Genomic DNA, 57114 nt, shown 5'->3' on the forward strand with positions numbered 1-57114 from the left:
GATTCCACAGAAAGCCCTGCGGCATGAAACGCCCGTTCAGGCTCTCAAGCGATGGCAGGGGTCACATCCCACGTTGTTTGAAAAGAACGTACGCAATCATCCGGGACCTGACATCTAGTTATAATTATCGACCAGGCGCCCGCCGTACTTGCACGCGAGTAGAAACAGGCTCTTCTTCCATCGTTATCGATCTCCCTTCCGGACCTCGTCATCGGGGACTTAAACGCGTGCGTCTGCCCCGATGCGGCGAGGTGAACCGAAAGGAAGACGCATGACTTTCAAAGCACTGGCGCGCGCCGCGCACCAATCCCTGCAGGCCCGCGCGGGCCGCGACATCCGCCACAGCCACGTACACGAACTGCTGGCCGCGGCTTTCGGCTACAGGACCTGGGCCGCACTGACCACGGACGCGCTGTTGGCGGACCATGGTGTCGGTCAGGCCCCGCAGGCTTCCGCTGGGCCGCAGATCGCCGGCCGCGCGCTGCAACTGCAGTACGGTCAAACCGAGGCGCTGGCCATGGCGGACGCTCTGAGCGAATTCATCGCCGACAAGCAATTGGGTGTGGTTCGCTGGACGACGCTGGCACCACTGCTGCCCATGGCCACGCAGTCCACAGCACTTGGCGCGGATGACGAGGACGGCGATGCGGATGAAGACCTGGATGACTGGGACGATGCCCCCCGTCCATCGGAAAACGCGACCGCCCTCCCCCGCGAGCAGCTCCTCTCCTCGGAACTTCTCCTGGAGAGCCTGGAGCACGCCGCGACGAAGAACCCGCATGCACATCAGGTACTGGCTGCGTTGTTCCGTTGCAGGAAGCCCAATCCCTACCTCTACGAAGAGTCGCTGAAGGGGCGCCAGCTCACCGCCAGCGAACGTGGCTGGGTCGAGCAGTATCTGTTGCTGGCGCCCCTGTATGTGCGCTATGAGGCTCATTTGAAGGCTGCCGCCGAAGCTGGTGTGCGCGCCGCTGCGCTGGAGTACGGGACGGTCTTCGAGCGCCCGGAGTTCATCGCCCTGGCCGAACGCTTGGACGGCCACGTTGACCCCGAAGAGATGGCGCGGGTGGCCACGAGCCTCGAATCCCGCACCCGGTGGCTGCGCCAGGCCGCCGCGGCGGGTTCTCGCCGAGCCTTGGAAGACCTCGCCGATCTCGGTGACCCCTGGGCCCAAGAACGCATGGCCCCCCGAGCCAGCATGCACTGGCTACGAGACGCTGCCGAGCACGCTCTTGCCGACAACGATCCGGTGCGTGCCTGGGTCTGGCAGTACGTGGCGCTGGCGCGCGGTGAAGACCTGACGCGTTCCACGTTGGCAGCCCGCCACGACGGCGGCTCGAACGATGGCGAGTTCTACGACAGCGACTTCGGCGGGCCGCTGTACGTCGATGGCGACGAAGGACTTGCTCTGCCCGAACTGGAGCGTGACCAGGACCGCGAAGCGCGGGCGAAGGCCCAGGCGATCCTGCGACCTTGAGCGCATTGGCATCGGCGCACACGATGCCAAGCCGAAAACAGGGGCTCGAAGCAGTGGCTGGGAAAATACTGGCATTGCTTCGCCGTCCCTCGTTGCCATGCCCGTCCACTTCGCCATGATCCAGCTGTTCGATTCCGTCCAGGGCAGTCTCGCCGAGATCGAGCTGGCGCACCCGGACATGCCGCGCGGCGAGCGCCGCTGGCTCTGGATCGAGCCCAACTGGGTGACGCTCCTGCACCCCGTCAATGAAGGGACACCGGCGCGTACCTGGACGACACCGAACGCGAGCTGATCATGAGCATGGTCGGCACCGTCATCTACTACCCGGAGGAATCGAGGCGCGATCCGGAGCCCATCGCTCCGACGCTGACCTCCATCAGCCAGTTGCTCTACGGCCAGGCTGCAGGCTCGGGCACCAACGTGGTCCAGCACCTGCTGCGCTGCAACGACTAGACGTTGTGTGGTCTGCTCGCCTTCATCCGCTCCTTGGGGATCGTCCACACACCCGCCTCGAAATCGACTTCCTCCCACTTGGCTTGGGTGAATTCGCTCTTTCGCACCATCGTCAGCAACATGAACTTGACCGCGAGACGCAGCGTCGCCGCGGATGAGACCTCCTCGAGCGCGTTGAAGTACTTGTGGATTTCCTCCGGAGAAAGGGCTCGGTCCCTGACTTTGAAGGCAGCAATGGCGCTCGGACGAATCGCCTCCGCAGGGTTTTCAATCCTCAACCCTCTCGCCTGGACGAAGCGGAAGATCTGCAGCACGATGTCCCGCGACTGGACTGCCGGCGCGGGCGCTCCTCGTTCCTTGATTTTTTCGCATCTCGCCATCAAGCGCGATGGCGTGATCTCTTCCAGTTTGAGACGGCCGAACTCCGTGGCCAGGTTGCGGTCATAGACGGCCCTGCGCATTGCGCGCGTCGACTCCGCCAGCTTGACTTCGGCGAAGTACTTTTCAGCCCATCCGCCAAACGTCACCCCCTCATTGGCCTCGACCCGTTTCTCCACCTTCGCGCGGGAGGGGCTGTCGCCCTGCTCGATAGCGCGCCGTGCATTGGCCAGGAGCAGGCGCGCTTCCGCAAGCGACACCAACATGCCGTACTCCAGGGTCGACGCCTCTCGCGGCTTCCTGGCCGCGAGCGTCGAATCGTACTGTCCGATCACCAGGGTTTCGCGGCGGCCATTGAGTCGGTAGTCGTAGCGAAAGCTGATGCTCCCCGTTCGCAGGACCGTTGCATACAGCCCTTGCTGGTCGGCGACCTTGTAGACCTTCTCAGATGGTCTCAGCGCCCGTAACTGCTTGTCAGTAATCATCTTTTCCTCCAACTTGATACCGTCAGTTGATACCGTCAGACCACTTGACGGTATCAAGGACGGTAGTTGGAGGATCAGTTCACCGATACCGTCACCGGTACCGACAGAACTGTCGGGCACCGGCGAAGCAGCATGGGACCAAGTGGGACGCTAACCTCTTGTCAGGACTGCGTTTCTCGGAAGAACCGACACGCCATGGGAAGTCCTGAAACGAGAGAAATTTACTCCCACTCAATCGTAGCAGGCGGTTTGCTGCTGACGTCGTAGGTGACGCGGTTGATGCCGCGGACTTCGTTGATGATGCGGCTGCTGACTTTCTTGAGGAGGGCGTAGGGCAGTTCGGCCCAGTCGGCGGTCATGAAGTCGCTGGTCTGGACGGCGCGGAGGGCCACGACGTAGTCGTAGGTGCGGCCGTCGCCCATGACGCCCACGCTCTTGACGGGCAGGAAGACGGTGAAGGCCTGGCTGGTCAGGTCATACCAGCTCTTGCCGCTGTTGTGGTCGATGCAGGCACGGAGCTCCTCGATGAAAATGGCATCGGCACGACGCAGGAGGTCGGCGTATTCCTTGCGGACTTCACCGAGGATGCGCACACCGAGGCCCGGACCGGGGAAGGGGTGGCGGTAGACCATGTCATGGGGAAGACCGAGCGCCACACCGAGTTCGCGGACTTCGTCCTTGAAAAGATCGCGCAGGGGTTCGAGGAGCTTGAGTCCGAGCTGTTCGGGGAGGCCGCCCACGTTGTGGTGGCTCTTGATGACAACGGCTTTCTTGCTCTTGGCACCACCGGATTCGATGACGTCGGGGTAGATGGTGCCCTGCGCCAGGAAGGTAGCGCCCTTGTGGCCGGTGCCGCTGGCCTTGAGCTTCTCGGCTTCGGACTTGAAGACATCGACGAAGAGGCGACCGATGATCTTGCGTTTTTGCTCGGGGTCGGAGACGCCGGCCAGGGCGTTCAGGAAGAGGTCGCTGGCATCGACACGGATGACTTTGGCCTGCAGCTTGCCGGAGAACATCTCCATGACCATGTCCCCTTCATTGAGACGCAGCAGGCCATGGTCGACGAAGACGCAGGTGAGCTGGTCTCCGATGGCGCGGTGGATGAGGGCTGCCGCCACGCTGGAATCGACACCGCCGGACAGGCCGAGGATGACTTCTTCGTCTCCGACCTGCGCGCGAATGGCCTTGACGGCTTCCTCGATATGGTCACGCATGATCCAGTCGGGTTCTGCGCCGCAGATGCCGAGCACAAAGCGCTCCAGCATGGCCCTGCCCTGCACGGTATGGGTGACTTCGGGGTGAAACTGCACCGCATAATAGCCGCGTGCTTCGTCAGCCATGCCGGCAATGGGGCAGCTCGGGGTGGATGCCATGAGGCTGAACCCCTCGGGCATGGCAGATACCTTGTCGCCATGGCTCATCCAGACCTTGAGCATGCCGTGGCCTTCGGGCGTGGTGAAGTCGGCCAGCGCATCGAGGAGCCTGGTGTGGCCATGCGCACGCACTTCGGCGTAGCCGAATTCGCGCTGGCGCCCGCTTTCCACCTTGCCGCCCAGCTGCAGGGCCATGGTCTGCATACCGTAGCAGATGCCCAGCACCGGCACGCCAAGCTCGAACACGGCATCGGGCGCCTTGTCCGTGCTTTCCTCGTAGGCGCTGGCATGGCTGCCGGACAGAATCACGCCCTTGAGCTTGCCGTCGGAGGCAAATTCGCGCACCCATTCGCTGCTGACGTCACAGGGGTGCACTTCGCAGTAGACATGGGCTTCACGCACGCGGCGAGCGATCAGCTGGGTTACCTGGGAGCCGAAGTCGAGGATCAGAATCTTGTCATGCTGCATGGAGTGCTACCTGCAAGAAGGCGGAATGACCGCCAAAGATGGAGAGGATGGAAAAAATGCGGCCAGTGTCCGCCGGGCAGGCACTGGCCGTGTGTCATGTCATGTCACGTCACGCGTGCAGAGAACGCTCAGTCTGCGCGGTAGTTGGGCGCTTCCTTGGTGATCTGCACATCATGCACATGGCTTTCGCGAATGCCGGCTGCCGTGATCTGGACGAACTCGGCCTTGTTGCGCATGTCTTCGATGGTGCCGCATCCGCAATAGCCCATGCTGGCCCGCAGGCCGCCAGCCATCTGGTAGATGATGGCGACGACAGAGCCCTTGTAGGGGACGCGCCCTTCGATGCCTTCGGGAACCAGCTTGTCGGCGTTGGGGTTGCCGGTGCTGCTTTCCTGGAAGTAGCGATCGGCACTGCCCTGCTGCATGGCACCGATGGAGCCCATGCCGCGATAGCTCTTGTAGCTGCGGCCCTGGAAGAGGATGACCTCACCGGGAGCTTCCTCGGTGCCTGCAAACATGCCGCCCATCATGACGGTGCTGGCACCTGCCGCGATGGCCTTGGAAATGTCGCCGCTGAAGCGCACACCGCCATCGGCAATGAGGGGCACGCCCGTGCCGCGCAGTGCCGTGGCCACGTTGTCGATGGCCGTGACCTGGGGAACGCCCACGCCGGCGACGATGCGGGTGGTGCAGATCGAGCCGGGGCCAATACCTACCTTGACGGCATCGGCACCTGCTTCGACCAGGGCCTTGGCAGCTTCGCCGGTGGCGATGTTGCCGCCGATGACCTGCACCTGGGGATAGTGCTGCTTGACCCAGCGCACGCGCTCGATGACGCCATGGCTGTGACCGTGGGCCGTGTCGACCACCAGGGCATCGACCCCGGCCTTGACCAGGGCTTCCACCCGCTCTTCGGTCCCTGCACCGACACCGACAGCGGCGCCTACGAGCAGGCGGCCGTTCTCGTCACGGGCTGCATTGGGGAAGTTGGTCTGCTTGTTGATGTCCTTGACGAGGATGAGCCCCTTGAGCTCGAAGGCATCGTTGACGACCAGCAGGCGTTCGAGCTTGTGCCTGTGGAGCAGCTCCTTGGCGTCCTTGGGGGCGGTGCCCTCGGGAACGGTGATGAGTTTTTCGCGCTGGGTCATGATGTCGCGCACGGGCACATCAAGACGGGTCTCGAAGCGGATGTCGCGGTTGGTGACGATGCCTACCACTTTGCCGCCGTCGATCACGGGAAAGCCGGACACGCCCAGCTCGTCGGAGAGCTGCTTGACCTGCAGGACCGTGGTGTCGGGCGTGATGACCACGGGGTCCTTGAGAAGACCGCTTTCGTGGCGCTTGACCTTGGCGACCTGGGCTGCCTGCTCCTGGGCAGTCAGGTTCTTGTGCACGATGCCGATGCCGCCTTCCTGCGCCATGGCGATGGCCAGACGGGCCTCGGTCACCGTGTCCATGGCAGCGGACACGAGGGGAAGATTGAGCGTGATGTCGCGGGTGAATTGGGTGCGGAGCGAAGTGTCCTTGGGCAACACTTGCGAATAGGCGGGCACCAGAAGAACGTCGTCAAATGTGAGCGCTTTGCCGAGCAGACGCATGGGGTATTCCTCCAAAAGAGAGATTGTACCTGTTGCAATTCGGTCTTGCCACCCGCGTGCAGAGCGCCGCTTGGCCGGGATGTGCCTTTGCCCGCCATCCGGAGGGCTACACTTGGGTCTTCGCAAGAAGAAGACGAGGATGCGAATCAGCATGCAAAAGACACTTCACATCATGCGGCAGGGTTTTCTGGTCCTGGCGGCAAGCGCGGCCACGGGGGCCTTTGCCCAGTGGGCATGGATCGATCACGCAGGGCACAAGGTCTACAGTGACCGTCCGCCGCCATCGAGTGTGCCGGCCAAGAACATTCTGCGTCGCCCGGGCGCTGGCTCGCACGGCCTGCACACTGTCGTGTCCAGAACGGCTGCTTCGGCTGTTCCACATGCCGCTGCGTCCAAGCCGGCTGGCGGCAATGCGGAAGAGGAAGCCAGGAAAAAGGCTGCCGCCGAGAAGGAAGCCAAGGTCAAGGCCGACAACTGCCAGCGTGCGCAGAGCTATCGCAACACGCTGCAGTCCGGCTACCGCGTCTCCACGATGAATGCCAAGGGAGAACGCATCATCATGGATGACACCGCCAAGGCGGCCGAGCTCAAGCGGGCCGAAGAGGCCATTGCTGCCAACTGCAAGTGAGGCTCGCAGGAGGTGAGGCGCCAGCGCCCTCCTCTTGCCCGTGGCTTTCTCATTGCTTCAGCCCGAAAGGCCGAAAAGGTAAAGGCAGCATCCGATCTGGGTGTGCTGCACCGTCTCAGCTTGCTGCCATGGCTGCAAGCCGCTGCGAGACATAGGTGATGAGCTGGGCGGCCAGAGCCGTCTTGGAAGCGCGAGGGAATTCGATCACTTCGTGATCCGAGACCAGCAGCAGGGCGTTGTCGTCCTTGCCGAAGGTGGCGGGGCCGATGTTGCCCACCAGCAGCGGCACTTGCTTGCGCAGCCGCTTGGCCTGTGCATGGCGCAGGAGGTCATGGCTCTCTGCGGCAAATCCCACACAGTACAGGCGCCCTGCCCTTGCCTGAGGGCTTTGGGCGATGGTGGCCAGAATGTCGGGATTCTCCACAAAGTGCAGGGTCGGGATCTGGGCCTGGGGATCCTTCTTGATCTTGGTGTCGGAAAACGCGGCAGGGCGCCAGTCCGCCACGGCTGCCGTGGCAATGAAGACACCCTGCTCCGGTACATGGGCCTGCACGGCATCGAGCATCTGCCGGGCTGTCTGCACCTGGACGCGCTGTACGCCCGCCGGTGTCGGGAGCTGCACAGGGCCAGCCACCAGCGTGACCTGCGCGCCTGCCCGCGCGGCTGCTGCGGCAATGGCAAACCCCATCTTGCCGCTGGAGTGATTGGTAATGCCGCGCACGGGGTCGATCGGCTCGAAAGTCGGGCCGGCAGTGACCAGCACCTGCACGCCTGCCAGCAACTTGGGAGTGAAGTGAGCTACCAGCGCTTCCAGGATCTGCTCCGGTTCCAGCATCCGGCCATCTCCGGTTTCTCCGCAGGCCTGCGGGCCACACCCCACCCCCAGCACCTGGGCTCCATCTGCCGCAATCTGGGCCACATTGCGTACCGTGGCAGGATGGGCCCACATTTCGCGGTTCATGGCGGGGGCCACCAGCAGGGGCTTGCCCGCCGGACGCGCCAGGCACGTGAGACTGACGAGTTCGTCGGATCGGCCCTGGGCCAGACGGGCGATGAAGTCTGCGCTGCAGGGAGCCAGCACGATGGCGTCCGCATCCCGTCCGAGGTGTATATGCGGCATGTGATCCGCACTGCGCGCATCCCATTGCGAAAGGATCACCGGCTGGCCGCTGAGGGCCTGCATGGTGACGGGGGTGATGAACTGCCCGGCAGCCTCGGTCATCATGACCTGCACCTGGGCGCCGGCCTTGACCAGCAGGCGGCAGAGCTCAGCCGACTTGTAGCAGGCAATGCCGCCGGTCAGACCCAGCAGAATGCGCCGTCCGTCCAGGGGGCGGCCATCTTCTGCAGGCAAAAATGCGGCAGCGGACTGGGATGCGGGAGCAAGAACAGGCTCGGTATGCATGGGAAAGCGCCTCCTTATGCCGGCTGCCAGCTGGCCATGCCGTCGATGGCCATGGCATATCCCTGCACGCCCCATCCGCACATCACGGCCCGCGCAGCGGGGGAAATGTACGAATGGTGGCGGAAGGCCTCCCGCGCAAACACGTTGCTGATGTGCAGTTCCACCAGCGGGATGGACGTGCCCTTGATGGCATCGAGCAGCGCAACGCTGGTGTGCGTATAGGCCCCTGCATTGAGCACGACACCCACCAGTCGCCCGGCGGCATGGGCACGCCCGGCCTCGTGGATGGCATCGACCAGATCGCCTTCATGGTTGCTTTGCCGGAAGTCCAGCGTCCAGCCGTGCCGGGTACAGGCGGAAGCACAGAGACGCTCCACATCCGCCAGAGTGGCAGCGCCGTAGATGTCGGGTTCCCGCGAGCCCAGCAGGTTCAGATTGGGACCGTTGAGCACGAAAACGAGAGAAGGGGAGTCAGAGCTGGACATGGGAAACCAACAGAAAAGGCGAGGGGAAAATCACGAAAAGCGTACCACCAAAACCCGGAGAAACAGTTCACGCCCTCTCTCGCCCTGCGTGAGAGAGGACACATCCACCCGGCAGGCGCACCTCCGGCAGGAGGATGAAGCATTCAGGAATGCAGTGCCGAGCCTGCCCCCGAGGCCAGGGCCTGATCGACTCCCCGATTGGCCAGTTCATCGGCTTTTTCGTTGCCGGGGATGCCTGCATGGCCCTTGACCCAGTGCCACTCGATGCGGTGCGTGCCGTCGTGCACGAGCGCGTCGAGCGCGCGCCACAGTTCGGCGTTCTTGACGGGCTGCTTGGCCGCTGTCTTCCAGCCTTTTTTCTTCCAGCCATGAATCCATTCGGTAATGCCCTGCCGGACATACTGGCTGTCGAGATAGATGGTGACGTGGCAGGGGCGCTTGAGCGCCGACAGGCCCTGAATCACCGCCATGAGCTCCATGCGGTTGTTGGTGGTGTTGAGCTCACCGCCGAAAAGTTCCTTGCTGTGCGGACCGCTCTGGAGCCATACCCCCCATCCACCCGGTCCCGGATTGCCCTTGCAGGCCCCGTCGGTATACAGGGTCACGTGCTGCGTGCTTGTTTCTGTCATCTGAATGTCCGATTCCTCATGGAGTCATGTCCCGCCGCGCCGCTGGTCGACGCTGGGCCACGGGCATGCTGCCACGCGCCAGCTTGGCCAGCTTCCAGCGGGGCTGAATCATACGCACTCCGCGCACGCGCTTGACGGCCTGCAGGAAATACACACCGCCCAGAATGGGCCACCAGCGGTCCCCTGCCTTTTCCATCCAGCCTAGTCGGTCAAACCAGGTCTGGCTGTGCAGGCCCGGGCGATAGCAGCCGAAACGCCCCGCGTCGATGTCCAGATTGAGCAGGTGCAGCCAGTCCTGCAGACGGTGGTAGCCGATGAAGTCGTCCACATCCGGGATGAAGGGAGGGCCTTCCAGCCCGAGCCGATCCATGAACAGGTGGTGCCACTGCTGCCCCCCCCACAGGCTCAGAGGGTTGAACCCGAAGATCAGCACCCGCCCTTCGGGTACGAGAACCCGGGCCACTTCGCGCAGCGTGGCATGGGCGTCGGCGCTGGCTTCCAGGGTATGGGGCAGGATGACCAGATCGAGGCTGTTCTCGGCAAACGGCAAGCTGGTCGGCTCCAGGAACAGATGCGGCGATGCGGCGCCTGCGCCTTGCATGCAGGCGGATACTTCGGCTGCGGAGGCCGCCTGAGGCGTTTCCAGCCCAGCGAGCCAGCGATGGCGCACCCTGCTGTTTCTGAGCAGCGGCAGATTCAGCGCCCCTATCTGCAGGGCCTGGTAGCCGAAGCAGTCCGCCACGGCGCGATCGCCCTGGGAGAGCTCCCAATCCTGCAGACAACGGCCGGCCGGTGTCTGGAACCATTGTGCAAAATCTATAATCTGCGTCGACATGCATCGTCCGGCCTGAGGGCCACCCGCTCAACAATGAATCTGATTGCGCTTGCTGCGCTGACCGACAACTATATCTGGATACTGGAAGACACCCTATCCGCCTGGGTCGTGGATCCGGGGGATGCCGTGCCGGTGCTGGAGCACCTCGACCGGCACGGGCTCGTGCTGGGCGGCATCCTGGTCACGCATCACCATGCCGACCATGTGGGGGGCATCAATGCCCTGTGCAAGGCCCGCGCATCGGATGCCCCCCTGCTGTGCCTGCCCGCTGCCGATGGCGTGCCTCCGGCGGCCTATGCCGCCTGTGCCCCGGAACGTGTGCGTCTGGTGCAGGAAGGGGATGTCATGACCTTCCCCGGATTTCAGGCACGGGTGCTGGATGTGCCTGGCCACACGGCTGATCATGTGGCCTACGTCTGCACCTTCGATGCCCCTGCCTCCCGGACAGCAGCCCCTGTGCTGTTCTGCGGCGACACCCTGTTTTCGGCAGGATGTGGGCGGCTGTTCGAGGGCACCGCGGCCCAGATGCTTGCCTCTCTGCAGAAGCTGGCTGCCCTGCCTCCGGACACGCGGGTCTGTCCAGCCCACGAATACACCCTGGCCAACCTGCGCTTTGCGCGGGTGGTCGAGCCCGGCAATCTCCTCTTGCTGGCCCATGCGCAAACCTGTGAGGCCCTGCGTGCCCAGGGTTTGCCCACCCTGCCTTCCACGGTGTCCCTGGAACGAGCCATCAACCCGTTTCTGCGCACCGGAGAACCCGAGGTTCTTCTCTCCGTTCAACGGCATGCACATGCACCCGGGGCACAGCGCCCCGACGAGGTCTTTGCTGCTCTCAGGGCCTGGAAAGACCACTTCTGACCGCCCCTTTTCCCCGTAGTCTTCCCATGCATTTCATCCGTCTGATGATCGTAGGTATTGCCATTGCCGTTCTGGCGGGCTGTGCCAGTGACAAGAACAATGGCTCCGTCGGCATCCGCATGTCCGACCTTTCTGCTGGAGCACTGTCCGGCCAGGGCGAAACGGCAGGACTGGCCGGTGGCTCCGGGCTGAGCGTTCCCACCGATCTGTGGGACCGCATTCGCCAGGGATTTGCCATTCCCGATCTCGATGACGATTTCGTGCGCACGCGGGAATCGTGGTATGCATCCCATCCCGAGCAGGTGGAGCGGCTCTTCACGCGTTCCAACAAATACCTCTACCACATCGTCGAGGAGCTCGAACGTCGCCACATGCCCACCGAGCTGGCCCTGCTGCCCTTTGTCGAAAGCTCCTTCAATCCCCAGGCCATCAGCAGCGCCAAGGCTGCCGGCATCTGGCAGTTCATTCCCAGCACTGGCAAGCACTATTCCCTGCGGCAGAACATGTTCCTGGATGACCGCCGCGATGTGCTGCGATCCACACGGGCAGCCCTCGATTACCTGCAGCGCCTCTACACCATGTTCGGTGACTGGCAGCTGGCACTGGCCGCCTACAACTGGGGCGAGGGCAATCTGCAGCGGGCCCTGCAGCGCAACCCGGGCGCCCGCTATCAGGATCTGAAGATGCCGCTCGAAACGCGCCAGTACGTGCCGCGCCTGCAGGCCATCAAGAACATCGTCCGCAATCCGGCCACCTTCAATGCCTCGCTGCCCAATGTGGCCAACCACCCCTATTTCGACCGTGTCGACATCAACCGCGACATCGACGTATCCATGGTCGCCCAGCTCGCGGGCATCTCGGAGGACGATTTCCGCGCCCTCAACCCCGCGCTCAACAAGCCGCTGGTCATCGCTTCGCTGACGCCTCGCATTCTGCTGCCCTGGAAGAACGTGGATGCGTTCCGCCAGAACCTGGCCCAGGCTAGCAGCAAGTCCCTGTCGAGCTGGACAGTGTGGACCGTGCCCAGCAACATGACGGTGGCACAGGCGGCCAAGTCCAGCGGCGTGGATGAAGGCGTGCTGCGCTCGGTGAACCGCATTCCTCCGCGCATGATGGTCAAGGGCGGCTCCACCCTGCTCGTGCCCCGCACCGAAGGACAGACATCGGACATTTCCAGTCTGGTGGCCCAGACCGGAAGCCTCAGTTTCACGCCCGAAATCGTGCTGGTGCGCGGCACCATCAAGGCCCGCAGGGGAGACACGCTAGGCTCCTTTGCCGCACGCTACGGCCTGCCGCCTGAAAACGTCGCCGCCTGGAATCACACCGATCTCCGCGCCCCCCTGTACGACAACCAGCCCGTGGTGGTGAATGTGTCGCGTGCACAGCTCAATCGCCTGCAGAAGCAGGAACGCGAGGAACAGGCGGAGGCTGCCCGCGAGGCACGCAAGGCCCAGATGGAAGCCGAGCAGGCGCGGCGCAAGGCCCGCCTCGAAGCCCAGCGCGAGGAAGAGGATGCACGCCGTGCCCGTCGCCGCCGTACCGCTGCCTCCCGAAACGAGGAACAGGACACCGAAGCGCCCACCCGCACCCGGCAGCTCACCAAGCAGCGCCGGCATCCGGCCGACACCCAGGACGACGAGGACACCGCCAAGAAACCGGTGCACGGCAAGACCCGTTCCAAGGCGGGACGCGACACTGCGGACGAACAGGACACCGCACCGGCCAAGGGTTCTCGCAAGGACCGACGCAGCCGCAAGGACGCAGCGGCAGAACAGGCACCCACATCCACTTCCCGCAAGGGCAAACCGGCCACTGCCGGACACGGCAAGGCACAGGCCACCGAGGAAGAGGACAACAGCCGCGATCGACGCAATGGCGTGAAGAGCCGCAAAGGCAGCGCTCTTGCAGCTCAGCGTGGCCGTCAGACCGATGAGGAAGATGACGCCAAGACCTCCCGCAAGTCTGCAGCCAAGGCGGCAGACCACCGCAGGAAGTCCCGTGCAACCGAGGACGATGCCGAAGCTCCCGCACCCAGCAGCACCCGCCGCAAGGCCGTGAACAAGAAGGAAGCCGACAAGGCGGCTGCTGCCGACTCCCGCTCGCAGACAGGCAAGCGCCGCACTGCAGGCAAAGACAGGGAGGACGAAGACGCCCGCGATACAGGCAAGGCCAAGTCCCGCAACGCCAAGGCAGCCGGGCGCAAGGCACGCGCCGAAGAGGAAGACGCACCTTCTGCCAAATCCAGAAAAGCCACGGCGACCAAGTCGGCCACCAAAGACAGGCGCGCCAGTGAAGACCGGACATCCTCTGACGATGCCCACAAGAACAAGAAGGGGCCCAAGGCCCGCAAGCGCAGCACTGCAGACGATTGAGCAGCCAGCGGCACGGAAGGACCAAGCCCCTTCAGCCTCTGCGGTGCAGCGATGCTCTACGGCTCATGCGTCCATCCGCAGCAGAGAGGGGCACACCAAGGCACACCGAGAGCGTCTGTGCCGCTCGACTCGCTGTTCCGCGCGGGCTGTACACGCTGGCAGCCAGCCGGGCCAAGGCGCCGCCCCTTCCCCCTTCTGCCACAGCAGAAGGCTATCGCTGCAGCGCCCCCGTTGCCAGAGGGTCCAGGGTCTCCAGAATGACCGCCAGATGGCGCTCCAGGGCCCCCCTCCGGCGCTCCACTTCGGCCAGCTGTTCGGGAGCCGGCTCGCGCAGCGGATCGGCCCATACGGGCCTGGGAAAATGGCTGTCCCACTCGAAGCGCGCAATCGCGTGCCAATGCAGATGCGGCACCACATTGCCCAGTGTCGCCAGATTCATCTTGCAAGGCTGCAGATGCTCGCGCATGGCCTTCTCGATCTGGGTAAGGGCTTCCATGGCCTCCATGCGCTCCGTGTGATCGAGATCGCTCCACTCTTCCACATGGCGATTCCAGATCAGGCGATAGAACCCCGGGAATCCCTTTTCCTCGGCGTGCACCAGCCTCCAGCGCGCCCCCTGCCACACCACTTCTCCTCCTGCTGACGCACACAGTGGGCAGGACACGGTTTCAGAACAGACGGGGGCAGAAAGGTCAGGCATTCAGGGGTCTCCTTTTTCAGGCGCGGGCTCATACAAACGGATGCATTCCCTTCCGGTCAGAAGAGGCACAATCGCCACATGCTTCGATGGTGTGCCTGTGTCGCCTTCCGGCCAAGTCGGGTGTCCTGCCATCATGCCATGCCCTGAAGCCCCGCTGCATTCGGCCTCCGCTCGCCTTCCTTCCATGTCGTCCACGAACTTCTCTTCTCCTGTCCTGCATCCTGTTCCCTCTGTGCACCGCCGTACCTGGCATCGGCTGGCGGTGGCAGGGGTGATGTGGGCTCTGGGCATGACGGGCTGTTCGGCCAACTGGGCCGGCGAGCATACCCTGCATGTCGATGGAGGCAAGCTGCAGCAGAAACTCAATGACCGTTTTCCCATGCACAAAGAGGCACTGGGGCTGTTTGCCGTGACGCTCAGCCAGCCCAGGCTGCACTTCGATGCGCCCAACAACCGACTCGGAACCGAGCTGGTGGTCGATGTTCCTTCCGCTGGAGGCTGGTTGCCAGCCATCCATGGCACGGCCCTGGTGACCTATGGTCTGCGCTTCGACACCACCGACTACAGCGTGCGCATGACACAGGTGCATGTGCAGGCACTCGATCTGCGTCAGGGCGGCGCACCCGCCAATCCCCAGCTGGGCCGCGCACTGGTGGCCATGGGAGAACGCGCGTTCAACGACTATCCCATCTACCGCTTTTCGGCCTCGGATCTGGCCAAGGCCAGGCAGTACCACTACCTGCCCAAGACCATCGCAGTGCGTCACGATGGGCTCGATGTCACTCTTGCCCCCGCTCCCTGAGGGCCGTTTCATTCCCCTTTTCGCTCCAGTCCGGGCGGTTGGATTGCACCGTCTGTTGCCCTGCCATGTCCCTGCCGGAAACATGGCCCGATGCAGCTGCGACAATGCAGGCAAGCGGAGCCACGGCATGGCTGCCGCACATCATGACCCGCATGGAGGAATGTGCATGTCGAGCTTCTGGGATCAGAACTACAGTCAGGCAGAAGGATACAAATACGGCGAGACGCCCAATGCGTTTCTGGTGCAGGAAGCCCATCGCCTGGCTCGTCCAGGCTGTGTGCTGGTGCCTGGAGATGGAGAGGGCCGCAATGGAGTATGGCTGGCCGAGCAGGGCTTCGAGGTTCACACGCTTGATGGATCCGGGGTGGGTGTAGCCAAGGCGCGCGCACTCGCCGAACGGCGTGGCGTTTCCCTGGATGCCCAGCAGGTCGATCTGGCCGAATGGGAACCTGCCCCTGCGGGGTTTAGGGGCGCAGCCATCATCTATCTGCATCTGCCGCCTGCGCTGCGTGTGGCCGTGCACCACAAGGTAGTGCGCGCCCTGCAGCCTGGAGGCATCCTCATTCTGGAAACCTTCCATCCCCGCCAGCTCGAATTTCACAGCGGCGGCCCCAAGGATCCGGACATGCTGTACACCCTGGACATGCTGCGTACGGACTTTGCGGACGGCATGGAAGAACTCCTGGGACAGGAGTGCGACACCACCCTGACCGAAGGCGCAGGGCATGAAGGACATGCCTTCGTGACCCGCTGGATCGGTCGCCGGCTCGCATGAATGCCTGAGGAGATGCTTGGCCCCGCTGCCATGCCCAGCCACAACAACGGGAAAATGGCACAGAGGTAGTAGTTTCCAGAAGGGAAGAAATAGCACCTTTCCTATAATCGGTGGATGCCTACTTCAGACCTTTCCTCTCAGCCATCTTCTCGTCCCGCGCATGGCAGCGATTTGCAATGTGTGCGCTATGTCGATTCGCGCCAGCAGGAAGAAAACGAACTGGACGTGATGCAGATTGCAGATGCCCTGCTCTCCTCCTGGCGCACCTGGACGGCCGGAATGGTGGTGGGAGCCTGCCTGGGGGTGGGTGCCGGATTCCTGCTGCCCCCCAAATACGAGGCGCATGGCGTGCTGCAGCTTGCGCAATCCGACAACCTGCTCGAAAGCGTGCCAGATACCATGGCCCGCCTGCAGTCGTTCTCCTTTCGTGCCAGAGTGGTCGACCGCCTGATTCATGGCGGCACACTGGGAGAGTCTGACCGTCTGAAGTGGCTCAAGCAACTGGGGCAGAAAGCCATCTTCACCCCCGTCAAGGACGCCAAGTACATCGAAGTCACCATTCAGGCCCCCTCCCCCACGCTGGGCCTGGCTGTCATCAATCAGGTCGCATCCGTTCTGACCGAACAGCAGAATGTGCTTCTGACGCAGCGCCGGCATCAGATCCAGGCGTATATCCATGACGCGCAGGCCATGGTCAGCAGTCTGGATGTCCAGAACAAGACAGCCGCTTCTTCCGCTCATGCACTTTCCGCCACGGATATGGCTCTGCAGGCAGTGGCCCGCTCGGCCAATGCCACAGCCTATGCCATGGCCAAGCAAAAGCTCATGGAGCAGCAGGCTCTGCTGATGCCTCCCACCACCCGTCCTGCCGGATTGATAGAACCCGCAGGCGTATCCCCTCAGCCTGTCGGGCTCTCCAAGCTGATTGGCGAGATGGCGGTCGGGCCTGTGGCAGGCGTATCCCCTCAGCCTGTCGGGCTCTCCAAGGGCGTACTGGGGCTCCTGGGTGCCTTGGTGGGCGGCGCCCTGGCAGCCGGGTATGGATTTCTCTCGACCAGCTGGAAGCGCTACCAGGCAGGCAAGCAGGCGCAGTGATGCAGTTCATGCGCTGAACTGCAGAAGAAGGCGGTGTGCTGTCCGATCCACGCTGCCATGGCTTCATTCCTGCCGCTACTGCTGTGAATCTGCGCCTCTGCATGCGCACTGCCAGTCTGCAGGGCAGCGCTTTCAGGGTAGTGGGAAGGTCACAGGGCTCGACCTTTCCCACTGCTGCATCATCGGGCGCAGCCGTCAGACCAGCACCCGCTCGATGCCCCCTGCATTGGCGGCATCGACGTAGTCCTTCATCCAGCCCTCGCCCAGAATCTGGCGCGCCATTTCCACCACGATGTAGTCCGTTTCCATGAGACCGTGCGGCAGATCTTCACCGTAGCGGCTCAGCCCCTGGAAGCAGCTCGGGCAGGTGGTGAGCATCTTGACCTTCTGCTCGCCATGCTTGCCACGGGGCAGCGACAGACCATTTTCGGTCTGGAGCTTTCGGAGCTGGTCGGCATTCTTGCGGATTTCCTCCGTTTTGCGGAAGCGCACCTGCGTCGAAATGTCGGGTCGGCTCACGCCCAGCGTGCCCGATTCCCCGCAGCAGCGGTCGCTGCGGATGACGGCATCGCCCAGGAGGCCCTTGACCGTCTTCATGGGGTCCTGCTGCTTGAGCGGCGTATGGCAGGGGTCATGGTAGAGGTAGCCTTCGGGGCGAGGCAGGGTGATGCCCTTTTCGAGCAGGAACTCGTGGATGTCGATGATGCGGCATCCGGGGAAGATCTTGTCGAAGTGGTAATCCTGCAGCTGGTCATAGCAGGTACCGCAGCTCACGACCACGGTCTTGATGTCGAGGTAGTTGAGCGTGGTGGCCACGCGGTGGAACAGCACGCGGTTGTCGGTGATCATCTTCTCGGCCACATCGTACTGCCCTGCCCCGCGCTGCGGGTAGCCGCAGCAGACATATCCTGGCGGCAGCACAGTCTGCACGCCGGCATGCCAGAGCATGGCCTGGGTGGCCAATCCCACCTGGCTGAAGAGCCGCTCGGACCCACAGCCCGGAAAGTAGAACACGGCTTCGCTGTCCACTGTGGTATGTCCGGGATCACGAATGACGGGGACGTACTGACGATCCTGGATGTCGAGGAGCGCGCGTGCCGTCTTGGTCGGGAGTCCGCCGGGCAGCTTCTTGTTGACGAAGTGGACGATTTCTTCCTTGAGCGGTGCAGAGCCCACGGTGGCGGGTGGATGGGCCGTCTGGTGCCGTCCGGCCACACGGAACATGTCCACCGCCGCACGCTGGGCCTTGAAGCCGATGTTGACCATGCCTGTGCGCAACAGGTTGATGCGCGAAGGTTCGGTGGCGTTGAGCATGGTCATGGCCAGGGCCTTGCCCGGACGGAAGCTCTGCTTGTCCATCTTGCGCAGGAGATTGCGCATGTTCATGCTGACATCGCCGAAGTCGATGTCCACCGGACACGGAGCGAAGCACTTGTGGCAGACGGTGCAATGCTCGCCCACATCCTCGAATTCCTGCCAGTGTCGCACGCTGACGCCACGGCGGGTCTGCTCTTCGTACAGGAAGGCTTCGGCGAGCAGGGATACCGAGAGAATCTTGTTGCGGGGGCTGTAGAGCAGGTTGGCGCGCGGGACGTGGGTCGCGCACACCGGCTTGCACTTGCCACAGCGCAGGCAGTCCTTGACGCTGTCGACGATCGAGCCGAGATCGCTTTGCTGCATGATGATCGACTCGTGCCCCATGAGGCCGAAGCTCGGGGTATACGCATTGGTGAGGTCGGCAAGCGCCGTGGTGCCTGCGTAGACGGCACGCTGCTTCTCGCTCATCACCACCGGCCGCAGAAGCTTGCCGCGGTTGAAGCGCCCCTCGGGATCGATCCTGGCCTTGTAGGCGGCAAACGGAGCCAGCTCGGCATCGCTGAGGAATTCGAGCTTGGTGATGCCGATGCCGTGCTCGCCGGAGATCACTCCGTCCAGACTGCGTGCGAGCGCCATGATGCGCTTGACGGCCTCGTGGGCGAGCTGCAGCATCTCGTAGTCGTCGCTGTTGACGGGAATGTTGGTATGCACGTTGCCGTCACCGGCATGCATGTGCAGGGCCACCCAGACCTTGCCCTTGAGCACCTTCCTGTGCACGTCCTGCACGGCTTCCAGCAGGGAACGGTAGGCGCTGCCCACAAAGATGCCCCGGAGCGGGTTGCGGAGCTGGATCTTCCAGCTCGCACGCAGGCTGTGGTCCTGCAGCCGCTCGAAGTACTCGTCCAGGTGGTCATACCAGGTCTGCCACTGGGCCTTGACCTGGGCGATGAGTTCCCGGGCACTCGCCACGCGGGCCGCCAGTTCTTCGGGGGTATCGAGCTCGACGATGTCTTCTTCGACCGACACCTTGCCCAGCGGCAGCTGCGGCTGGCTGAAGAAGGCAAGCAGTTCGTCGCACAGATGCAGCTTGTTGCGCAGGCTCAGCTCGATGTTGATGCGCTCGATGCCGTCGGTGTATTCGGCCATGCGGGGCAGCGGAATCACCACGTCCTCGTTGATCTTGAAGGCGTTGGTGTGGCGGCTGATGGCTGCCGTGCGCTTGCGATCGGCCCAGAACTTCTTGGCGGCCTCGGGTGTCGTGGCGATGAAGCCCTCGCCACTGCGGCTGTTGGCGATGCGCACCACCTCGCTCGTGGCACGGGCCACGGCGTCGGGGTCATCTCCCACGATGTCGCCGATGAGCACCATCTTGGGCAACCCGCTGCCTCCGAGTTCGCCGCTGGCGCCGCGCTTGCTCTTGGTGGCATAGCCCACCGCCTTGAGATAGCGGTCGTCGAGATGTTCGAGGCCCGCAAGCAGCACCCCGGTGCGCTTGCGCTCGGCAAACATGAAGTCGCGGATTTCCACGATGCTTGGCACTGCCAGCTTGGCGCTGCCGAAGAATTCGAGACAGACGGTGCGGCTGTGGCTCGGCATGCGGTGCACCACCCAGCGTGCGCTGGTGATGAGACCGTCACAGCCTTCCTTCTGCACGCCCGGCAGACCGCTGAGGAACTTGTCCGTCACATCCTTGCCCAGTCCTTCCTTGCGGAAGGTGGAGCCGGGAATGTCGAGCCGCTCGGTCCGGATCGGTGTCTTGCCGTCGGCTTCGAAGTAGCGCAGCTCGAAGCTGACCAGGTCCACGTCATGGATCTTGCCGAAGTTGTGCTGCAGACGATGCACTTCCAGCCACTGCGCGTCCGGTGTCACCATGCGCCAGCTCGCGAGGTTGTCGAGTGCGGTACCCCAGAGCACAGCCTTCTTGCCCCCCGCGTTCATCGCGATGTTGCCCCCGATGCACGAGGCTTCGATGCTGGTGGGATCAACTGCGAACACATAACCCGCACGCTCGGCGGCCTCGGCCACCCGAATGGTCACGACGCCCGCTTCGCTCCACACGGTGGGCACGGGATGGTCGAGTCCGGGCAGCTGCACCATTTCGACCTCGCTGAGGTGGTCGAGCTTTTCAGTGTTGATCACGGCGCTCTGCCAGGCCAGCGGAATGGCGCCTCCCGTGTAGCCGGTGCCGCCGCCGCGCGGAACGATGGTGAGGCCCAGCTCGACGCAGCCCTTCACCAGCTCGGCCATCTCGGCCTCGGTGTCGGGCGTGAGCACGACGAACGGATATTCGACCCGCCAGTCGGTGGCGTCGGTGACATGGCTCACGCGGCTGAGCGCGTCGAACTTGATGTTGTCCTGGCGGGTATGCTTGCCCAGACGGCGCTGGATCCGGTGGCGCAGATCGAGCGTGACGCCGAAGGACCGCTCGAAGCTGTTCACCGCCTCATTGGCCTGGGCGAGCACCTCGCCGACCGCCTCGTCACGGGCCTTGTCCACGCTGGCGTTGCGGCGCTTGTCGATTTCGCGCAGACGATGGCGCATGGCCTCGACCAGCAGTGCACGGCGCTTGGGATTGTCGAGCAGGTCGTCCTGCACATAGGGGTTGCGCTTGATGACCCACATGTCACCCAGCACTTCGTAGAGCATGCGAGCGGAACGCCCCGTGTCCCGCTCGTCGCGCAGCACGCTCAGAAGGTCCCAGCACCGCTTGCCCAGCAGACGTTCCACGATCTCGGCATCGGAGAAGCTGGTGTAGTTGTAGGGAATTTCACGGATGCGCTGGCTGGCGGGCATGGCCGCCAGCAGGTGGTTACGGAGTGCGGGAGCGTTCATGGATGTGTCTAACCTCGACTGCGCGCCATTCTGGTGCGGCACGCGGGTGATGGGATCACGAAGGGGGATTCTATTGCAGCGGCCTGATTCCCCATTCGATGAAGGGACTGCGCAGCACCCCCGTGGAGAGGGAGAAAGATCAGGATCGGGAAGCGTCCTGGGACGCACTGCGGTACCGATGCACGAGCCACGCCTGCACTGCCCCCGTCGCGACCACCAGCGCCAGGTAGGTCAGCATGGCGCCGTCACGCTGCAGAACCAGCCAGCCGGCCACGATCACGGCCAGCCCGGTCAGGAAAAGCCACATCCACTGGCGCCCCCACCCGAGGCGCAGCGGATGGCGCCAGCCGGCAAGCCGCTGCAGCGCCACCAGAGTGGTAGCCATCCAGAGCGCAGGCAGGGCCAGATTGAAGAGGTGATCGATCAGTGCGAGAAAACCCATGGAATCAGCTGGAACAATGGGCATCCGGGTACGGGAGCCACGTACCTGCTCACCCGGGAAGGGGGCAGGCAACACAGGCAACTCCCGCCCGCACGGCACACATGCCAAAGACACATGTGCACAAGGCCCGTCGTGGATCAAGACAATGCGGAAAGATCAATTTTATAATCACCGCCATGTCAGTATGGACTCTGGGCATCAACCATCATACCGCCCCGCTCGATTTGCGGGGCCGTTTCTCATTTGCGCTTGAGCAGATGGGCCCCGCCCTGCACGGGCTACGGCAGACTTTTGCCCACCATCCGGAAGCGGCCATTCTCTCGACCTGCAACCGCACCGAGGTGTACTGCGCGAGCGACCGTGTGGACGTGGATCACACACTCAACTGGCTCGCCCAGGCTGGCGGTGTGCCCATGCATGCCCTGCGCGACTACACCTACACGCTGCAGGACGACACGGCGGCCCGCCACGCCTTCCGCGTGGCCAGTGGACTCGACAGCATGGTGCTGGGCGAGGCCCAGATATTGGGGCAGATGAAGAATGCCGTGCGGGCCGCCGAGGCGGCCGGCAGCCTCGGCACCACGCTCAACCAGCTGTTCCAGCGCAGCTTCTCCGTTGCCAAGGAAGTGCGCAGCAGCACCGAGATTGGTGCGCACAGCATCAGCATGGCTGCGGCGGCGGTGCGTCTGGCATCGCAGCTGTTCGAGGACCTGGGGCAGATCCGCATCCTGTTCGTGGGGGCGGGCGAAATGATCGAGCTCGCCACCACCCACTTTGCGGCGCGGTCTCCCAAGCAGATCGTGATTGCCAACCGCACCATGGAAAAGGGCGAGGCCCTGGCGGCACGGTTCGGCGCCAGCGTGATGCCGCTCGCCGACATGCCCGAGCGGCTGCACGAATTCGACGCGGTGATCAGCTGCACCGCCAGCACCCTGCCCATCATCGGGCTGGGAGCGGTGGAGCGCGCCCTCCGCAAGCGCCGCCACCGGCCCATGTTCATGGTCGATCTGGCCGTGCCGCGCGACATCGAACCCGAGGTCAAGGCCCTCGACGATGCCTATCTCTACACCGTGGATGATCTGGCCACCGTGGTACAGACCGGACAGGCCCAGCGGCAGGCGGCCGTGGAACAGGCCGAGGCCATCATCGACGAAGGCGTGCAGAGCTTCATGCAGTGGATGCGGCAGCGTGACCCCCATTACGGGGTCGTGTCGCTCATCCGCGAGGTCAACCAGCAGGCCGATGCCTGGCGCGAAATGGAACTGGCCAAGGCCCGCAAGCGTCTGGCCAAGGGCGAAGACGTGGATGCCGTGCTGGAAGCCCTCTCGAGGGGACTGACCCAGAAGATGCTGCACGGAGCGCTCTCCGAGCTGCACCACCCCGATCTGGCCCACCAGACCCAGGCGGCCGAGACGGTGCAGCGCATCTTTCTGCGCGGCAAGCATTAGCCGTCTCGTTCAGCCCTTCCCGTTCTCCGGCGGGGGACACGTCACGTCACCCCGCGCGGCATGCGCCTGCTGAAGCGTGCGTGGCTCCTGCGCCGAATGGGCAGCGCACTGCCCTCCCCTTCCGTCTGATCCATTCCTGCCCGCCTGAGGGCGGTGCCGGACTTCTTCTGCGATGCTTCCGTGAAACCCTTTCTCCGATCCCAGCTCCAGCGCTTTGCAGAGCGCCAGCACGAACTCGATTTTCTCCTCAGCCGGGAGGACATCATGCAGGACATGGACCGGTTCCTGGCCCTGTCGCGCGAACACAATGAAGTGACCCAGATCGCGGGGCGCTGGCAGCGCTACCAGCAGGTGGAGCAGGATGTGGCCACGGCACGCGACATGCTGGAAGACCCCGAGATGGCCGACCTGGCCGAAGAGGAAATCACGGCCGGAGAGGGAGAACTGACCACCCTGGAGCAGGAACTGCAGCGCCTGCTGCTGCCCCGCGATCCGGACGAGGCGCGTCCGGCCTTCGTCGAGATCCGGGCCGGCACGGGGGGCGATGAATCAGCCCTGTTCGCGGGCGATCTGGCCCGCATGTACATGCGCTACGCCGAATCCCAGGGGTGGCGGGTCGAGACCCTGAGCGAAAGTCCCGCCGAGCTTGGCGGTTACCGCGAGATCGTGCTGCGCATGGAAGGTCCCGACAGCACCGATACCGGCACGGGAGTCTACGGCACGCTCATGTTCGAGTCGGGCGGACACCGGGTACAGCGAGTGCCGGTCACCGAGTCCCAGGGGCGGGTGCACACCAGCGCCTGCACGGTAGCTGTAATGCCGGAGCCAGACCCTGCCCGTGCCGTGACGCTCAACATGGCCGACATCCGGGTGGACACCTTCCGCGCCAGCGGCGCCGGAGGGCAGCACATCAACAAGACGGATTCCGCCGTGCGCGTGGTGCACCTGCCCACCGGGATCGTGGCCGAATGCCAGGACGGCCGCAGCCAGCACAGCAACAAGGCCAAGGCACTGCAGGTGCTGCAGGCGCGCATCCAGGAAAAGGAACGCAGCGAGCGTGCCGCCAGGGAAGCCGCGCTGCGCAAGGGGCTGGTAGGCAGCGGCGACCGCAGCGACCGCATCCGCACCTACAACTTTCCGCAGGGACGGCTGACGGATCACCGCATCAACCTCACTATCTACAAGCTCTCCCAGGTCATGGAAGGTGATCTGCACGAGGTGCTGCAGGCCCTGCGCCATGCGCACGAGGCCGAGCAGCTGGCCGAGCTGGAAGTCAATCAGTAAGCCTCATCCGCACGCATCGCCTGAAGCGGGCAACAGGGTGCTGGTGCTGGTGCTGATACCGCAATCGGAGCTGTGCCCTGCCCGCGACCGCGCACACGGCACGGCACGGCACGGCACGGCACGGCACGGCACGGCACGGCACGGCACGGCACGGCACGGCACGGCATGGCATGGCAGCGAGGCCTGACACACGGGCCGCTCCGGGAAATCCCCTGCGCAGATGAGGGATTTGGAATGCCATAATAATTGCCGAAGCAATTTTTTGTCTGGCAACCATTTTTTCCATGTCTGCGTCCTCTCCCGTTTCCGAACACCACGCCGAACAGCTCGGCAGCATGCTGTTTCTGCTGCGTTCCATCCTGGTGCACGAGATGGAGAAGGAGCTGGCCGCAGACCCCAGCGAGCTGCGCATGACGCAGGCCCAGGTGGTGCTGCGACTGGCCTGCCAGGGGGCCATGACGGCGGGCGATCTGGCGCGTTCCATCGGGCACGATCCTGGCGCCCTCACCCGCATCATCGACCAGCTGCAGCACAAGGGGCTGGTCGAGCGCCAACCCCACGAATCGGATCGCCGCGCCCTGCGCATCGCCCTCACCCCGCAGGGCATGCTGGTGCAGCGGCGCCTGCATGCCACCCGCATGAAAGTCATGTCCCGCCTGCTGGCGGGGCTGCAGGATGCGGAACGCGAACAGCTCATGGACTTCATGCAGCGCATGCTGCATTCCCTGCAAAACCCCACGGATTCCCATCAGGTCTGACCATGCCCAAGACGCCTCTTTTTCCCTTTGCTCCCTCTTCCCTGCGTACCCTGCCCACAGGGGCTCTGCTGGTGACGGCAGCCGTGCTGGCCGGCTGCGCCAACAGCGGGGGGCTCACGCCCCATGCGCAGACGGCTCCTGACGCCTCGCAGCTCGATGCCCGGCAGGTGGTGCGCCGCTCCGGTCTGTCCGTCACCGAGGCGTGGCCCCAGAAGGACTGGTGGCGCGGCTGGCATGACGCCCAGCTCGACACTCTGATCGAACAGGGGCTGCGGCAGAGCCCCACCCTGGCACAGGCCCTGGCCCGCGTCCACGCTGCCGAGGCCCAGGCCGGTTATGCCGATGCGGATCGCGGTCCCACCGTGACAGCCTCTGCTGGCTACAGCGGGGTGCGTCTGCCCGACGCCCTGCTGCCCGCCAATTTCGGCGGAGGCAAGTTCGGCTACAAGAGCGACACCCTGGGCCAGTTCAAGTGGGACGTGGATCTGTGGGGCGGCAAGCGCAGCGCCTGGGAAGCCCTGGCCGGCGAGGCCCAGGCCAGCGCCATCGATGCCGAGGCCGCCCGCATCACCCTGAGCACGGCCATTGCCCGCACCTATGCCCAGCTGGCCGGTGCTTGGATGCTGCAGGATGTGGCCACGGCCGATGTGGCCCGCAACCGCCAGATGGTGGCACTCCAGTCCCAGCGCGTGAAGACGGGTCTCGACAACCGCATCACGCTCCAGCAGTTCGAATCCGAGCTGCGTGCGGCCGAACAGCGTCGCGAGCAGGCAGCCCAGAGCATCACCCATCTGCAGCTCGCGCTGGCCCAGCTCGCCGCCATGGGGCCCGACAGCGCGCTCACCCTGAAGCGCCCCCGGCTCACGCCCGAGAGCATGCGCTTTGCCGAGGCTGTGCCTGACGATGCCTCCGTCTCCCTCATGGCACACCGCCCGGACGTGCAGGCCGCCCTGCTCCGCGTACAGGCCAGCAGCAGGCAGATCGACGCGGCCAAGGCGCGCTTTCTGCCCAACATCAGCCTGGGGGCACTGGCCGGCGCACTGGGAAACGAGAACTTTGATCTGTTCCATCTCAGCAATGTGTTCTACCAGTTCGGGCCAAGCATCAGTCTGCCCATCTTCGAGAACGGCCGCCTGCGGGCCAACCTCGACGCCCAGGACGCACGCTATGAAGCGGCCGTGGCGCAATACCACCAGACCCTGCTGGGAGCTGCCCACCAGGTGGCCGACAGCGTCCAGAGCGCCCATGCCCTGAAGCAGCAGGTGGACGAGGCGCGCCAGTCCGTCACCGCTGCCCAGCAGGCCTGGACACTGACCCGCCAGCGCCGCGACAGCGGCTTGCTCAATTCCATTCAGGTGCTCCAGGTGCAGCAGCAGCTGCTCGGAGCCCAGCAGCGCCTGGCCCAGCTGCAGGCACAGCGCATGGACAACGCCATCGCCCTGACCTATGCACTCGGGGGTGGCTATGCCGCCGATGCGTCCCATGCGCCGGCTGCAGGCATCGGCCATGACAGCAGCACCGACCAGCACGGCACTGCCGCGCGCTGATCTCCATTTTTCGTTTTCCTCTTTTCCCCTCCTTCTTCCGGAAACCGCAGGCTCTCCATGACACAAGAAAAATCACCCGAAGAGACCCCTCCCCTGGCAGCCCCTGCCCCCTCTGCTGCCACGCCCCCCGAGACGGACAAGACTGCCGCTGCGCCCCAGAGCCCGCCCTCTGCCGCCGGAGCCACTGCATTCCATGAACACCTGAGCCGCAGCCAGAAGCGCCGCAAGGCCCTGGTGATCCTGGGCATGGTGCTGCTCGTGGCAGGCGTGGGAGTGCTGGCCTGGTACCTGCTCTTTGCCGAGTGGAACGAATCCACCGACGACGCCTACGTGCAGGGCGACATCGCCCAGATCAGCAGCCTGGTGCCAGGCACGCTCGTGAGCGTGCAGGTGCGCGACGGCGACAAGGTCGTGGCAGGCGACCGGCTGGCCCAGCTCGACCCCGCCGACACCGAACTCGCTCTGGCCGAAGCCAAGGCGGGCCTGGCCAACGCGGTGCGGCAATCCCATGGCCTCTACAACCAGGCCACCAGTGCCAGCAGCGAGCTCACCGCCCGCCGCCAGGCCTACCAGATTGCCCGCAACGACTACGAGCGCCGGCAGGCCCTGGCCAAGACAGGCGCTGTCTCGGCCGAAGAACTCGACCATGCCCGTCAGGCCTATGACGCCGCCCAGAGCGCCTACACCGTGGCGCAGGAGCACTACAGCGCCAGCAACGTGCTGGTGCAGGGCACGCGGGTCAGCACCCAGCCAGCCGTGGAGATGGCCGCCGCCAAGGTGCGCGTGGCCTACCTCAACGCCCAGCGCAACGCCATCCTCAGCCCGCTCACCGGCTACGTGGCCAAGCGCAGCGCCCAGGTGGGACAGCGCGTGCAGCCCGGTCAGGCCCTGATGGCGGTCGTGCCGCTGCAGGACGTGTGGGTGGATGCCAACTTCAAGGAAACCCAGCTCCACAAGCTGCGCATCGGCCAGACCGCCACCATCGTGAGCGATGTGTACGGCAGCAAGGTCACCTACAAGGCCCGCGTGGTCAGCCTCGGCGTGGGCACGGGCAGCGTGTTCTCGCTCCTGCCGGCCCAGAACGCCACCGGCAACTGGATCAAGATCGTGCAGCGCATTCCCGTGCGGGTGAACATCGAGGATGCGGCGCAGCTGCAGAAATATCCCTTGCGTCTGGGCATGTCGGTCACCGTCGATGTCGACATCCACGACCAGAACGGCCCCATGCTGGCCCAGAAGCCCCCCGTGCAGCCCGCCCAGCAGACCGATGTCTACCAGAAGCAGCTGCAGCAGGCCGATGCCCTGATCGCGCAGATCATCCGCGACAACCAGCCCGGCGCCGGCAAGGGGAAGTGACGTGTCCGCCGCTCAAGCGACCGCCGACAACGCCGCCCCTGCACCGGCCCCCCCGGCAGACCAGCGGGGCCATGCAGAGCCGGCGCACGGCCTGCATGCCGACGTGCCGGCCTTCGTGCCAGCCAACTTCGGGCTCACGGCTTTCGGGCTGTGTCTGGCCACCTTCATGCAGGTGCTCGACACCACCATCGCCAACGTGTCCCTGCCCACCATCGCAGGTAACCTTGGCGTGAGCATCAGCCAGGGCACCTGGGTCATCACCTCGTTTGCCGTCTCCAATGCCATCGCGCTGCCGCTCACCGGCTTCCTGAGCCGGCGGTTCGGCGAAGTGCGGCTCTTTGTCTGGGCCACGATGCTGTTCTCGCTCGCCTCGTTCCTGTGCGGCATCTCGACCAACATGACGGAGCTGATCTTCTTCCGTGCCCTGCAGGGTGCGGTGGCCGGCCCCATGTACCCCATCACCCAGACGCTGCTGATCTCCCTGTTCGCGCCCTCCAAGCGAGGCATGGCCATGGCGCTTCTTGCCATGGTGACGGTGGTGGCGCCGATTGCCGGCCCACTGCTCGGCGGCTGGATCACGGACAACTACTCGTGGGAATGGATCTTCATCATCAACGTGCCCATCGGCCTGTTCGCCAGCGCTGTCATCGCGTGGCAGATGAGCCACCGCAAGGTCGTCACCGAACGTCCCCGGATGGACTACGTGGGTCTTGCCACCCTGGTGCTCGGCGTCGGAGCCCTGCAGATCGTGCTCGACATCGGCAACGACCATGACTGGTTCAACTCCACGCAGGTCATCCTGCTCACGGTCGTCTCGGTCGTCAGCCTGACCGTGTTCCTCATCTGGGAACTCACGCAGGAAGACCCCATCGTCGACCTGCGCCTGTTCAAGCACCGCAACTTCCGCAACGGCACCATTGCGCTTGTGGTGGCCTTCTCGGGCTTCTTTGCCATCGGCCTCATCGTGCCGCTGTGGGTGCAGCGCATCATGGGCTACAACAGCATGTGGTCCGGCATGGCCACGGCCCCCATCGGGGTGCTGCCCATCCTGCTCACCCCCTTCGTGGGCAAGTACGCCACCCGCACCGACCTGCGGCTGCTGGCCACCTGTGCCTTCATCGTCATGTCGCTGACCTCGTTCTACCGGGCCACGTTCTACACCGAGGTGGATTTCTTCCACGTCGCCATGGCGTCGTTCATGCTGGGCATGGGCGTGGCACTGTTCTTCATGCCGATGATGACCATCCTGCTGTCCGACCTGTCCCTGCGGGAAATTCCGGCCGGCTCCGGCCTCTCCACCTTCCTGCGCACGCTGGGCGGCAGCTTCTCGGCCAGCATCATCAGCTTCATGTGGGACCACCGCGCCATCACCCACCATGCACACCTGGCCGAACACATCTCGGTCTATGATCCCGTGGCCAGCCAGACCGTGCAGCAGCTCTCCACCCAGATGGGGCAGCCGGGGGCGCTCGCGCTGGTCAACCAGCTCATCACCCAGCAGGCCTACCAGCTCTCGTTCAATGAGCTGTTCCACGCCCTGGGCTGGGTCTTCCTGCTGCTGATTCCGCTCATCTGGCTCACCAAGCCTCCCTTCACGCCCAAGATCGGCGGTGCGCCAGGCGGGGGACACTGAAGGCTCCGATCGCATCGGCTCCCACCCCGAAGCGGGCCCCCTCTCCAGGGGGCCTGCTCTCCTGTCCCTGTCGCCCGCCCCATGCCCATGACGCCCTCCCCCACCATCGCCGCCACCCTGCAGGATGCTGCCCGACAGGGACTGGCCCGGCTCGATGCACAGCTCCTGCTGCTCGAAGCACTCGGGCAGCCTGCGGACACCGGGCGCGCCTGGCTGCTGGCACATGACACCGACGTACTGCCCCCAGAGGCCCTTGCCCGCTGGCAGAACCTTCTTGTGCGGCGGCTCGATGGCGAACCCGTGGCCTACCTGCTCGGGCGCCACGAGTTCTACGGCCTCCTGCTGCACGTCGATGCCCGTGTGCTCGACCCCCGCCCCGACACCGAAACCCTGGTGGACTGGGCGCTGGAACTGCTGCCCGACCTGGGCCCTGCTCCCGTGGTCGCCGACCTGGGCACCGGCAGCGGCGCCATTGCCTGCGCCCTGGCACACCATGCCCCGCAGGCCACCGTCTGGGCCACCGATGCCAGCGCCGATGCCCTCGCCGTCGCCCGCAGCAACGCGCAGCGCCTGCATCTCCCCATCCAGTTCGCCCAGGGCTCCTGGCTCCAGGCGCTCGATGGGCGCATCGCCTCTGCGCTGTCGCTCATCGTGAGCAATCCGCCCTACATCCGCGCTGACGATCCCCACCTCGCTGCCCTGCGTCACGAGCCCCTGTCGGCCCTGGCCAGCGGGGCGGATGGGCTCGACGACATCCGTTCCCTCATCTCCCAGGCCCCAGCGCGGCTCGCCCCCGGCGGCTGGCTGCTCCTGGAACACGGCTACGATCAGGCCCCCGCCGTGCAGCATCTGCTGCACGAGGCCGGATACTCCAGAGTGCAGAGCCGCACCGACCTGGCCGGCATCGCACGCTGCACCGGCGGCCAAATCGGCTGAAGCAGCCCCGCAACTGACGGCAGACAAGCCCTCGCGCCACAGCTGTATTGCCGATCCACGATAATGGAGCATGCCGCGTCTGCGCCGGCACGGGTCCTTGCCCGGCCTGCAGCACGCCCGCAGCACCCCGTGCATTCGGGCCGCCGTGAACCCCCAGGGTTCCGCGCACCATGCCCGTGCCTGCTCGTGGTCCTGCCGTCTGCGCCGGACACTACAGGCTTTTTCCTTCTTTTTCTATCCTGCACCACACACCATGAGCGACACCCAGCAACGCATCGACACCCTCGTCAAGACCCACCCCATCGTGCTGTTCATGAAGGGCACCGCCAGCTTCCCCATGTGCGGCTTCTCGGGGCGCGCCATCCAGATTCTCAAGGCCTGCGGCGTCGACACCAAGCAGATCCAGACCGTCAACGTGCTCGAAGACGACGCCATCCGCCAGGGCATCAAGGAATACAGCAACTGGCCCACCATTCCCCAGCTCTTCGTGAACGGCGAATTCATCGGCGGCTCGGACATCATGATGGAAATGTACGAAAGCGGCGAACTCCAGCAGCTGCTCCAGCCCAAGGCCGCCTGATTCTGCTGCCGCCCTCTTCTGTTCTGTTCCGCGCCCCGCTGGCGTCACCTGTGCCGCCCCTCCAGCCATGCACTGCTTACCGTGCATCGGGACATCCGGGCGGTGGTCACGGCAGAATGTGGCAGAACGGAACGGAACGAGGCAACCCGGCCACTCCGTTCCCCATGCCAGCTCCGCAGCCGCTGGCATTTCCTCTTGCGGCATCGCGTGGTCGCGGGTAGCCTTGTTCTCTGGACGAGAGGGCATGGCGGGTTCCCGCTCCCCCTCTATTCCTCGTTCTCTCATTCACCCTCCACCATCCGCCATGGCAGGTTTCTCGCAAGTCTCCTTGCGGGCAGCCCGGGCCATGATCCCGGGGCCCCCGGCCCCTTCCACATTGTGATTACATGACTTTTCTTCAGGACCTGCTCGTCATCTTTGCCCTCATCATCGCCTCGGCGTTCTTTGCCATCGCCGAAATCTCGCTTGCCGCCTCGCGCCGCGTGCGCCTGCGACAACTGGCCGATGACGGAGATGCACGCGCAGAGCGGGTCCTGACCGTGCAGGAGCAGCCCGGCTACTACTTCACCGCCGTGCAGGTCGGCGTCAACGCCATCGCCATCCTGGCCGGCGTGGTAGGCGAAGGCAGCCTCTCCCCCTGGCTCGACTCGATGCTCTCCTACACCTCGCTGCCAGCCCACCTGATCGGCCCCGTCAGCGCCACGCTCTCCTTCGTGCTCGTCACATCGTGCTTCATCCTGTTTGCCGACCTGCTCCCCAAGCGCATCGGCATGACCGAACCCGAAGTGCTGGCCGTCTGGCTCATCGGCCCCATGCACGTCGTCGTGCGGCTGCTCATGCCGCTCGTCTGGCTCTACAGCCGCACCGCCGACCTCTTTCTGCGCCTGTGGGGCATCCCCACCCAGCGCGACGACCGCGTCACCCCCGACGACATCCTCTCCCTGGCCGAAGCCGGCGCCCAGTCCGGCACGCTCGACCGCAGCGAGCAGCAGGTCATCGAAAACGTCTTCGAGCTCGACAGCATCACCGTGGCCAGCGCCATGACCACCCGCGACCGCATCGCCTGGTTCGACCTCAACGACTCCGACGCCCTCATCCGCGCCCGCATCACCGAGGAGCCCTTCTCCACCTACCCCGTGGTCGACGGCGACCTCGACCACGTGGTCGGCTACGTCGACGCCAAGGACCTCTTCCAGCGCGCCCTCAAGAACGAACCCCTCTCCCTGCACGAGCCCAACCTGCTCCACAAGGTCCTCATCGTCCCCGACCAGCTCACCCTCTCCGAAGTCCTCACCCAGTTCCGGCAGGTGCACGAGGACTTCGCCGTCGTCATCAACGAATACAGCATCATCGTCGGCGTCGTCACCCTCAACGACGTCATGAGCACCGTCATGGGCGACCTCGTCTCCCTCGACGAAGAAGAACTCATCGTGCGCCGCGACGACAACTCCTGGCTCATCGACGGCATCACCCCCATCTCCGACGTCATGCGCGCCCTCGGCATCGACAGCCTGCCCCACGAAGGCAGCTACGAAACCCTGGCCGGCTTCCTCATGACCATGCTGCGCCGCCTGCCCAAGCGCACCGACTGCGTCCAGTTCGAGAACTACACCTTCGAAGTCATGGACGTCGACAGCTACCGCATCGACCAGGTCATGGTCACCCGCACCCCCGAAGCCTCTGCCACCACCGCCCCCCTCTCCCCGCTCGCCGCCCTCGGACAGAGCAGCAGCTGAACCAGACAGGCAACGCCCCCACGCTGACGCGCCTTATGCCGGTTCCTGCCTTCCGCATCCCTTACAATGCACAGTTGATCTGATTTCTTCCTTTCCCGCGCCCACAAGGCGCAGGCACTGCAGAAACCAGCGGCATGACCAGCCACCCGCGCGGCCCCATGCCCCGCCGCCCCTCCGTCAGGCGTCCCTATCCAGCACCTCACGGAGCGCGGCAACCCCACCCAGGGCCTCTAGCTCATGCCTGGTTAGAGCAGCGGACTCATAATCCGTTGGTGCCGAGTTCGACTCTCGGGGGGCCCACCAATTTAAGAAAGCCAGCCTTGCGCTGGCTTTTTCTTTATATGCGGTGGTCACCACCAGCGCTGATACAAATTCAAGCATATTTAAATATTTCACCTACCAGCAAAACTGGATTCTTTATAACTTTCACCTCAGCATTTTCTCCGTTTGATCAGTGCACACGTGGAATTTTAAATATTAAATCGTCGTGCGATTTCATTGAGCTTTTTGAGTCTGCGATCTTTTAGCAAATTGGGCGCTGCGTTGCCGATATCATCAAGACAGTTACGAAGTTCCGATGGCAACCACGCAGGGTCGTCACCTAAGATGATAAATAATAACTGCAGCGCGTCTTCTGGAAAACGGGCGGATAGGCCATATTTCTGTAACTGATGAATCACATCGTTGGGATCTTGTACGACTCGCAACCAATTTCCGACTGCCTTCATCGCCGATGGGAACTCTGTCCCTGTCTTGATGCAAAGGCGAGCCAGCAACGCCGCATTAGCATTCACCACCTGATCATTCGAATTTGGCCAGATCTTTTCCCAAAAAGGAAAAACTCGGTTCTTCCAATAATTTTCGCGTTGATCTCCTGCACTTTCCTGCGCTCTCTCTAGTGCATGAGCCGAGGCACGCAAACCATCGGCAGGAAGTGCGCGAATGGCTGTAGCCAGCTGCTTTATGGTGAATATTTCACAAAAATCAAGTGCAGCAAATGTCAGGAACTCTGCGAACTGATATTTTTGTTCGCCAAGCTGCGAATAATGATTCACTGTATCAAGCAGAGCAGGCTTGATCGCTTCCATCCATGGGCGATAAAGCCGTGGTGACCAAAGGAAACCTTGCCACGCAGCCTGCGCTTCGGTTTCGGAACGATTCCAGTCAAACAGCGGTAGGAGATACTGCTCTGACCAAGCCTGATCCACTTGAAACAATAAGAGAGCATGTGCCGCCAACCATACCCGACCGTGCCTGAACTTGGTAACCTGCGTATCGCAAAGCTCCGTCAAAATTGATTTGATTGATTCTGGCAACCCTTGTTCATTTTCTGGTTTTCTGCGGCTCCACCAATCCAGCAATGCCCGCGTCACATAGCCAATAGGGTGATTGAGAGCATGTAAGACCGGATCATCAGTGTTTTCGTCATTATTAAAATCCAACTGCAAGATGCATTGGGCCAGCATCAGGAAGTGATCCTCGTGGCCCTCGAAGGTTTTCGCCACGGCTTGCAACCACCAACCGATGCCGTGAGACAAGGCTTGCACCAAGTCATCAGGGGCGCCGACGACAACTGGGGCCATGAAGTGCCACGAGCGATCGCGCAGCTTTTCTTCCGCCCAGGCTTGCAGCGCATCGCGCCAGCGTTCGACCGGCCAATTGTTCTGCTGCGCGAGCTTGCACAAGGCGTAGGCCGTTGCCTGAAACATCTCCGAGCACAGCTTGCGCCAGTCGTCCTGCTGCGAGTCTTCCAGAACGGGATGAGCCAACAGATAGTTCAGCACCCCACGCCTCGTGCGTGGAATAGGAGTGAACTGCTTCCACGGATCGTGATCACCGATAAAAATATCTCCCACCCAGATAGGAAATTCGTCACTCTCATCCACTGCAAGCTGCCAGGGGTACTGCGCTGAAAGGGAGTCGAGCTGCGACCGTGCTGCTTGACTGAGCGTTGCGCCTGCTTGGGCCATTTTCGCAAGCCGCAGCCATACGCCGCGATCGACGATGTTGTTCCAAACACCGGGCTCGATATCTGTGCGGTACAGATCGCGTGGCGGCCCAAAAAGAATGGCCTGCTCCAGCTCGGCCAACATCTTGGCATCCAGTTGCGATGCCAAAGAAACCAGCAGACGCATGGTTTCGCGCCTGGTTTCTTCCGACCAGAGCCACCGCCGCTCATCCGCCAATAGCCAATCAAGCGCCTGTCGAAGCGGAATGACACGCTCCTGCGCGGCGGCAAACAGCGCGAGGCGTCGGAATACTGGATATGCCCCGTGCGCCCAGGTCTCCGCCACGATTCGCGCCCGTTCAGGCGACTTCATGGCGGCAGCCAACCACGCATCGCGGGTCAGTTCGATTAACGCTGTCCAGTCGTGAAAATCCTTGTTCTGTGAGTGATCTGAAATCGAAGGTTGATGGACATACGAATGATCATTTTCGCTATCCACACCACCAAGATCACGCATCAGATCGAATGCATCGCGCAGCAAGGCGCTGAAGTCGTCCAGCAGTTCCGGCAGTGCCGCCATCCACTGTTCGTTCTTGGACATGTCCCGCAGAGCATAATGAACATGATCTGATGCCAGCACGATTTCCCATTCCACAATACCCTTGATGTGATCCTGCGCTTCGTCATCGTCGTCGCCGTCCGTGCCAGGCCAGCGGAACGGCTCACGCAGCGACAGGCAAGGTGTCAATGTCTCCCGAAGAGCCAAGCGCACGCTGGCGGTCAACCCATCGCGCTTGAATTGATCGCGCCAACGGTAGAGGCTTAGATTCCGCATCCTGGATTTCACAAGCCCATTGAGCAACAAGCGCCAGAGAGTTCGCATCGCAGGACGGGGAATGGCGTGTGGTGCATTTACTTGAATGCGATCTAATTCGGCAGTGTTGCCGTCGTTGACGAGCTTATCCAGTTCATCGAAACGGTATTCGATCAACCCGATCAATCGGTTGTGCAATTGGCTACCTCGCTTGACCAGCCAGATCAACAGCTTTGGGTCGTCGAGGTGACGGAGCAGCCAACGGGCCAGTTGGTTCATCACCGAATCCCAATCCTTGCTGCGATGTCCAACATCAACAATGCTCATCCACGGCGCGAGTGAGTACGGAGTAGGCCTGTTGATCAAGCTGTAGGCGAGCTGATCGTCCACATGCGTTTGGGGCGTCACGTTGAATCGTACTAAATCGACATGGTGATAAAGTTCCTCACACAATGGCCCCAACCATTCCAGCGACGGTACGGGATTGAGCTCTGCAAACCGCTTTGCGGGTAAGCCCCCCGGATCACTCAGCGCCCACAGCATCCGTCCGACGAAATTGTCCTGCTTCGTGCTCGCCAAGGGCTTGGCCATGGAGCATTCGACAACGATACGTTCCTTGCCGCGAACGCCGTCGCGATAAGTATTGGCCCAAGCGCACAGGGTCTTGTGTAAATAGGCGTGATGCCAGTGCTCGCGGTAGAGAATAGGGGTGACATTCTTCGCCTTCCATTCGCTGGCGCGATCGACCTCCTTGCCTCTGGAATAGCTGCCGAAGGCGAACATCTCCGGCGGAGATTCCCCCAGTAAACGGTCGGCGGCCAATGCATCCATCATGTAGCGCAACACGGGATCGTTGATGCTGTATCCAACGAAGCAGACGGTGAAGTTGCGGAACAACTCGCTCACGAAACGAGCGGCCCAGCGTTCTGTCAGGTAGGCCAGCCCAAAGTCCCCGCTGGAAACCACGAGCCGATCCAGATCGTTTGCAGTTGTTTCCTTGGGGGGCAACAGACCGTGCAGATACACCAAGCCGTCCCATCTGGTCTTCGGTACTGGGAGCAGGGGCGCCTTGAAGGCTGGAAACGATAGCGATTTCGCCGCCCTGACTTCCTCGAACAGGCGGTCGAAATTGGTTGTAATGAGTCGTGTGCAACCCTCGCGATTCTGGGCCAATGTCAGTATGGCTTCGTGTGTAGCCGTCGCGTTCGGGGCCATGGGGTTGTCAGGCGTAAGAATCTTTGCCAGTGCACTACGCACTTTTCCTCGGCCACCGACGACATCCGCTTCCAACAGGCCAATGGCGGTGTCGAACTGCCCGGCCTTGATCGCGGACAACTGGACTGGATCAGGCTCGACCGAAAGGGCCTCATAGAGCTTGTCCACCAGCCCGGAAAATCCGGGTAGCCCTGCGGGGTAGGAAATGCCTGCACCGCAGAAAAACACGACACGTCCGTCTTCGTGCGCCTGTAACAAGCGTTCAGGAATTTCAGGACCGCTGCGGACAAACTGCATTTAGGAATCCAGTCAAAAATTGTTCCAATGAGTGTGGAGGTGATTATTTTTTCGAACTAATTGGCATTTTGCATAGGGCTCATGCCTTAACAAACCACAACGAAATCGCTATTCGATGGCACGATTCCAACAAGCATGCGTATCACTGCAAGCCTCTGGAGACGCAAAACTTAACGGCTAGCACTTGCCGCAGGCGCCACCGCTGGAGCCACTGGCAGCGCTGGTTGCTGCGGGGGCGGTTCCTGACCTTCGGGGTAGATCAGGGGCACGGGGGCGGAGTCGAGGGGGATTTGTTCGCCCTTGAGCACGGCTTCCTGGGCGGGGGTGAGGGGAGCCAGGGGGCGGACGTGGGTGCCGGGGTCGGGGCGGCGGGCCTGGGCGCGGGTGATGAGGTCGATGCTTTCGGCGTTGCCGCCCATCCTGGCAAAGTCGAGCGCGGTGAGGCCGAGTCGGTTGCGGGTCCAGGGATCGGCGCCCTTGTCGAGCAGGAACTGCACGCCCTCGCTGCCGCCGTAGCGGGCAGCCATCATGAGGGGGGTGGTTTCGTTGGGCGACATGGCGTCGATGTAGGCATCGCGCGCGAGCAGCATCTGCATGATGTCGAGGTTGGAGCGCGTGGCGGCGTAGTGCAGGGGCGACCAGCCGGGCTTGTTGGTGGCGGCTCCCTTGAGGATGAGTTCACGGGCCAGGTCAGTCTGGTCGGTGATGATGGCCATCATGAGCGGGGTCTCGCCCGCGCGGTTGGCCGCGTTGAGCCGGGTGCCGCGCCAGCCGAGCAGCACGGGCAGGACCTTCATGGATTTTTCGTGGATGGCGATGGTGAGGGCGGTGTGGCCTTCGGAGTCGACGGCGTTGACATCGACGCCCTGCCCGAGCAGGTTCTGCACGGTGACATCGCTGTCGCGGCGGGTGGCGGTGACAAGGTCATCCACCGGGCCGGCGAGCGCGAGCGATACGCTGCCTGCAGCAAGTAGGGCACAGAGGAGTTTCTTCATGGGAGGCATCCTGGACTGAAGGAAAGGCAGGCGGAACGCAAAAAGCGCTCAGGCCCGGGGACGGAAAAGGCGGTCGAAATTGGCGGAGGTGACTTCGGCAATGTGCTCCACGCTTTCTTCGCGCACTTCGGCAAGCTGCTGCGCCACAAAGGGCACCCAGGCGGGGGTATTGACCTTGCCCCGGTAGGGCACGGGGGCCAGATAGGGGCTGTCGGTTTCGATCAGGAGCCGGTCGGCCGGGACCCAGCGTGCCACGTCGCGCAGGTGCTGGGCGTTCTTGAAGGTGACGATGCCGGAAAACGAGATGTAGAACCCGAGTTCCAGCGCGGCGCGGGCCACGGCTTCGGTTTCGGTGAAGCAATGGAACACGCCACCGGCCGCGCCGGTGCTCCCGTCCTCGCCCTCTTCCCGCAGGATGGCGAGGGTGTCGTCCGAGGCGCTGCGGGTATGGATGACGAGCGGCTTGCCAAGCTGGCGTGCGGCCCGGATGTGGGTACGGAAACGGTCGCGCTGCCATTCCATGTCGGCGATGCTGCGTCCTTCGAGCCGGTAGTAGTCGAGCCCGGTTTCGCCGACGGCGAGCACTCGGGGCAGGCTGCCCAGTGCCACCAGCTCCGGCAGGGTGGCTTCGCGGGCGTCGTCGGTGTCGGGATCGGGGTGCAGGCCCACGGTGGCCCAGAAGTTGTCGTATTGCAGGGCGAGTGCATGCACCTCGTCGAATTCCTCCAGCGTGGTGCTGACGATCAGGGCCCGATCGACCTGGGCCTGTGCCATGGCTTCGCGGATGGCGCCCATCTGGTGACGCAGGGAGGGATCATTGAGATGGCAATGGGAATCGACGTACATGGCAGACACGAACTGAAAATGAAGCAAGGGCGGGCTGCGTCACAGTGCCCGAGGAGAGTGGTGCAGGGATTTTGATTATCCTGCGCCGGACGCATACGGAACGGAGACGGGCGCGGGGACACGACGGCCTGAAGCTGCCCTGCCCTCCGCTGCCCGTCCTCGCGCGGGCGGTGACTGCGAGGGTGGAGATGGCGCCGTGCGTGGATGCCGGGTGAGGGCCTAAATCAACCCGCGGGGCTTGGCAGACAGGCGGCTTGCTGATGGCCGGCCCCGTTCTGTCACATGGTCTGGGTTTCGCGCTCAGAGCCCAGATGGGCGCCGAGGATGCTTTCGATCTTGGCGCAGAGGCGCTCCGAGAGTTCGCCCGGCGGAAACTGCACCCCCACGCCCTGCACACGCTTGTGCATGGCGCGAGGCGGCGTCCACCACACCACTTTGCCGTGAATGGGGTAGCGCTCGTCGCCAGCCAGGGCTTCGGGCAGGGCCAGCATGATGAACACCTCGTCGCCCAGCCGGAGTTCCTTGTTGGTGGGCACAAAGACGCCACCGCCCTTGATCATCGACATGTAAGTGGCGTAGAGCAGTCCCTTTTCCTTGATGTGGAAGGGAATGACCACGGCTCTGTCGGTGGGAGACAGCGTGGAGTCTGGCGAGAGAGAGGGAGCAGATGATTCCATGAATACGGCAACAACCTTCGGAAGGAAAGACGACCCCGATGTGAGGAGTGGCCATCGTGCGGCCCGCGCATGCACCCATGCTAACAAAAACCCCTGCAGGGTGAACGCCCAGCCCCGCCTGTGCGGGACGCAGCGAGGCAGAAATGCACGTTCACGCTCAAGGCAAACTGGCGCAGGGAACAAGGAGCGGAAAACCAGCGACGGTGATCTGCGAAGGACATGCAGGGAACGATGAATGTCCCGTCCCGGGCCCTGCACTCTACCAGCCCTGCATCCCATGCTCTTTTTCTGCTCTCCCCTGCTTTCTTTGCCTTGCCCCTGCCACGTCTTTCCGTGTGCCGAGGGGGCGCTCGCGCTCAGGCAGCGTCTGGCGACATCAGGCGATGGCTGGCTGAGACTACCGCGTGGATCGGGCGGCAGGCCGTCCCGTACCACGCAGGACCTGTGCGGCCTTGCCCACCAGGTCTTCCAGAAAGAGCCCGGGCTGATAGGGGTGCTCGGCCGAGCGCAGATCCTGTGCCAGATCCTTGCCCCACTGGGTGAGCCGGCGCCAGTCCGGCAGAGCCGTGGCGGCAGGCAGCGCGGCTGCGTCGAAAAACCGGGGCGTACCTCCTCCACGCACACTCAGGGCGTCATGGCAGAGCTTCTGGAGCACACCGATGACCTGCGCTGGAGACAGCTGCGCAAAGGGCTGCACCTGTCCGGCGCGGGCTGCTTCGGGCAGCGCCTGCCAGGTGCGAGCCGTCATGCCGGCACGGTGCCAGGCCAGGGCATCGTCTGGGCGTCCGCCCGCTGCGTGCAGCAGGCCGGAGGCATCGACTTCGGCCAGCCCCTGCAGCTGCAGCCATGCCAGCGATTCCTGCTCGGTAGGCCAGCGCATGGTGTGGGTCATGCAGCGGCTGCGGATGGTGGGCAACAGCAGGTGCGCAGCCTCACTGGCCAGCACGAAGCGCACGTCGCCCGGAGGCTCTTCCAGGGTCTTGAGCAGGGCGTTGGCCGTGACCGGATTCATGCGCTCGGCGGGATACACCACCACCACCTTGCCACGCCCACGGCTGCTCGTGCGCTGCGAGAACTCGATGGTGTCACGCATGGCTTCGACGCGGATTTCCTTGCTGGGCTTGCGCTTTTTGTCGTCGAGCTCCTTTTGGAGTTTCTCGTCGAGCGGCCAGCCGCGTTCGAGCATCTGGGTCTCTGGCATCAGCACGCACAGATCCGGGTGCGTGCGCACGGCGATGGCATGGCAGCTCTCGCAATGGCCACAGGCGGTCGCGTCCGGCTGGGGACTGTCGCACAGCCAGGCTTCGGCCAGGGCCTGCGCCAGAGCGTACTGCCCCAGTCCCGAAGGCCCCTGCAGCAGCCAGGCGTGTCCACGCTGCTGCAGGAGCTCTCCCAGCTGGCGCTGCAGCCAGGGAGCCTTCTGCACGCCAGGGGTCGCCAGCCCCCCGGCACTCCTGTCCGCCGGAGCCACAGAGCGTGCTGCCGTGCTCATGCCAGCCACCCCTGTGCCCGCAGGCTGGCATGCACCTGCTCCCAGACGTCGTGGGGCGCACGGGTGGCGTCGATGCGGACAAAACGGGCCGCACATTCCTGCGCCCGACGCCGGTAGGCCTGGGCCACCCGATCGAAGAAGGCAGAGGTCTCGGCCTCGAATCGGTCGGGCGCGCGCGTGCCCGCCAGGCGCTGGGCCGCCATGGCGGAGGGCAGATCGAACCACAGGGTCAGATCGGGCTGTGCATCCGGCTGGCCGGGGAGCCGGACGACCTCGGCCTCCAGCCGCTGCAGAAAGGTCCAGTCGACTCTGCGCCCGCCGCCCTGATAGGCAAAGCTCGCATCGGCAAAGCGGTCGCTGATCACCACGTCTCCACGCGCCAGCGCGGGGCCGATCACCTCCAGCACATGGTTGCGGCGAGCCGCAAAGACGAGCAGTGCCTCGGCCACGGGGTCCATGTCACGGTGGAGCACCAGGGCGCGCAGCTCCTCGGCAAGCGGCGTGCCGCCCGGCTCGCGGGTCTGCACCACAGTGCGGCCCGCTTTACGGAAAGCCTCCACCAGGGCTTCGACATGGGTGGTCTTGCCAGCACCGTCGATGCCCTCGAAGCTGATGAACAGGCCCTTGCGGATGGGGGACAGGTTGCTCATGGGTCAGTTCTTTCCGCGGATGTACTTGTTCACGGCCTGGTTGTGCTGGTGCAGCGAATCACTGAATTCGCTGGTGCCATCGCCGCGCGACACAAAGTACAGCGCGCTGGAATCGGCCGGGTGGGCTGCGGCTTCGAGCGAGGCCTCGCTGGACAGGGAGATGGGGGTCGGGGGCAGACCGGCGCGGGTGTAGGTGTTGTAGGGAGTGTCGCGGGTGAGGTCTTCCTTGCGCAGGGTGCCTTCGTATGCCGTCCCCATGCCATAGATCACGCTGGGATCGGTCTGCAGCCGCATGCCCTTGCGCAGCCGGTTGACAAACACGGCCGCCACCATGGAACGGTCGGCGGAATGCCCCGTCTCCTTCTCGACGATGCTGGCGAGCTTGAGCAGGTCGTAGGGAGTCTGCAGGGGCAGGTCGGCCTTGCGGCCCTGCCAGGCGTCGTCGACCTTGCGGTCCATGGCGTGCAGGGACAGCTTGAGAATGTCCAGGTCGGAGGTGTGCTTGACGTACTTGTAGGTATCGGGGAAAAACATCCCCTCGGGGCGCACGTCGGGCCGATCGAGCGCCTTCATCAGGTCGGCGTCGCTCATGGCGGCAGTATCGTGCCGCAGGGCATCTGCGGCGGCCAGCGCTGCACGCACCTGTCTGAAGTTCCAGCCCTCGCCCAGACGCACCTTGCGCATGGCGAATTCGCCGCGCATGAGCCGGCGCAGCAGGGAACGCAGGGAATCGCCCCTGCGGACTTCATAAGGGCCGGCCTTGAATCCGGTGGTGCGCGAACCAAGCCGCAGCCACCACTTCAGCACCTCGGGGGAAACCTGCACCCCTCCGGCCACGGCCGCGCGGCTGATTTCATCAGGGCCATCGCCCGTGTGCACCTGCAGATCCACCACGGGATGCGAGAGATGCAGGGGGCGGCCGCTCCACCAGTACACGCCCCCGGCAGCCAGAGCCAGGGCAACCACAACAGCCACGACTATTTTGCGCACGCGCTATCCTTGTCAGCAGATTTGCAGCCCCTCGCCCGTGCGGCAGAATGCCGGCACGCCCGCGAGGCAAGCCTCCGGGCCGTGGCAGCATTGCGCCTCGCGGACGCGCGGCGATCGAAAAGACCCACATCATAATTCACCATGACAGACACTCCCTTCACCCCCGTGGCCAATCCTCCCGTGATCGGGCATACCCTCTGCGACGGCTTCGTCGATCTCGGCACCTCCGACTCTCCCTGGGGCCTGATCGGCGTGCGCGGAGCCGATGCCACACGCTTCCTGCACAGCCAGACCACCAATGACTTCGCCCTGCTGCGTGCTGACGAGGCCCGCCTTGCCGGCTACTGCAGCCCCAAGGGGCGCCTGCTCGCCAGCTTCGTGGCCCTGCGCGTGTCCGACGAGGGGGCCGAGGAGCCCCACTACCTGCTCATCTGCCGCAGGAATCTGGTGGCCGCGGTACTCAAGCGCCTGCGCATGTACGTGCTGCGCAGCAAGGTGCAGATCGAGGACGCCACCGGCAGCATGGGGCTCCATGGCCTGCTGGGCGATGTGGCCCAGCAGGCATGGCAGGCTGCCCCGAACGCCCCGGCATGGACACCGTGGACCCACGCCCGGCAGACCCTGGCCTCCGGCGGCACCCGGCATCTGGTGGTCGCCTATCCAGCTGCCCAGATGGATGCCGCATTGCCCCGGGCCTGGTGCCTGCAGCCGCTCGATGCGCCCCGGCCCGAAGGACAGGCTCTGCCCTTGTCCGACTGGGAATGGGCAGAAGTGCGCAGCGGTGTCGCCATGGTCGCGGCCGAGACGCAGGAAGCCTTTGTGCCCCAGATGCTCAACTACGAAAGCGTGGGGGGTGTCAACTTCAAGAAGGGCTGCTATCCCGGCCAGGAGGTGGTGGCCCGCAGCCAGTTCCGGGGAGCCATCAAGCGCCGGGCCTACGTGGCTCTGGCTGCAGCCGACGCCGATACCCCTACCCCCTTGCCGGGCACGGAAATCTGGTCCGTGCCCACCGCGGCTGACGCCCAGGAAGCCGAGGTGTGCGGCCTGGTGGCGCAATGCGCACGGGCCGAGCATGGCATGGCCCTGATTGCCGAGCTCCGCATCGAATCGGCCGACCAGGCTGCTCACGGCACCTGCGAGCTGCATGTGGGTGCCCCCGAAGGAGCCGAGCTGCTGCTGCAGCCGCTGCCCTACCCGCTGCGCGAAGACATCTGATCGGCCAGGGTGCCGGGCGAGCCACCCGAGCCCGGCGCCATGGCAGGGCCTGATTGACAGCGGGCCATGCCCCGGGGACAGGTGCCGCGCGTCTTCCCTGCATGCGCACACCTGCCGCCGGCACGCGTCCAATGTGCACGAGGCCAGCCCCCGAAGGCTCCGGGAGCCAATGGGGCATCGTCAAAATGGCCTGCAAGGCGCCTTCCGCACAAGAAATCGGCGTTATTCCCGATGGGAATGGACGCACGCATGTGGTGCAATGGTTCACAGAACGGCCCAGAGCCTGTTCGCGATGGCGCTGCCGCTGGTGCCGTGACGCGCGACAGCAGCCCTCACACGGCCCATGGCGACAGGCTCCGAGAAGCCGCACCCCCAGGGAGGAGAACACCCGTGCACATGCAAGCGATCTACGTCAAGACCCCCAAGGGCATCGAGGAAATGACGTCCCGGAAGTACAAGCTCTCCATCAAGGAGCGGCATGTGCTCATCATGCTCAATGGCAAGCGCACCCTGCAGGAAGCCGCTGCCACCCTGGGCTCCGAAGATTCCGGCCCGGTGCTGGGGCGGCTCACTGCCGAGGGATTCATCACGGCCCTGTCCACCCCAGCAGCCGAACCTGCTCCGTCGGCTGGTGCAGCCCCGGCGGCACCAGCCTCCACGGGCATGTTCGGCTGGGTACGACGCGCCTCGACTCCGGCTGCGGGCTCCTCTCCTGCAGCAGCACCTGCACCAGCATCAGAGCAGGAGCGCTTCGAAATGGCCGGGAACTTCATGTGCAACACGCTCAACGCCTTCGTGGGCATGAGCTGCACGAGCCTGACCGAGCAGGTCGAACGCGCACCCACGCTGGAAGCGCTGCGCGATCTGTACAGCGCATGGCGCGAGGCGATCGCGCTCACGCCAGAGGGGCGCAAGGAACTGCCCTCGCTCGAAAATCGCCTCGCGGCTCTCGTGTCCTGAGCACGCACGCGGCAGCACCCTGCCACTGCCGTCCCTGCAGCCCATGTCTGCCACCACAGCCGGACAGGCTGCAGCGCCTGTCAGAAGGTGAGGGTCTTGTCGGAAGCCAGCACGGCTTCGGAGAGTTCCGTGAGGTTGCCGATGACACATCCCTCGATCAGGGGCAGGTCGACCGTGCCGCGGTTCTGGGCGCAGGAACGGCACACCTTGATGGTTCCGCCCTGCGACACGAAGGTCTTGATCATGTCTTCCAGGGTCTTGCCGCTGGCATCCTGCTGATTGGGCAGGGCTGCCACCACGGCGTCGGACATCAGGAACATGGTGACCTGGGCCTGCTCGCCTTCCTTGCCGGTGAGCATGAGCGCCAGCCGAAGCGCCGACAGGCAGCGTTCGCTGCCGTAGGGAGAGGCGTGGTTGATGATGAGTACTTTCTGCATGATGGTCCTTTGCTGTCATCGAAAGAGGCCCGGATGGGAACGGGCCATACTTTACTCTTTTGAAGAATGAATCCTGCCGGAATCAGGCGAAGGAGGCCGGCAATCGAGGCAGACCTCTGCGCATGGTCAAACTTCAGGCTGGCAGAAAGGGCCTGTCACGCCGTCGTCGTCATGCATCACAGGCCCTTGCACTGCATCGCCCCTTTCGCCTCAGGAACGCAGTCCCTTGAGCTTGGCAAAGGCAGAAGCCATGGCGGTTTCGGTAGAAGGCTGGGCGGCGCGGCCATGTCCTGTTCCCCGTTCCCTGTGGGACGTGCCACGCCCAGCGGCAGCCTGCTTGCCTTGTGCTCCCTGCTCTGCCGCACGCCGTGCGGGAGCGGCATCGAGCCGCATGGTGAGGCTGATGCGCTTGCGAGGCACATCCACCTCCAGCACGCGCACCTTGACGATCTGGCCGGTCTTGACGATCTCGCGCGCATCCTCCACGAAGCGATTGGCCAGCTGGCTCACGTGCACCAGCCCGTCCTGATGCACGCCCAGATCGACAAACGCGCCGAAGGCTGCCACATTGCTCACCGTGCCTTCGAGCACCATGCCCTCGCGCAGATCGGAGATGTCGTCCACCCCCTCGTTGAAGCGGGCCACGGCAAAGTCGGGCCGGGGATCACGTCCCGGCTTTTCCAGCTCTGTCAGAATGTCACGCACGGTGATGACACCGAAACGGTCGTTGGCAAACAATTCGGGACGCAGCGTCTTGAGCAGCTCGGCACGCCCCATGATCTCGGCCACCGGCCGCCCCGTGCGCGCCAGAATGGCCTGCACCACCGGGTAGGTTTCGGGGTGAACACCGGTCATGTCGAGCGGATTGTCGCCACTGCGGATACGCAGGAACCCTGCGCTCTGCTCGAAGGTCTTGGGGCCCAGCCCCGTGACGTCGAGGAGCTGCTTGCGGTCGGCAAAGGCACCATGCGACTCCCGCCACTTGACGATGGCACGTGCCACGGCCGGACTCAGGCCCGACACCCGGCTGAGGAGCGGCTCGCTGGCGGTGTTGAGATCGACTCCGACCGCGTTCACGCAATCCTCCACCACCGCATCGAGCGTGCGGGCCAGATCGGACTGGTTGACGTCGTGCTGATACTGCCCCACGCCGATGCTCTTGGGATCGATCTTGACGAGTTCGGCCAGAGGATCCTGCAGCCGGCGGGCGATGCTGGCTGCTCCACGCAGGCTCACGTCGACATCCGGCAGCTCCTTGCTGGCATATTCGCTGGCGCTGTAGACCGAAGCGCCCGCCTCGCTCACCACCACCTTCTGGATGGCCGGGCGGGGCAGCCCGCCTTCGGTGGCGGTATGCTCCAGCAGACGGATGAGGTCACCCGCCAGCCGGTCGGTTTCCCGGCTGGCCGTGCCATTGCCGATGGCGATGAGTTCCACGCCATGCCGTGCGCAGAGCCTGGCAAGCACCTGCAGGCTTCCGTCCCAGTCGCGTCGCGGCTCGTGCGGATAGACGGTGGCCGTCTCCACCAGCTTGCCCGTGGCGTCCACCACGGCCACCTTCACTCCCGTGCGGATGCCGGGGTCGAGCCCCATGACGGCCTTCTGCCCTGCAGGAGCCGCAAGGAGCAGGTCGCGCAGATTGTCGCCGAACACGCGGATGGCCACCTTTTCGGCATCTTCACGCAACCGGGCAAACAGATCGCGCTCGATCGACAGCGCAAGCTTGACCCGCCAGGTCCATGCCACGCAGCGCCGCAGCAGATCATCGGAAGGCCGCCCCTGATGGCTCCAGCCCAGATGCAGGGCAATGCGCCCTTCGGCCAGGCTCGGCGCATGGCTGCGAGCTCCCGGACGAGCGGCATCCCCCGCAGACGCTTCGGGCTCCGGCACCTGCAGGCGCACATCGAGCAGATCGAGCGCCCGCCCCCGAAAGACGGCCAGTGCCCGGTGCGAGGGCACGCGCGCAATGGGCTCGTCGTACTCGAAATAATCGCGGAACTTGGCCACTTCGGGATCGGCCTCGTTGCGGCCCGCCACCAGCCGGCTCTGCAGAGCGCCCTCCTCCCACAGCCACTGGCGCAGGGACTGCACCAGCGACGCATCTTCAGCCCAGCGCTCGCTCAGAATGTCGCGCACCCCGTCGAGCACGGCCTGCACGGTGGTGAAATCCTCACCCCCTTCGCCCTTTTCGGCACGCACATGGCCCTGCGCCTCCTGCTCGGGAGACAGGGTGGGGTCAGCCCACAGACGGTCCGCCAGAGGCTCGATGCCGAATTCGCGGGCCATCTGCCCCTTGGTGCGCCGGCGTGGCTTGTAGGGCAGATACAGGTCTTCCAGCTCCTGCTTGGTTGCCGCGTGGGCAATGGCAGCGCGCAGCACATCGGTCAGCTTGCCCTGCTCCTCAATGCTGCGCAGCACGGCCTCGCGCCGCGTGTCGAGCTCGCGCAGATAGTCGAGCCGCTCGGCGAGTGCGCGCAGCTGGACATCGTCGAGGCCTCCTGTCGCTTCCTTGCGGTAACGGGCAATGAAGGGCACCGTGGCTCCACCGCCGAGCAGTTCTACGGCTGCCTGCACCTGCCGGGAAGCCACATGCAGCTCGTCGGCAATCTGTTCGATGATCTTTCGTTCTGACACAACACAGTCCTGCAAAGGGTAAGGCCGTGGCCTCGGGCCAGGGACAGACGCCTGCACCATGCGGAGGTCCCTGCACAGCCCGAACGGCTGCCACGGCAGCAGCGGCCTAGTGTGCCACAAGCCCTCTGAGTGCCCTGGGGTGGCTGGGCGCCCTCTGCCGGCGTGCTGTGCACTCCGGCACGATGCTTACGTTTCTGTTACCACGCAGACTGCGACTGCACTGCCGTTTTTCCATGTCCTGGGTGACACTGTCACCCTGCATATATCGACTCAAATATCAACTCAACAAGGGCTTGCCGATGCTGTGGCGCGTGATGCGAATGATGCTGGGAGGGGTGGTTGCCCTGATCGTCCTCTTTGAGGAGTGGGGATGGCAACCGCTCGCCCAGATGCTGGCCAGGCTGGGACGCCTGCCTCTGTGGGCCCTGCTCGAACAATCCATCCGTCGCCTGCCCCCCTACGCCTCGCTGGCCGTGCTGGGTGCTCCGGTGCTGCTGCTCCTGCCGGTGAAGCTGTTGGCTCTGCACTGGCTTGCCCGCGGGCATGTCGCGCAGAGCATTGCCCTGCTCGTGCTGGCCAAGCTGGGCGGCACGGCCCTGGTGGCCCGCCTTTTCCAGCTCACACAGCCCAGCCTGATGCGTCTGCAGTGGTTCGCAACCTGGTTTCCCCGCTGGATGGCCTGGAAGGCCCTGTGGTTCGAGCGCATCCGTGCCAGCCATGCCTGGCGCATGGGACGCCTCGCTCGCAGAAAAGCCGTCCGGCTCATGGCACGGTTCCGTGCGCTCGGAGCCCGCGTCGAGCCCGAATGAAGGCACGGTTCCATGCTTTTGTCACGCACCGGCCCTCTGCAGGAGGCGTGGGAAATCGCTGGGCCCGGAGCCTGCGCTATAGTGGCCTCCCGACCCCGTTTCCCATTCCAACAATAGCCTTCAACAAGGAGTGACCCGCATGCGCATCCGTACTGTCGTGCTCGTGATCTTTCTGCTGCTCGTCTCTGTCTTCGTGGCGCTCAACTGGACGGAGCTGTCCCGCGTCACGGTGCTGAACTTCGGCATCACCCAGGCACAGGGACCCCTTGGACTGGTCATGCTCGGCCTGCTGCTCCTCGCGTCCGGCGTGTTTCTGGCCTATGCCCTGGCCATACAGACCACTTCCTTGCTGCAGTTCCGTGAACATGCCCGCGAGATGAAGGCCCAGCGCGAACTGGCCAACAGCGCAGAAGCCAGCCGGTTCAGCGACCTGCAGGCCACCATCACCCGTCTGGATGCCGAGTCGCGCGAACGCGACACCCGGCTGCAGGAATGGTTCGAGACCCGTACCACCCGCATGCAGGAAGCACTCGACACCCGCATCGAACACAGCGGCAACACGCTCGCAGCCTATGTAGGCGAACTGGAAGAACGCCTTTCGCACCTGCCTGCCGAATCCTCCGTTGCAGTCCGCACAGCCCCTCGTCCGGCACCCGATGCAGCAGAACCTGCCACCCCGCGCAGCGTCTGGACACGATGACGCCGAATGTCCCGACATGATGCCGGGGCCTCAGAGTGCGGAGGCTATGCGCTGTCAGGATTCCGGATGCGTGGTCAGGACAGGCGCCCCCTTTTCCGCCGCGCCTCGCATTCCCTGCACGCTGCGTCTGCCCGTAGCCAGCCTGCGCACATACTTGAACGTGCCCGTGGCATGGGCACAGGTCTTGCCTGCGGCATCCACCACATTGGCCTCGGTAAAAGCCATGGTGGCCGTACGGTGCAGCAGGCGGCCCTGGCACACCAGTTCACCCTTGGCGGGACGCAGAAAGCTGGTCTTCATCTCGATGGTCACCACCCCCATGCCGGGCTCCACGGAGCGGGCCGCCGCGGCCATGGCCACATCGAGCAGCGTCATGCATACGCCCCCATGCACCACGTCAAAGGCATTGAGGTGGTCTGCAGTCGGCACATGGCGCAGCACCGATTCGCCTTCACTGGCACGCTCCGTGCGAATGCCCAGCCATTCCACAAAGGGAATGACTGGAACAGTGCACCGCACCTCTGCACAACCGGTGGTGCAATCCGCGGCCACGGGCTCTGCAGCAGCGGCCCTCATGCCGCGTAGTCCAGCACCACGCGACCGGCAGCCAGCTCCTTGATGCGGGCCTTCACAGCCATGTGGGCGGGGTGAACCTGGTAGGCGTCGAGCGTTTCGCGCGTATCGAACACCGAGTACAGCACCACATCCGCATTGGCTTCAAGCCCTTCGGTGCGGATACCGGCCTCCAGCGTCACGATACCGGGAAGCAAGTGACGGCATCCTTCCAGCAGGCGCTGGACTTCGGGCGCATCTGCAGGGTTGTGGAGCGTCCAGATGACGATGTGCTTGATCATGGTGAAACCGTATGTGCAGGTGAAGAGACATGCCCATGCATGTCGGGCATATGAGAGTGGCCGTCAGTATACGAGGGTGTACGGAAGTGTCATGGCCCCTGCGTCGTGGCGCGGGGTGTGGCCCTTGTTCGACAGAAGTCCGTTCGTGAAGGCCCTCGATCACGCGGGGAAGTGACATTCACGTACACTTGTAACCATCGTGTGCCCTGCGCGGGTGTCCGGCATGTGCATAGGCAAGTGCCGTGAGTCAGGCGTGCGGCTCCGTTTTTCTTCCCGTTTTTGATTTCACCATGTCCATTCGCTCCCTGCACAAGATTCTCATGACGGCCGGCATGGCCGCCGCATCGCTCTGCGCCCTTCCTGCCCACGCCCTCGAATGGGGTGTGGCTGCAGGCACCGCCAGCAACCATGGCGTCAAGAAAGTCAGCGTGATTGCCGGCTGGGACCGCCAGGCTCCGCTGTGGCAGGGCGATAAATGGCACCTGGATCTGCACCATGAGGTGGAGCTGGGCTACTGGCATGTTCCCGAAGCCTCCGACATCGTCGAATTCGGATACTCGCCTTTCCTGCGCATGGCCCGGCCCACGCAGGGCGGCGGCAGCTTCTTCGTCGAGGCGTCGGTCGGCGTGCGCGGCCTGTCCCATGTGCGCATTGCCCCCACAAAGACCATGTCCACCGCGTTCCAGTTCTCCGACCAGCTCGGCATGGGCTATCAGTGGGGTTCCCAGCAGCAGAACACGGTCGGTGTGCGCGTGCAGCATGAATCGAACGCCAGCATCAAGACGCCCAACCCCGGCATCAACTTCGGCCTGCTGTACTACCAGCGCAAGTTCCAGTAAGACCCTGCGCAAGCACCCCGCTCCGGGGTGCTTGCCAGTGTCTGTCCCTCCGCCACGCATCCTCCCTGGAGCGTGGCGTTTTTCATGCCGATTCTCGCGCCTCTTCAAGCCCTCACCACCTGCAGCAGTGCCAAGGACAGGCCTGAGGATCAGCCCATCAAAGCCTAGCGCCGGCGCGAAGCTCCGTTCTTCTTGCGGGGTCCGGTGGCTTCCGTACGGGGAGCGCTGGGCCCGCCCGCTCCTCTGCGAGGGAAAGATGCTGCAGCCCCCCCGTTCTGCCGTGGCGGCAGGCCGGTATGCTGGGTCAGCAGCACCCCACGGGCAGGCGAAGAGGGGCGCGTCTCACGGCGATCCCGTCCCGCATTGCCGGGCTCTGTCCCCGAAACACGTGCAGACGGCGTGGAATTGGCACGGCGGGGGCTGTGGTAGCTGCCATCGCCCACGGGTTGCCATGTGGGAATCAGATGGTGCTTGCCATTGCCGATCAGGTCGGCGCGGCCCATGGCCTTGAGTGCCTCGCGCAGCAGGGGCCAGTTGTTTGAATCGTGGTAGCGCAGAAAGGCCTTGTGCAGCCTGCGCCGTCGTTCGCCGCGCACCACGTCGACGGCCTCTGCCCGATCGGCCAGCGGGCCATCCGGACGGTGTATGCCCTTGAGCGTGTTCAGGCGGGTGTGGTACATGGCCGTGGCAGTGGCCATGGGGCTGGGATAGAAGGTCTGCACCTGGTCGGCCCGGAAGCCATTGCGCTTGAGCCAGACGGCCAGATGCATCATGTCCTCATCGCTCGTGCCCGGATGTGCCGCAATGAAGTACGGGATCAGGAACTGCTGCTTGCCCGCCTCCTTGCTGAATTTCTCGAACAGCAGCTTGAACCGATCGTAGGTTCCGATACCGGGCTTCATCATCTTGGACAGGGGTCCGGTCTCGGTATGTTCAGGGGCGATCTTGAGATAGCCCCCCACATGGTGCTGGACGAGCTCGCGTACATATTCAGGCGAGCGCACAGCCAGGTCGTAGCGCACGCCCGAGCCTATGAGTACCTTGCGGATGCCGGGAAGCTTGCGCGCACGACGATAGATCTGGATGAGCGCCCCGTGGTCGGTACGCAGGTTCTGGCAGATGTCGGGGTAGACGCAGCTCGGCTTGCGACAGGCTGCCTCGATCTCCGGGCTGCGGCAACCCAGGCGGTACATGTTGGCCGTCGGCCCCCCCAGATCGCTCACCACCCCGGTGAAGCCTTCCACCTTGTCGCGCATGTCCTCGATCTCGCGGATGATGGAATCCTCGCTCCGGCTCTGGATGATGCGTCCTTCGTGCTCGGTGATGGAGCAGAAGGTACAGCCCCCGAAGCAGCCACGCATGATGTTGACCGAAAAGCGGATCATCTCCCAGGCCGGAATCTTGGTAGCGCCATCGTGACGCCCCTGTTCATCGGCATAGACAGGGTGCGGACTGCGGGCATAGGGCAGACCAAAGACCCAGTCCATCTCCTCGGTGGTGAGAGGAATGGGCGGGGGATTGAGCCACACGTCCCGTGCTGTGGAGTCCGTGCCATGGGCCTGCACGAGGGCACGTGCATTGCCGGGATTGGTTTCGAGGTGCAGCACGCGGTTGGCATGGGCATAGAGCACCGGGTCTGCCTTGACCTGTTCATAGCCCGGCAGCCGGATGACAGTGCGCTCCCGGGGCGGACGGCTCACACGCATAGACGCAGGTTCTGCTGCCTGGCGCAGGATGCGGATGGGCTGCTCGGCAGACTCAGCCCCGGACACGTCCGATCCTGTGGCTGTGCAAGCAGCATCCGTGGCCCGTTCGCTGGTGGTCTGGTAGGGATTGAGGTGCTCCTCGACCCGTCCCGGCTGGTCGACCTCGGTGGAGTCGAGCTCGTACCAGCCTTCCGGCGAGTGGCGCATCACGAAGGCAGTGCCCCGGATGTCGGTGATGCGCTCCATGGACTCGCGCCGCGCCAGACGGTGCGCCACTTCGACGAGTGCACGCTCGGCATTGCCGTACAGCAACAGGTCGCACTTGCTGTCCACGACGATGCTGCGGCGCACCTTGTCGCTCCAGTAATCGTAATGGGCAATGCGGCGCAGACTGCCTTCGATGCCACCGAGAACGATGGGCACATCCTTGTAGGCTTCCCGGCACCGCTGGCTGTAGACGATGGCGGCACGATCGGGCCTGCGGTTGGCGGCTCCGCCGGGCGTATAGGCATCGTCACTGCGGATCTTGCGGTCGGCCGTGTAGCGGTTGATCATGCTGTCCATGTTGCCCGCCGTGACACCCCAGAACAGATTGGGACGCCCCAGTGCCTTGAAGGGCTCGGCGCTCTGCCAGTCCGGCTGCGCAATGATGCCTACCCGGAATCCCTGGGCCTCCAGAACCCGGCCGATGACGGCCATGCCGAAGCTCGGGTGATCCACATAGGCATCCCCCGTCACCAGGACGATGTCGCAGCTGTCCCAGCCGAGCTCCTCCATTTCGGCGCGGCTCATGGGAAGAAAGGGAGCGGTGCCGAATCGCTTGGCCCAGAAGGGGCGGTAGCTGAACAGCGCGGGGGGCCGCTCGGCGGCGGAAAGGGGGCCATTTGACATGCCCCGTATTGTAGGCAATTGCCCCGATTTCGCCTCATCCCGTGGTGGCAAAGGGATAATCGGTGCGGCTTTTGGGACACCGCTGTGCCTCTCCCGCCCCCGTGGAATGGCCCAGGGAGCAGCAGGGACAACTCCAAGCCTCAGAGGCTGAGCAGGTGCGCCTTGGCTTCCTGGTATTCGTGTCTGAACCGTGCCACCAGATCGGCAGCAGGCAGCACACGGTCGATGGCGCCAATACCCTGACCACAGCCCCAGATGTCCTTCCAGGCCTTGGCACCCCCGGTGGCACCGAAGTTCATGTGCGAGGGATCGCTCTCCGGCAGATGCTCGGGATCCAGCCCTGCGGCACGGATCGAGGGCGCCAGGTAGTTGCCGTGCACACCGGTGAACAGGTTGGTGTACACCACGTCATCGGAGGTGCTGTCGACGATGCACTGCTTGTAGGCCTCGCTCGCACGGGCTTCCTCCGTGGCAATGAAGGCACTGCCCACATAGGCGAAATCAGCCCCCATGGCCTGCGCAGCGAGAATGGAGGCCCCCGAAGCAATCGAGCCGCTCAGAGCCAACGGCCCGTCGAACCAGGCGCGCAGCTCCTGCACCAGGGCGAACGGGCTCTTGGTGCCTGCATGTCCGCCTGCCCCTGCCGCCACGGCAATCAGCCCATCCGCGCCCTTGTCGATGGCCTTGTGCGCAAAGCGGTTGTTGATGACATCATGCAGCACCACCCCCCCATACCCATGCGCTGCCTGGTTGATCTCGGGCACAGCTCCGAGGCTGGTGATGATGATGGGCACGCGGTATTTCACGCACAGGGCCATGTCCTCCATCAGACGGTCGTTGCTCTTGTGCACGATCTGGTTGATGGCAAACGGTGCGGCAGGATGCTCGGGGTGTGCCGCATCATGAGCCGCCAGTTCCTCGGTGATTTCCGCCAGCCAGTCATCGAGCTGTGTCGACGGCCGCGCATTGAGCGCCGGCATGGAGCCCACAATGCCGGCCTTGCACTGGGCAATGACCAGCTTGGGCGTACTGATGATGAACATCGGCGAGGCAATCACGGGAAAAGGCACGCGCGCAAGCGCGCCAGGCAGGGTACGGGGCGTCATGGGTCTTGTCTCCTTGGAAGATGTCATGGCGCCTGGGTCTGTCAGGAAAGGGAACGTCCTTTTCCGCTCGGCATTCCAGGCCCTGGGAACATATCACGAAAAAGCACGAACGTTCACTTTTGGTATTCCCTGATGCAGCGACCCTATGACGGCGGCCGACTCGAACCCTGTCTCATGGAATGCAGCCAGTACCTGACCCACCTCGTCGGCCGCACAGCTCACCAGCAGCCCCCCGGAAGTCTGGGGGTCGGTGAGCATTTTCTGATGCCAGAGATCGGCACCCGCCTCCAGCTCCACGCTCTCGCCATAGCTGGTCCAGTTGCGGGTCGAGGCTCCGGTGGCAATGCCCTGCTGCACCAGCGTGCGTGCTTCGGCGATGAGGGGCACCTCGTCGAAACGCACCGTGGCACCCAGGCCGGAGCCACGGCAGATTTCAAGCAGATGCCCTGCCAGCCCAAAACCGGTCACATCGGTCATGGCATGCACGCCCGGCATGGTGGCAAGCCGGCTGCCCACCTTGTTGAGCTGGGTCGTGAGACGCACCATCTCGGCATAGCCCTGCGACGAGAGCATGTCCTTCTTGAGCGCGGCAGACAGGATGCCGATGCCCAGCGGCTTGCCCAGCACAAGACAGTCGCCAGCCTGACCGCCGCTGTTGCGCTTGAGATGTGCGGGATCGACCAGTCCGATGGCCACCAAGCCGTAAATGGGCTCCACCACATCGATGGAATGTCCCCCTGCCACGGGAATTCCGGCATCGCGGCACACCGATGCCCCCCCCTGCAGAATCTGGCCGATCGTTTCGATGGGCAGGCGATCGAGCGGCATCCCCACCAGGGCCAGCGCCAGAATGGGCGTGCCTCCCATGGCGTAGATGTCCGAAATGGCATTGGTGGCTGCTATGCGGCCAAAGTCGGTGGGATTGTCGACGATGGGCGTGAAGAAATCGGTCGTGGCCACCACAGCCTGCCGCTCATTGATCTGGTAAACAGCCGCATCGTCCGAGGATTCCGTGCCCACCAGCAATTGCGGGGGTATCAGTCCCTGGGGCACAGCGGCCATGATGTTCTGGAGCACAGCCGGTGCGATCTTGCAGCCGCAACCACCCCCATGGGCAAGCGAAGTGAGACGTAGAGGTTCCATGAATGCCAACACCAACCGTTCTGAAAAGTTTCGACGGCAGAGGGTGCATGCATCTACACGCTCTGCCTGCCCTGGAGACAGGAATGTACGAGATGATACGCCTGCCTCTTCTGCCCCTGCCTGTGCAGCAGGCTGCGTGCTCACGACAGAAAAGAGGCATGGTGGCTCCCGCAAGGCGCAAGTGCAGGGCACAGACTCCTTGTGCGCAGGACCTCTGGGAGCTGGGGGACGTTCTAAAATGGCGGCCTGCCTCCCCCTGCCCTGCTTCTGCCCCATGAAACCCCATTGGCTTGTCTCCGTCGGTGACATCGATCAGTACGATGCCATCGTCGATGTGCGCACTCCCGCCGAATTTGCCGAAGACCATATCCCCGGCGCCATCAACTGCCCCGTGCTTTCGGACGAGGAACGGGTCCGGGTGGGTACTCTCTACAAGCAGGTGTCCCCCTTCGAGGCACGCAAGGTCGGTGGCGCCCTGGTCTCGCGCAACATTGCCCGGCACCTGGAAGAGCGGTTCGCCAGTCTGCCGCGCACCTGGCACCCCCTCATCTACTGCTGGCGCGGAGGGCAGCGCAGCGGTGCCATGCAGATCGTGCTGCGGCAAGTGGGGTGGGAAGCCGACAAGCTCGAAGGCGGGTACAAGGCTTTCCGCGCCAGAGTGCTGGAGGACATCGCCTCGCTATCGCCTTCGTTCGATTACCGGATCGTGTGCGGAGCCACCGGAAGTGGCAAGACCCGTATTCTGCAGGCCATGCAAGCCCGCGGAGGACAAGTGCTGGATCTCGAAGGCCTGGCCTCCCACAAGGGGTCTGTGCTCGGAGAACTGCCCGATCAGATCCAACCCTCCCAGAAACACTTCGAGACGCTGCTGTGGCAGCAACTGCGCGCACTCGATCCTTCGCGCCCAGTCTTTGTGGAAGCCGAAAGCCGCCGCATTGGCGTGCTTCACCTGCCCGAGCCGCTGATCGCGCGGATGCGGGAAAGTTCCTGCCTGGACATTCTGGCCGGCACCGATGCCCGGGTCTCGTTCCTGCTCCGGGACTACGACTATGCGATGCGTCATCCGCTGTGGCTGAGTTCGCAGATAGACCGTCTCGCCGCACGGCTGGGCAAGAAGACCATTTCCGAATGGCAGGACCTGATCGCCCGCGAACAGTGGCCCGAACTGGTGCGGGCGCTGCTGGTGCAGCATTACGATCCGCTCTATCGCC

At 64.0% G+C, this 57114-nt stretch carries 47 protein-coding genes, 1 tRNA gene and 2 pseudogenes (1 of these 50 only partly in view); 26 read left to right on the top strand and 24 right to left on the bottom strand.

The window, feature by feature from the left end:
- The 4 genes and pseudogenes from ACE3P9_RS09960 to ACE3P9_RS09975 all read left to right on the top strand — a co-directional run.
- Window positions 1-118: pseudogene (locus ACE3P9_RS09960) on the top strand (IS481 family transposase); the annotation flags it as partial.
- Between the two features lie 153 nt (window positions 119-271).
- Window positions 272-1477 carry a hypothetical protein gene (locus ACE3P9_RS09965; RefSeq protein WP_374493809.1) on the top strand — a complete coding sequence of 402 codons (1206 nt, stop codon included), beginning with the start codon at window positions 272-274 and terminating at the stop codon, window positions 1475-1477.
- A gap of 97 nt (window positions 1478-1574) precedes the next feature.
- Window positions 1575-1769, top strand: coding sequence for a hypothetical protein (locus ACE3P9_RS09970; protein ID WP_374493811.1), 195 nt, complete (start codon window positions 1575-1577; stop codon window positions 1767-1769).
- A gap of 2 nt (window positions 1770-1771) precedes the next feature.
- The gene (locus tag ACE3P9_RS09975; RefSeq protein ID WP_374493813.1) at window positions 1772-1930 is read left to right on the top strand and encodes a hypothetical protein; all 159 of its coding nucleotides are present in this window, start codon (window positions 1772-1774) and stop codon (window positions 1928-1930) included.
- Here the strand turns inward: ACE3P9_RS09975 and ACE3P9_RS09980 are convergent.
- From ACE3P9_RS09980 to guaB, 3 genes and pseudogenes are all read right to left on the bottom strand, one after another.
- Window positions 1930-2793 (bottom strand): annotated as a pseudogene (locus ACE3P9_RS09980) (tyrosine-type recombinase/integrase); the annotation flags it as partial. The gene ACE3P9_RS09975 and the pseudogene ACE3P9_RS09980 overlap by 1 nt on opposite strands.
- Window positions 2794-3014: 221 nt before the next feature.
- Window positions 3015-4634 carry a glutamine-hydrolyzing GMP synthase gene (gene guaA / locus ACE3P9_RS09985; RefSeq protein ID WP_374493815.1) on the bottom strand — a complete coding sequence of 540 codons (1620 nt, stop codon included), beginning with the start codon at window positions 4632-4634 and terminating at the stop codon, window positions 3015-3017.
- Window positions 4635-4762: 128 nt separating this feature from the next.
- Window positions 4763-6232 carry an IMP dehydrogenase gene (gene guaB, locus ACE3P9_RS09990; protein ID WP_374493817.1) on the bottom strand — a complete coding sequence of 490 codons (1470 nt, stop codon included), beginning with the start codon at window positions 6230-6232 and terminating at the stop codon, window positions 4763-4765.
- Window positions 6233-6383: 151 nt separating this feature from the next.
- Here guaB and ACE3P9_RS09995 point away from each other — a divergent pair, with 151 nt between their 5' ends.
- On the top strand, window positions 6384-6860 hold the full coding sequence (locus tag ACE3P9_RS09995; RefSeq protein ID WP_374493818.1) for a DUF4124 domain-containing protein: 477 nt from the start codon (window positions 6384-6386) through the stop codon (window positions 6858-6860).
- 115 nt (window positions 6861-6975) lie between these two features.
- On the opposite strand, the gene coaBC is transcribed toward ACE3P9_RS09995, so the two are convergent.
- From coaBC to ACE3P9_RS10015, 4 genes are all read right to left on the bottom strand, one after another.
- The gene (gene coaBC / locus ACE3P9_RS10000; protein ID WP_374493819.1) at window positions 6976-8265 is read right to left on the bottom strand and encodes a bifunctional phosphopantothenoylcysteine decarboxylase/phosphopantothenate--cysteine ligase CoaBC; all 1290 of its coding nucleotides are present in this window, start codon (window positions 8263-8265) and stop codon (window positions 6976-6978) included.
- A gap of 14 nt (window positions 8266-8279) precedes the next feature.
- Window positions 8280-8750: a type II 3-dehydroquinate dehydratase gene (gene aroQ, locus ACE3P9_RS10005; protein WP_374493821.1), complete on the bottom strand. Its 471-nt coding sequence runs from the start codon at window positions 8748-8750 to the stop codon at window positions 8280-8282.
- Between the two features lie 143 nt (window positions 8751-8893).
- Window positions 8894-9379 (bottom strand): ribonuclease HI, encoded by a 486-nt coding sequence (gene rnhA / locus ACE3P9_RS10010; RefSeq protein ID WP_374493823.1) that lies wholly within the window; start codon window positions 9377-9379, stop codon window positions 8894-8896.
- 16 nt (window positions 9380-9395) lie between these two features.
- Window positions 9396-10214 carry a class I SAM-dependent methyltransferase gene (locus tag ACE3P9_RS10015; protein WP_374493824.1) on the bottom strand — a complete coding sequence of 273 codons (819 nt, stop codon included), beginning with the start codon at window positions 10212-10214 and terminating at the stop codon, window positions 9396-9398.
- A 33-nt stretch (window positions 10215-10247) separates the two neighbouring features.
- Here ACE3P9_RS10015 and gloB point away from each other — a divergent pair, with 33 nt between their 5' ends.
- Both gloB and ACE3P9_RS10025 read left to right on the top strand, forming a co-directional pair.
- Window positions 10248-11072, top strand: coding sequence for a hydroxyacylglutathione hydrolase (gene gloB / locus ACE3P9_RS10020; protein WP_374493826.1), 825 nt, complete (start codon window positions 10248-10250; stop codon window positions 11070-11072).
- Window positions 11073-11098: 26 nt separating this feature from the next.
- Complete coding sequence (locus ACE3P9_RS10025; RefSeq protein ID WP_374493827.1) at window positions 11099-13444, top strand: transglycosylase SLT domain-containing protein; 2346 nt, start codon at window positions 11099-11101, stop codon at window positions 13442-13444.
- Between the two features lie 211 nt (window positions 13445-13655).
- On the opposite strand, the gene ACE3P9_RS10030 is transcribed toward ACE3P9_RS10025, so the two are convergent.
- Complete coding sequence (locus ACE3P9_RS10030; protein ID WP_374493829.1) at window positions 13656-14144, bottom strand: HIT family protein; 489 nt, start codon at window positions 14142-14144, stop codon at window positions 13656-13658.
- 184 nt (window positions 14145-14328) lie between these two features.
- Here ACE3P9_RS10030 and ACE3P9_RS10035 point away from each other — a divergent pair, with 184 nt between their 5' ends.
- The 3 genes from ACE3P9_RS10035 to ACE3P9_RS10045 all read left to right on the top strand — a co-directional run bounded on the left by ACE3P9_RS10035 (window position 14329) and on the right by ACE3P9_RS10045 (window position 16816).
- Window positions 14329-14946 carry a hypothetical protein gene (locus ACE3P9_RS10035; protein WP_374493831.1) on the top strand — a complete coding sequence of 206 codons (618 nt, stop codon included), beginning with the start codon at window positions 14329-14331 and terminating at the stop codon, window positions 14944-14946.
- A 166-nt stretch (window positions 14947-15112) separates the two neighbouring features.
- Window positions 15113-15721: a class I SAM-dependent methyltransferase gene (locus ACE3P9_RS10040; RefSeq protein WP_374493833.1), complete on the top strand. Its 609-nt coding sequence runs from the start codon at window positions 15113-15115 to the stop codon at window positions 15719-15721.
- 114 nt (window positions 15722-15835) lie between these two features.
- Complete coding sequence (locus ACE3P9_RS10045) at window positions 15836-16816, top strand: Wzz/FepE/Etk N-terminal domain-containing protein (protein ID WP_374493835.1); 981 nt, start codon at window positions 15836-15838, stop codon at window positions 16814-16816.
- A gap of 195 nt (window positions 16817-17011) precedes the next feature.
- Here the strand turns inward: ACE3P9_RS10045 and ACE3P9_RS10050 are convergent, their stop codons facing one another.
- Both ACE3P9_RS10050 and ACE3P9_RS10055 read right to left on the bottom strand, forming a co-directional pair.
- Window positions 17012-20965: a DUF3683 domain-containing protein gene (locus ACE3P9_RS10050; RefSeq protein WP_374493837.1), complete on the bottom strand. Its 3954-nt coding sequence runs from the start codon at window positions 20963-20965 to the stop codon at window positions 17012-17014.
- A gap of 139 nt (window positions 20966-21104) precedes the next feature.
- Window positions 21105-21407: a hypothetical protein gene (locus ACE3P9_RS10055; RefSeq protein ID WP_374493839.1), complete on the bottom strand. Its 303-nt coding sequence runs from the start codon at window positions 21405-21407 to the stop codon at window positions 21105-21107.
- A 176-nt stretch (window positions 21408-21583) separates the two neighbouring features.
- On the opposite strand from ACE3P9_RS10055, the gene hemA reads away from it, so the two are divergent.
- From hemA to ACE3P9_RS10105, 10 genes are all read left to right on the top strand, one after another.
- Window positions 21584-22855 (top strand): glutamyl-tRNA reductase, encoded by a 1272-nt coding sequence (gene hemA / locus ACE3P9_RS10060; protein ID WP_374493841.1) that lies wholly within the window; start codon window positions 21584-21586, stop codon window positions 22853-22855.
- 180 nt (window positions 22856-23035) lie between these two features.
- Window positions 23036-24139 carry a peptide chain release factor 1 gene (gene prfA, locus ACE3P9_RS10065; RefSeq protein ID WP_374493842.1) on the top strand — a complete coding sequence of 368 codons (1104 nt, stop codon included), beginning with the start codon at window positions 23036-23038 and terminating at the stop codon, window positions 24137-24139.
- 284 nt (window positions 24140-24423) lie between these two features.
- The gene (locus ACE3P9_RS10070; RefSeq protein ID WP_374493844.1) at window positions 24424-24897 is read left to right on the top strand and encodes a MarR family winged helix-turn-helix transcriptional regulator; all 474 of its coding nucleotides are present in this window, start codon (window positions 24424-24426) and stop codon (window positions 24895-24897) included.
- 2 nt (window positions 24898-24899) lie between these two features.
- Entirely contained in the window at window positions 24900-26444 is a 1545-nt protein-coding gene (locus ACE3P9_RS10075; RefSeq protein ID WP_374493846.1) for an efflux transporter outer membrane subunit, read from the top strand.
- Between the two features lie 57 nt (window positions 26445-26501).
- Window positions 26502-27800 (top strand): efflux RND transporter periplasmic adaptor subunit, encoded by a 1299-nt coding sequence (locus ACE3P9_RS10080; protein WP_374493848.1) that lies wholly within the window; start codon window positions 26502-26504, stop codon window positions 27798-27800.
- 1 nt (window position 27801) lies between these two features.
- A complete protein-coding gene (locus ACE3P9_RS10085) occupies window positions 27802-29433 on the top strand; it encodes a DHA2 family efflux MFS transporter permease subunit (RefSeq protein WP_374493850.1) in 1632 nt (543 codons plus the stop codon).
- A gap of 87 nt (window positions 29434-29520) precedes the next feature.
- A complete protein-coding gene (gene prmC, locus ACE3P9_RS10090; RefSeq protein ID WP_374493852.1) occupies window positions 29521-30369 on the top strand; it encodes a peptide chain release factor N(5)-glutamine methyltransferase in 849 nt (282 codons plus the stop codon).
- Window positions 30370-30622: 253 nt separating this feature from the next.
- Complete coding sequence (gene grxD / locus ACE3P9_RS10095) at window positions 30623-30949, top strand: Grx4 family monothiol glutaredoxin (RefSeq protein ID WP_374493854.1); 327 nt, start codon at window positions 30623-30625, stop codon at window positions 30947-30949.
- A gap of 386 nt (window positions 30950-31335) precedes the next feature.
- A complete protein-coding gene (locus ACE3P9_RS10100; RefSeq protein WP_374493855.1) occupies window positions 31336-32685 on the top strand; it encodes a hemolysin family protein in 1350 nt (449 codons plus the stop codon).
- Between the two features lie 224 nt (window positions 32686-32909).
- Window positions 32910-32988, top strand: a tRNA-Ile gene (locus tag ACE3P9_RS10105).
- 167 nt (window positions 32989-33155) lie between these two features.
- Here the strand turns inward: ACE3P9_RS10105 and dsr1 are convergent.
- From dsr1 to mltG, 7 genes are all read right to left on the bottom strand, one after another.
- The gene (gene dsr1, locus ACE3P9_RS10110) at window positions 33156-36959 is read right to left on the bottom strand and encodes an anti-phage defense-associated sirtuin Dsr1 (protein WP_374493857.1); all 3804 of its coding nucleotides are present in this window, start codon (window positions 36957-36959) and stop codon (window positions 33156-33158) included.
- Between the two features lie 170 nt (window positions 36960-37129).
- Entirely contained in the window at window positions 37130-37954 is an 825-nt protein-coding gene (locus ACE3P9_RS10115; RefSeq protein WP_374493859.1) for an ankyrin repeat domain-containing protein, read from the bottom strand.
- A gap of 48 nt (window positions 37955-38002) precedes the next feature.
- Window positions 38003-38800 (bottom strand): TatD family hydrolase, encoded by a 798-nt coding sequence (locus tag ACE3P9_RS10120; RefSeq protein ID WP_374493861.1) that lies wholly within the window; start codon window positions 38798-38800, stop codon window positions 38003-38005.
- Between the two features lie 278 nt (window positions 38801-39078).
- The gene (locus tag ACE3P9_RS10125) at window positions 39079-39477 is read right to left on the bottom strand and encodes a PilZ domain-containing protein (protein WP_374493863.1); all 399 of its coding nucleotides are present in this window, start codon (window positions 39475-39477) and stop codon (window positions 39079-39081) included.
- Window positions 39478-39874: 397 nt separating this feature from the next.
- Entirely contained in the window at window positions 39875-40969 is a 1095-nt protein-coding gene (holB, locus tag ACE3P9_RS10130) for a DNA polymerase III subunit delta' (RefSeq protein WP_374493865.1), read from the bottom strand.
- Entirely contained in the window at window positions 40966-41619 is a 654-nt protein-coding gene (gene tmk / locus ACE3P9_RS10135) for a dTMP kinase (protein WP_374493867.1), read from the bottom strand. Before tmk ends, holB begins: the two co-directional genes overlap by 4 nt.
- A gap of 3 nt (window positions 41620-41622) precedes the next feature.
- Window positions 41623-42609, bottom strand: coding sequence for an endolytic transglycosylase MltG (gene mltG / locus ACE3P9_RS10140; RefSeq protein WP_374493869.1), 987 nt, complete (start codon window positions 42607-42609; stop codon window positions 41623-41625).
- A gap of 141 nt (window positions 42610-42750) precedes the next feature.
- On the opposite strand from mltG, the gene ACE3P9_RS10145 reads away from it, so the two are divergent.
- Window positions 42751-43824 (top strand): folate-binding protein YgfZ, encoded by a 1074-nt coding sequence (locus ACE3P9_RS10145; RefSeq protein ID WP_374493870.1) that lies wholly within the window; start codon window positions 42751-42753, stop codon window positions 43822-43824.
- A 396-nt stretch (window positions 43825-44220) separates the two neighbouring features.
- Window positions 44221-44784, top strand: a complete 564-nt coding sequence (locus tag ACE3P9_RS10150) for a hypothetical protein (RefSeq protein WP_374493872.1) — start codon at window positions 44221-44223, stop codon at window positions 44782-44784.
- Window positions 44785-44864: 80 nt separating this feature from the next.
- On the opposite strand, the gene ACE3P9_RS10155 is transcribed toward ACE3P9_RS10150, so the two are convergent.
- Both ACE3P9_RS10155 and ACE3P9_RS10160 read right to left on the bottom strand, forming a co-directional pair.
- Complete coding sequence (locus ACE3P9_RS10155; RefSeq protein WP_374493874.1) at window positions 44865-45221, bottom strand: DsrE/DsrF/TusD sulfur relay family protein; 357 nt, start codon at window positions 45219-45221, stop codon at window positions 44865-44867.
- A gap of 210 nt (window positions 45222-45431) precedes the next feature.
- Window positions 45432-47855 carry a Tex family protein gene (locus ACE3P9_RS10160; protein ID WP_374493876.1) on the bottom strand — a complete coding sequence of 808 codons (2424 nt, stop codon included), beginning with the start codon at window positions 47853-47855 and terminating at the stop codon, window positions 45432-45434.
- 299 nt (window positions 47856-48154) lie between these two features.
- On the opposite strand from ACE3P9_RS10160, the gene ACE3P9_RS10165 reads away from it, so the two are divergent.
- A complete protein-coding gene (locus ACE3P9_RS10165; RefSeq protein WP_374493878.1) occupies window positions 48155-48664 on the top strand; it encodes a hypothetical protein in 510 nt (169 codons plus the stop codon).
- Between the two features lie 139 nt (window positions 48665-48803).
- Window positions 48804-49364, top strand: coding sequence for a hypothetical protein (locus ACE3P9_RS10170; protein WP_374493880.1), 561 nt, complete (start codon window positions 48804-48806; stop codon window positions 49362-49364).
- 54 nt (window positions 49365-49418) lie between these two features.
- Here the strand turns inward: ACE3P9_RS10170 and ACE3P9_RS10175 are convergent, their stop codons facing one another.
- Together ACE3P9_RS10175 and ACE3P9_RS10180 are read right to left on the bottom strand one after the other, a co-directional pair.
- Window positions 49419-49940: a PaaI family thioesterase gene (locus ACE3P9_RS10175; RefSeq protein ID WP_374493881.1), complete on the bottom strand. Its 522-nt coding sequence runs from the start codon at window positions 49938-49940 to the stop codon at window positions 49419-49421.
- Window positions 49937-50218: a Dabb family protein gene (locus ACE3P9_RS10180; RefSeq protein WP_374493883.1), complete on the bottom strand. Its 282-nt coding sequence runs from the start codon at window positions 50216-50218 to the stop codon at window positions 49937-49939. Before ACE3P9_RS10180 ends, ACE3P9_RS10175 begins: the two co-directional genes overlap by 4 nt.
- Before the next feature lie 290 nt (window positions 50219-50508).
- On the opposite strand from ACE3P9_RS10180, the gene ACE3P9_RS10185 reads away from it, so the two are divergent.
- The gene (locus ACE3P9_RS10185; protein ID WP_374493885.1) at window positions 50509-51057 is read left to right on the top strand and encodes an acyloxyacyl hydrolase; all 549 of its coding nucleotides are present in this window, start codon (window positions 50509-50511) and stop codon (window positions 51055-51057) included.
- A gap of 164 nt (window positions 51058-51221) precedes the next feature.
- On the opposite strand, the gene ACE3P9_RS10190 is transcribed toward ACE3P9_RS10185, so the two are convergent.
- The 3 genes from ACE3P9_RS10190 to selD all read right to left on the bottom strand — a co-directional run bounded on the left by ACE3P9_RS10190 (window position 51222) and on the right by selD (window position 55903).
- Window positions 51222-53654 (bottom strand): YgiQ family radical SAM protein, encoded by a 2433-nt coding sequence (locus ACE3P9_RS10190; RefSeq protein ID WP_374493887.1) that lies wholly within the window; start codon window positions 53652-53654, stop codon window positions 51222-51224.
- Between the two features lie 140 nt (window positions 53655-53794).
- Window positions 53795-54760, bottom strand: coding sequence for an NAD(P)H-dependent flavin oxidoreductase (locus ACE3P9_RS10195; protein WP_374493889.1), 966 nt, complete (start codon window positions 54758-54760; stop codon window positions 53795-53797).
- Window positions 54761-54853: 93 nt separating this feature from the next.
- Entirely contained in the window at window positions 54854-55903 is a 1050-nt protein-coding gene (selD, locus tag ACE3P9_RS10200) for a selenide, water dikinase SelD (protein ID WP_374493891.1), read from the bottom strand.
- 274 nt (window positions 55904-56177) lie between these two features.
- Between selD and mnmH the strand changes: the two genes are divergently transcribed.
- Window positions 56178-57114, top strand: partial view of a tRNA 2-selenouridine(34) synthase MnmH gene (gene mnmH / locus ACE3P9_RS10205; protein ID WP_374493893.1) — the 5' portion only. Its footprint extends 119 nt past the window's final position; the window shows 937 of its 1056 coding nt (coding positions 1-937); its start codon is at window positions 56178-56180; the stop codon falls past the right edge of the window.

This window comes from Allobrachymonas sp. (assembly GCF_041912815.1).
Taxonomy (GTDB): domain Bacteria; phylum Pseudomonadota; class Gammaproteobacteria; order Burkholderiales; family Burkholderiaceae_C; genus Brachymonas.

What these genes read in the sequence shown, in the direction of transcription:
- ACE3P9_RS10180 (WP_374493883.1), bottom strand. Translation starts at nt 50,218, where the DNA reads ATGATCAAGCACATCGTCATCTGGACGCTCCACAACCCTGCAGATGCG.
- ACE3P9_RS09975 (WP_374493813.1), top strand. Translation starts at nt 1,772, where the DNA reads ATGAGCATGGTCGGCACCGTCATCTACTACCCGGAGGAATCGAGGCGC.
- ACE3P9_RS09970 (WP_374493811.1), top strand. Translation starts at nt 1,575, where the DNA reads ATGCCCGTCCACTTCGCCATGATCCAGCTGTTCGATTCCGTCCAGGGC.
- ACE3P9_RS10175 (WP_374493881.1), bottom strand. Translation starts at nt 49,940, where the DNA reads ATGAGGGCCGCTGCTGCAGAGCCCGTGGCCGCGGATTGCACCACCGGT.
- guaA (WP_374493815.1), bottom strand. Translation starts at nt 4,634, where the DNA reads ATGCAGCATGACAAGATTCTGATCCTCGACTTCGGCTCCCAGGTAACC.
- selD (WP_374493891.1), bottom strand. Translation starts at nt 55,903, where the DNA reads ATGGAACCTCTACGTCTCACTTCGCTTGCCCATGGGGGTGGTTGCGGC.
- gloB (WP_374493826.1), top strand. Translation starts at nt 10,248, where the DNA reads ATGAATCTGATTGCGCTTGCTGCGCTGACCGACAACTATATCTGGATA.
- ACE3P9_RS10120 (WP_374493861.1), bottom strand. Translation starts at nt 38,800, where the DNA reads ATGTACGTCGATTCCCATTGCCATCTCAATGATCCCTCCCTGCGTCAC.
- ACE3P9_RS10035 (WP_374493831.1), top strand. Translation starts at nt 14,329, where the DNA reads ATGTCGTCCACGAACTTCTCTTCTCCTGTCCTGCATCCTGTTCCCTCT.
- ACE3P9_RS10050 (WP_374493837.1), bottom strand. Translation starts at nt 20,965, where the DNA reads ATGAACGCTCCCGCACTCCGTAACCACCTGCTGGCGGCCATGCCCGCC.
- ACE3P9_RS10015 (WP_374493824.1), bottom strand. Translation starts at nt 10,214, where the DNA reads ATGTCGACGCAGATTATAGATTTTGCACAATGGTTCCAGACACCGGCC.
- ACE3P9_RS09995 (WP_374493818.1), top strand. Translation starts at nt 6,384, where the DNA reads ATGCAAAAGACACTTCACATCATGCGGCAGGGTTTTCTGGTCCTGGCG.
- prmC (WP_374493852.1), top strand. Translation starts at nt 29,521, where the DNA reads ATGACGCCCTCCCCCACCATCGCCGCCACCCTGCAGGATGCTGCCCGA.
- aroQ (WP_374493821.1), bottom strand. Translation starts at nt 8,750, where the DNA reads ATGTCCAGCTCTGACTCCCCTTCTCTCGTTTTCGTGCTCAACGGTCCC.
- ACE3P9_RS10055 (WP_374493839.1), bottom strand. Translation starts at nt 21,407, where the DNA reads ATGGGTTTTCTCGCACTGATCGATCACCTCTTCAATCTGGCCCTGCCT.
- ACE3P9_RS10195 (WP_374493889.1), bottom strand. Translation starts at nt 54,760, where the DNA reads ATGACGCCCCGTACCCTGCCTGGCGCGCTTGCGCGCGTGCCTTTTCCC.
- ACE3P9_RS10030 (WP_374493829.1), bottom strand. Translation starts at nt 14,144, where the DNA reads ATGCCTGACCTTTCTGCCCCCGTCTGTTCTGAAACCGTGTCCTGCCCA.
- ACE3P9_RS10155 (WP_374493874.1), bottom strand. Translation starts at nt 45,221, where the DNA reads ATGCAGAAAGTACTCATCATCAACCACGCCTCTCCCTACGGCAGCGAA.
- ACE3P9_RS10125 (WP_374493863.1), bottom strand. Translation starts at nt 39,477, where the DNA reads ATGGAATCATCTGCTCCCTCTCTCTCGCCAGACTCCACGCTGTCTCCC.
- tmk (WP_374493867.1), bottom strand. Translation starts at nt 41,619, where the DNA reads ATGAGCAACCTGTCCCCCATCCGCAAGGGCCTGTTCATCAGCTTCGAG.
- ACE3P9_RS10190 (WP_374493887.1), bottom strand. Translation starts at nt 53,654, where the DNA reads ATGTCAAATGGCCCCCTTTCCGCCGCCGAGCGGCCCCCCGCGCTGTTC.
- ACE3P9_RS10185 (WP_374493885.1), top strand. Translation starts at nt 50,509, where the DNA reads ATGTCCATTCGCTCCCTGCACAAGATTCTCATGACGGCCGGCATGGCC.
- ACE3P9_RS10040 (WP_374493833.1), top strand. Translation starts at nt 15,113, where the DNA reads ATGTCGAGCTTCTGGGATCAGAACTACAGTCAGGCAGAAGGATACAAA.
- ACE3P9_RS10145 (WP_374493870.1), top strand. Translation starts at nt 42,751, where the DNA reads ATGACAGACACTCCCTTCACCCCCGTGGCCAATCCTCCCGTGATCGGG.
- coaBC (WP_374493819.1), bottom strand. Translation starts at nt 8,265, where the DNA reads ATGCATACCGAGCCTGTTCTTGCTCCCGCATCCCAGTCCGCTGCCGCA.
- ACE3P9_RS10080 (WP_374493848.1), top strand. Translation starts at nt 26,502, where the DNA reads ATGACACAAGAAAAATCACCCGAAGAGACCCCTCCCCTGGCAGCCCCT.
- dsr1 (WP_374493857.1), bottom strand. Translation starts at nt 36,959, where the DNA reads ATGCAGTTTGTCCGCAGCGGTCCTGAAATTCCTGAACGCTTGTTACAG.
- ACE3P9_RS10165 (WP_374493878.1), top strand. Translation starts at nt 48,155, where the DNA reads ATGCTGTGGCGCGTGATGCGAATGATGCTGGGAGGGGTGGTTGCCCTG.
- ACE3P9_RS10070 (WP_374493844.1), top strand. Translation starts at nt 24,424, where the DNA reads ATGTCTGCGTCCTCTCCCGTTTCCGAACACCACGCCGAACAGCTCGGC.
- ACE3P9_RS10150 (WP_374493872.1), top strand. Translation starts at nt 44,221, where the DNA reads ATGCAAGCGATCTACGTCAAGACCCCCAAGGGCATCGAGGAAATGACG.
- ACE3P9_RS09965 (WP_374493809.1), top strand. Translation starts at nt 272, where the DNA reads ATGACTTTCAAAGCACTGGCGCGCGCCGCGCACCAATCCCTGCAGGCC.
- ACE3P9_RS10075 (WP_374493846.1), top strand. Translation starts at nt 24,900, where the DNA reads ATGCCCAAGACGCCTCTTTTTCCCTTTGCTCCCTCTTCCCTGCGTACC.
- grxD (WP_374493854.1), top strand. Translation starts at nt 30,623, where the DNA reads ATGAGCGACACCCAGCAACGCATCGACACCCTCGTCAAGACCCACCCC.
- hemA (WP_374493841.1), top strand. Translation starts at nt 21,584, where the DNA reads ATGTCAGTATGGACTCTGGGCATCAACCATCATACCGCCCCGCTCGAT.
- holB (WP_374493865.1), bottom strand. Translation starts at nt 40,969, where the DNA reads ATGAGCACGGCAGCACGCTCTGTGGCTCCGGCGGACAGGAGTGCCGGG.
- ACE3P9_RS10170 (WP_374493880.1), top strand. Translation starts at nt 48,804, where the DNA reads ATGCGCATCCGTACTGTCGTGCTCGTGATCTTTCTGCTGCTCGTCTCT.
- ACE3P9_RS10115 (WP_374493859.1), bottom strand. Translation starts at nt 37,954, where the DNA reads ATGAAGAAACTCCTCTGTGCCCTACTTGCTGCAGGCAGCGTATCGCTC.
- guaB (WP_374493817.1), bottom strand. Translation starts at nt 6,232, where the DNA reads ATGCGTCTGCTCGGCAAAGCGCTCACATTTGACGACGTTCTTCTGGTG.
- rnhA (WP_374493823.1), bottom strand. Translation starts at nt 9,379, where the DNA reads ATGACAGAAACAAGCACGCAGCACGTGACCCTGTATACCGACGGGGCC.
- ACE3P9_RS10025 (WP_374493827.1), top strand. Translation starts at nt 11,099, where the DNA reads ATGCATTTCATCCGTCTGATGATCGTAGGTATTGCCATTGCCGTTCTG.
- ACE3P9_RS10100 (WP_374493855.1), top strand. Translation starts at nt 31,336, where the DNA reads ATGACTTTTCTTCAGGACCTGCTCGTCATCTTTGCCCTCATCATCGCC.
- ACE3P9_RS10045 (WP_374493835.1), top strand. Translation starts at nt 15,836, where the DNA reads ATGCCTACTTCAGACCTTTCCTCTCAGCCATCTTCTCGTCCCGCGCAT.